Below are 57671 nucleotides of genomic sequence, written 5' to 3'. Positions count from 1 at the left end.
AAAATTTAATCTGGTTTTCGCCAATATAGCGTTTCAACTTGCTTGGCAAATTTTTTGAAAGATGTTCATCATCCCAAGAGGTATTTAAAAGAAGGGTTCCACCTACTTTCAAATCTTTCGTCAAATCATATTTTCTGACATAAGTCGTATTGTGGCACGCGACAAAATCAAGCGTTGCAGTCATGTATTCTGACTTGATGGGGCTGTCGCCAAAGCGCAGATGGCTGATAGTCAGCCCTCCTGACTTTTTGGAATCGTACTCAAATGCTGCTTGCACATACTTATCTGTGTTATCACCAATGATTTTGATGGCAGCTTTGTTTGCCCCGACTGTTCCATCAGAGCCAAAGCCCCAAAATTTCGCTTGGAAAGTATCTGACGGTGTCAAATCAAGTTTAGAATTCACTGACAGCGACAAATTTGTCACGTCATCAGTGATTCCGATGGTAAATTGCCGACGAGATTTTGCCTTTAGAAGCTCATCAAAAACTGCAACAATATGCTCTGGACGCGTATCTTTTCCGCCCACACCGTAGCGTCCGCCGATGACTTTTACATTTTCGTCAAACAATGCAGACTGCACATCAAGAAAGAGTGGTTCACCATTTGAACCTGACTCTTTTGTACGGTCAAGCACTGCAATATTTTGCACACTTTTCGGCAATTTATCAAGGAAATTTACTGTTGGAAATGGACGATACAAGTGAATGTTCAAAAATCCAACTTTGCGTCCTCTACTATTCAGATAGTCTACTGTCTGCTCAATCGTCCCAGCGACTGACCCCATGCTGACAATGACCTCAGTCGCATCACAAGCACCGTAATAATTGACTAAATCATAATCCGTCCCACGCAGCGCATTGATTTTGTTCATGTATTTTTGAACAATGCTTGGTAACACATCATAATAGGCATTGACTGTTTCTCGTTGTTGAAAATAAATATCAGCGTTCTGATTGGTTCCTGAAACTGTTGGATGATCAGGGTTCATCGCACGATTGCGAAAAGCTGTCAGTTTGTCAGTATTGATAAGTGGCGCTAAATCCTCGTAATCAATGACATCAATTTTTTGAATCTCATGACTCGTCCTGAAACCGTCAAAGAAATTCATGAAAGGAACTGAGCCCTCAATCGTAGCTAAATGTGCGACGGCTGATAAATCCATCACTTCTTGTACACTTGACTCAGCTAACATGGCGAACCCTGTGGAACGTGCAGACATTACATCCGACTGGTCTCCAAAAATGTTGAGCGCCCCCGTTGCTACCGCACGCGCTGCCACATGAATCACCGTTGGTAAAAGTTCGCCCGCCATTTTATACATATTGGGTAACATCAAAAGCAGCCCTTGTGAAGCCGTATATGTTGTCGCAATTCCCCCTGCTTTGAGAACACCGTGCATGGCACCTGCTGCACCGGCTTCTGATTGCATTTCTGTAATTTTTACCGTTTGTCCCCAAATGTTTTTGCGCCCAGCCACAGACCACGCATCCGTGTAATCTGCCATCGGTGAACTTGGAGTAATCGGATAAATTACAGCAATTTCTGAAAAAGCGTAGGCAATATGTGCCGCCGCCATGTTTCCATCCATTGTTTTTTTCATTTTCAAACTTTCTTTGAGAGAGCATTTATTCAACCTTTTCTCTGCATAAAGAGCGGTGTCGGTGTTCTTTACGTGACTTAAATATAAATCAGAAAAAATCGAGAGCTTTCCCGTGATATTAAATTTCGACTAAATTTATTTTAGCATTTTACAAGAAAAAAAGGACAACGGTATGTTGTCAATTTTCTTTTACATTTGGCTGTTTTAAAGTAATTTTAAAGCACTCACAGACAAGGCACTTCCTACTAAAATAAATAGATAAGCAATAATCAATGTCAACAGAACATTTGTCCCGAAAGGAATTAAAGGAAGCATAAATCCAACCGTAGCAATCAATGGTGTCCATGTGCGAGCATAATAAGTCCTCCGAGCAAAGACAAAAAGGCCAACAGAAACTAAAATCCCAAGAAATAAAAGACCGATCAATAAAAATGAATGTAACGCAAGTTCTTGACCTTTTATCCTAAAAACGCCATGTTGCAAAATTTTATTAGCCTTAGTCCAATAAGCATTGTCATCTTGATAGCGTTCCCAATCTATATTGAAAAAATATAGATGAAAAGCAGTATAAATCACTGTAACCAAAAATGCTATAAAACTATAAATCAACAAACTCCATCTTATCCAGCATGGATATTTCTTTTTTACTCCTTTCATCTTCTCCTCCTCAACTCTAAAACCGCAAAAATCACTGACAGTTTAGTCAGCAAATTTTTGCTCAGATTTTATTGATGTATATAAATTTCACTATTCAAAATCATCATTTAAAACAGTATAATATTTTTATAATTTTCTGTCAATTATTATTTTTACTGACAAAAAACCCTGTCAGTACTGACAGAGTTATTTTTAAGAGGAAAACCGTAATTAAGATTATTCGGTGATACGTTTTTCAGTATCAACATCAAAGAAATGTGCTTTATTCAAGTTCAATGTTACTGTCAGTTTTTCACCTGGGTTTCTGAAATCACGTGCTTCAACACGAGAAACAAATTCAGTTGAACCTGTCTTGAGATAGAGCATTGTTTCTGCGCCGAGAAGCTCTGATACGACAACTTCAGCATCTACACGTGAATCAGGATAAGCTTGCGCTTGAAGCTCACCTGCAGAAATATCTTCTGGACGAACACCGAGCCATACTTTTTTGCCATTGTATCCTTGATCTTTAAGTAATTTTTCTTTACCTTCTGGCATTTCGATGCTGAGACCTTCACCATTAGATAATTTATTGCCATTGACCGTCACTTCAAAAAAGTTCATCGCTGGACTTCCGATAAATCCTGCGACAAATTTTGATGCAGGTTCATTATAAAGTTCTTGAGGTGAACCGACTTGTTCAATACGTCCAACAGTACCAGTCTTATCTACATTTGGCGATGAAGACATGATAACGATACGGTCTGCAAGTGTCATCGCTTCTGTTTGGTCATGGGTAACATAAATTGTTGTTGCACCAATACGACGGTGAATTTTTGCGATTTCAGTACGCATGGATACACGAAGTTTCGCATCTAAGTTTGACAAAGGTTCATCCATAAGGAAGACTTTAGCGTCACGCACAATAGCACGTCCCATCGCCACACGTTGACGTTGACCACCAGACAAGTCGGCAGGTTTACGGTCGAGCATATCTGTCAATCCAAGAATTGCAGCTGCTTCATCGACACGTTTTTTAATTTCATCTTTTTTATATTTACGTAATTTAAGCCCGAAAGCCATGTTATCAAAAACAGTCATATGTGGATAAAGGGCATAGTTTTGGAAAACCATCGCAATATCACGATCCTTTGGTGCCACATCATTCATGACTTTATCATCAATTTTGAATTCACCTTCTGAAATATCTTCCAAACCAGCAATCATACGCAAAGTAGTTGATTTACCACATCCTGAAGGCCCTACAAAGACGATAAATTCTTTATCTTTAACATCTAAGTTAAAATCTTCTACTGCATACTGAGTTGCATTAGGATATTTTTTGTAAATCTTGTCTAAGCTAAGTGTTGTCATTTTTTTCTCCTGTATTCACTTTTTATACTATCCATTTTAATGCAAACGGTTTCTCCTGACAAGCATTGAACTGCCCATTTTCTTTATACAAGTTGCACATTTTATAGAAAAAACTTCTGTCAGCAAAAAGAAAAACTGTCAGTACACTGACAGAATTCATGCTTTTCTACACTGACACTTGCGTTAGCTCATCATTTTTACGAGGAATTATTTCACATCACAGTTATCCTTTTTATATGATCACTAAAAAATTCTATTGAATTTTTAACCTAGCAAGTCTCCGCGAACTAAGCAGACTGTTCATACAGGTCGCTTAGTTGTTAGTGTACTCTGACAATTGGGGGATGAGAAAGAATCTCCCACCAATGAAGAAATCACTTCAAAGTTAGCCTAATACAAAAGTATTAATCTTCATCTTTGATTTTACTCGTTTCTTCTGCAAACCGTTGCGCCACAGCTTCAAGTGCTAGTGTGTCTTCATCGCCAATATAATGGTCATCATTAATTTCATCAAGATTGACATACATATCAATATGTCCCTTGAGGTTGTCAAATCTCACAGGCGCATCTCCACCATACTCACCATCCAAATTAAGTAACATCCGCTGACCCGCCATCGGCTCAATCTCAATCATGCTCGTCTTGATATACTCAATATTGATATCATCCAAATGTTTCCCATTTGCAACAATCGCAAGCAAAGCCATCAGCTCAAAAAGATTATCTGTTTTGACCAAAATCAAGGTAAATAGTCCATCATCCAACTTTGCATCTGGTGCAATTTTCTCAAAACCACCTACAGAATTAGTCAATGCTGCGAAAAACATTGAAATATCACCTTCAAAAACACCATTATCGTGTGTAATACGCACAGGAGCTTTTCTGACTCGTGGCAAAAGTTCTGCCCCTTTTGCCAAATAAGCAAGATAACCAAAAGCTGTTTTCAGATGACTAGGTACACTGTATGTCAGCTCAGTAAGCCCACCGCCAGCCGCAATGTTGATAAAGTATTTATCCTCTTCAGCAAGACCACGCGTGGAATGACCAACATCAATACTCAATACCTGATTCTTACCAATAATTTCTATCGCTTCAAGCGGTTTCCCTCGTGGAATTTTCAAAGCTCTAGCAAAATCATTCGTCGTCCCAGTCGGCACAATAGCAAGTCTTGGGCGCTTTTCAAAGGGAGCAAGACCTGAAACTACTTCATTAATCGTTCCATCACCACCAGCCGCAATAATCAAATCAAAACCAGCCTCTGTTGCTCGTGCAGCTTCAATTTCTGCTGATTTAGGCTCTGGCGTCGTTTGATACGCACTCGTTTCATAACCATATTCTTCAAGTCGATTAAGAATATCTGCAATATGTTTTTTGATGATTTCTTGACCCGACGTCGGATTATAAATCAATCTTGCCTTCATTTTCCCACTCTTTCTCATTCTTTTTCTACTGCCTTCCCCAACAAAACGAGCTGAGTAGGAGCGCGTGCTGAACCCTTACATTATGAAAGCATTCTACACAAGCTTTTCACTTCTTAAAAACACTCAGAAATAAAACAGTATTATACTAGTTAATTCCACTTTATAATCCGAAGGATGTCATACCATGGATTCCCTCTGCAACTTCATCGCTCCGCTGTCCATACGCGCTACAGCATTAAAGTCTTAGGCGCAGTGGCAATCTGCTAAAGCAACAATACGAAATCACTCGCTCTAGCTCCATTTCGCAAAACGACGCGTAAGTCGCCTGTCATAACAACATTTTTACTCCATAAAGTTAAAATAATGTCATGACTTTTACAACAGATGAGTTATAGAAAAAACCTTCTGTCAGTATACTGACAGACTACAAATCCAACAAATCTTGTTCTGACCAAATTTCAATACCCAATTCCTGAGCTTTAGCCAACTTCGAACCAGCATCCTCACCAGCCACCACAAGGTCTGTTTTCTTAGAAACCGAACCCGATACATTCGCTCCCAAGCTTTCAAGCTTTGCTTTAGCTTCAGCACGCTTCAGTGTCATTAATTTTCCTGTCAGCACCACTGTTTTCCCTGATAAAATTCCATCAGTACTGACAGCACCCAAATAATTAAAATTAAGACCGGCATTTTCAAGTTCATCTAGTAATTGCTTTGCTCCATCAGTTGCAAAATACGTTGTAAGTGCTGTCGCAATTACCCCACCTAAAGACGGGATCTCCGCAATCTCCTCCTCAGTTGCCAAAGATAATTGTCGTAAATTACCAAAGCGCTCTAAGAGTAGTTTAGCAGCTTTTGCACCAACATGACGAATCCCCAAACCAAAAAGTAACTTTTCAGAAGAATTTTCACGACTACTTCCTATCGCATCAACAATTTTCTGAGCAGATTTCATCTGAATCTTGTCCAATTCAGCCAGTTTTTCAGCCTTCAACTGATATAAATCCGCCACATCCGCTACCAATTTCTTATCAAATAATTGTGAAATAACCGACGGTCCAAGTCCCACGATATTCATCGCATCACGACTAGCAAAATGAATCAATTTTTCTCGTATTTGCGCAGGACAAAGAGGATTGACACAGCGCAATGCCACTTCATCCTCAAAATGGAGCAACTTCGAATCACACTCTGGACACTTCGTTGGAATATCAAGCTGGTTATCTATTCTTTCCGAAAAAACAGTCCATTTCCTCACAATACGTCTTTCAAACCTTGTCCAAACTGTCCTTGTGACCCTCTGTCTTTTACGTTTACGTTTAGCCGACTCCCGCTCTTCAAAAAGTACACGACTCACTTTAGGGATGATATCTCCCGCCTTATAAATCAATACTTTATCGTGTTTACGAATATCTTTCTCTTTGATATAGTCTACATTATGCAAAGTTGCACGAGCTACCACTGTTTGTGCAAGAAGCACAGGTGTCATTACTGCTGTCGGAGTAACAACTCCTGTACGTCCTACTGTCCACTCTACATCTAAAATTTCTGTTTCAGCAACCTCAGCAGGAAACTTATAAGCAATCGCCCATCTTGGTGCTTTTACAGTAAAACCAAGTTCCTCTTGTTGTGCAAGATTGTTTACTTTTACAACCACACCATCAATATCATAAGCAAGTTCATCTCTTAGCAGGGTTGCTTGCTCTATAAATTCCCAAATCTCATCCATATTGCGTGCAAATTTCCGCACAGGATTCACTTGAAAACCAAGCCGCACGAAATACTCAAGTACCTCCTCTTGAGTGTCATTTGTAGCATCACTAGCTTCTTGATAGAGAAAAGTTGCCAAACCGCGTTTTGCTACAACTTTTGTATCCAACTGTCGCAATGTTCCTGCCGCAGCATTTCTAGGATTAGCAAAAGCCGCCAAACCTTCCAGTTCACGTTCGGCATTTAACTTAGAAAAATTCGTTCTAGGCAAATAAGCCTCACCACGTACCACGATATCAATCGGCTCAGACAGTTGAAGAGGCACATCCTTTATCCTCTTTACATTCTCAGTAATATTTTCCCCAACTAGACCATCACCCCGTGTCGCTGCAGTAACCAATATCCCTTCTTCATAATAAAGGGAGAGAGAAAGACCATCAATTTTTAATTCACAAATATATTCTGGATTAGGAATATCTTTACGAACACGTTCTTCCCAAACCGCTAATTCTTCACGAGAAAAAACATCCCCCAAACTATAAAGGTTGTACGGATGCCGAAACTTCTCAAAACCATCCAATATCACATCGCCAGTCCTATGAGTTGGCGAATCAGCCCGTATCAACTGTGGATTATCACTCTCTAATGCAACAAGTTCATGATAAAGGCGGTCATACTCATCATCCTCTACAGACGGCCTATCTAACGTATAATATTCGTAAGCATATTTATTAAGTAACTCTGTTAATTCTTTAATTCTTGACTCGATATTCATGTCCATATTTTAACACAAATTCATCAAAAAAAGCATACCCAAGAGAGTATGCTTTATTAAGGCGGCGATCGGATTTGAACCGACGATTAAGCTTTTGCAGAGCCATGTGTTACCACTTCACTACGCCGCCACAACATTAACTATTATAGCGGAAAATTAAGTTTAAGGCAAGCATGAACTACAACTAGCAACCTCAATAAATTTTTTTCAAAAACATTTTTAAATTACCATAACCAAAATCCAAAATTTGACCCTAATTTGTCCCTAACGACAATCACCGTCACATATTGAATTCCAAAATATCAAGTTTTTGGCTTACACGTTCCTTGCTCACAACTTGAAATTCTCCAGACTGCTCTCTCACTAGAAAATCACCAACAAGCGCCAAATCACCCGATTCAAAATTCAGCACATTTTGATTTCTCTCATTCCAAGAAAGTATTGACTTCTCAAAAGCTTGCTTTACCCAATTTTCATAGACTGGCCTGTGAGAAATTTTCCAAACATCCACAAGCTTACCTTTAAATTTTGCCTGCATAGCGTTTCCTTTCCAGTACATCAAGCACTTTTAGTAAACTCATTTTAGCAAAATGAAAAAATATGTCAAAGCCTCCTCAACTCCATCCTACGCACTTTTGAAATATAATGATAAAAAAGTAACATCTAAATTTCATTTTTTTCATTTAAGCATTAAAATCTTTATCTCTCCATCCAATTAAAAACCAAAACTATTTACAACGTATTCTTTGGATTATGTGTAGCTTCTTTTGTTTTTCAAAAGAATTGTTTTATTACAATTTAATAAAATTAAAATTAAAAATACGAACAAGCGTCTTTTTAATTTATTAATATCGTTTCTATCTCTTTTACCCTACTAATCACTAAATTTCTCGTATGGAATATTCTTATATCTCAAAAGTAAATCTTGACTCAAATTCTACTGCTACTGATAAATCCATCGTAAAAATCAACAAGGGATTGATTTTACTCCATAACTTCATGACACAAAAACATCACTATGACACGCCAGCTGACACTAGCCACTTCGCCTTGTCGTTTCAGCGACTTAGAGCGAATGGACACCTGTGAGTATAAGCTCCTATCAGATTTTAAAGTAGAACTAGTACAAAAAAGTCACATCAATTTCAGAGTTTCTCACCATTTGTGGCAATTACTTTTTGATACCATGCAAAAGAATCTTTTTTAGACCGTGCTAAACTTCCATTTCCATCGTTGTCTTTATCAACATAGATAAAACCATAACGTTTCTTCATTTCACCAGTACCTGCAGAAACTAAATCAATGAAGCCCCAAGGCGTATAACCCATCAAGTCTACACCATCATACTCAACAGACTCTTTCATTGCTTTAATATGTGCGCTGAGATAATCGATGCGATATTGGTCATGAATCGTACCATCAGGCTCTAACTCATCTACAGCACCGAAACCATTTTCCACAATAAAAAGTGGTTTTTCATAACGCTCATAAAACCATGACATGCTCCACCGTAAACCTAATGGATCAATTTGCCAACCCCATTCAGAAGCTTCAACAAACTTATTTTTGACCAAATCTTTATCTTCACTGTAATCAAAGAAAGGCGCTTTATCATGGTCCTTAATGGCAAAACTCATATAATAACTAAAGCCAATATAATCCACACATCCATTTGCTAAAGTTGTAATATCTTCATCCGTAATGTCTAGTTTAAATGCTTTGCGGTTAAAATATGCCTTTAAATAGTTTGGATAATGTCCGCGAACATGGACATCTGCAAACCAGTAACGTCTTTGCATCGCAACAGTCGCTGCCATCATATCTTCTGGTTTACAAGATTCTGGATAAATCGGACACATCGCAATCATACACCCAATTTGGAAATTAGGATTTATTTTATGCCCAAGTTCAACCACCTTAGCAGAAGCAACAAGCTCATAGTGAGCCGCTTGATACATGATTTCTTCACGTTCTACATCACTTGCTCCCTCTGGAAATTTCAAACCTGAGTTAGTAAAAGGAGCAAAATCACGCATAAAGTTCGCTTGATTATTAATCTCATTGAAAGTCATCCAATATTTAACTTTATCTTTATACCGTGTCATGACTGTTTCAGCAAAACGAACAAAGAAATCAATCAATTTACGATTCTTGAAACCACCATATTCCGTCACTAAATGATAAGGTAGCTCAAAATGAGAAAGTGTAATCACAGGTTCAATCCCATTTTTCAAGCACTCATCAAATAAATCATCATAAAATTGCAAGCCTTCTTCATTAGGCTCTTCTTCATCTCCATTTGGAAAAATACGCGTCCACGCAATAGATGTCCGAAAACAATTTAGACCCAATTCGGCAAATAAAGCAACATCTTCTTTGTAACGATGATAAAAGTCTATTGCTTCATGATTCGGATAATTCTCTCCCGCAATGACACCATCCGTAATACGTCGTTCAACACCATTACTTCCCGCCGTCATCACATCGGCTACCGAAGGTCCTTTTCCACCAGCATTCCATCCTCCTTCAAGTTGATGAGCAGCAACAGCCCCTCCCAGAGGAAATCTTTACGTAAAGCCATATTTTCTCCCTTGTATTTTTTAGAATTATTAAATTTTTGTTTCTTAACAAGACAAGCTCAAGATATACTTGAGCTCATCTCTTTTTTACCTTAAAAACTATTCTGCAGCATGAAGTTCTGATTCTGTTTCAGCTTCTTCTTTAAGTAAGACATTATCGTAAGCACGGGCAAATGGCCAATAAAGGACAACTGTCATTGCAAGCATAATAATTTGCCATACCATACCTTGCCATCCACCGACAAGTAAACCAGATAAGATAGCAGGTGTTGTCCAAGGAATTACTGCCCCATTAAACGGAGGAATAATACCAAGATAGATAACTAGATATGTCAAGATACCTGAAATCAAAGGTGCCAAGATAAATGGAATACCTAGGATTGGGTTCAAAACGATCGGAAGACCAAATAACACAGGCTCATTAATGTTAAAGACCGCAGGTCCAATTTCCATCTTACCAAGTGTCTTACCTTGAACAGATTTTGCACCAATAAGTAAGAATACAACAAGACCAATGGTCAACCCAGAACCAGTAACTGTCAAGTATTGGTCCATGAATGATTGAGTAACGATATGCGCACCATGAGCGAGATCAAGATGACCCGCTTTATTAAGTGCAGCGTTATCAGCAGCATTTGCTTGAAGCAATGGGCCCATGATACCACCGATGATTGTAGCACCATGCACACCGAACCACCAGATAAATACTGGCATAAAAGCAATAACAAACACTCCGACAGGACCGTCAGTTACGTGTTGCAATGGTGTTTGAATCCATTTATAAACCAATTCGACAAAAGTTGTATTAAAGCCAATTGTTGTGATACCATGAACGACACCGGCCAAAGTAATAATTGCTCCCGCAGGAACAAGGGCTGTAAATGATGCCGCAACGTTTGCTGGTACTTGCTCTGGCATCTTGATTGTGATGTTACGACGCATAAATCCTGTGTAAATCCAACCTACTAAAAGCCCTACGATGATTGAAAGAACCATCCCTTTACCACCAAGCCAGGCACGGTCAATAACACCTCCGACTTGATAAGCAGTTGAAGTTTTTGTTGGGTCAGTAACACTTGTTACTTGATGGACAGTATCTGGTTGAAGCAAGATGTGAACAATCACACCAGTCAAACCAGCAGGCACACCTTCATATCCTGCATCGCGTACCCAAGCATAGGCAATCCCAAATACGGCAAGTAACGCCATAATACCGAATGAAGCATTATTAATTTGTAAGAATAGGGGCCAAGCTTGATTTTGTTCATGAAATCTTGACCTGCTTGGAATGGTAATTGTCCAAGAATCAAGAATACCGAACCAATGATGATAAATGGAATTGGATAAATCATACCATTTTTGATTGCTGTAACAGCACGTGTATTCAAAAATTTCATCATTGGAGGCATGATTTTTGTTTGAATAAAATTGTTCATATTAGAACAGTCTCCTTTACTTTTAAATGGTCTATAAATCTTGTCCAGCAAACAATATTTATATTCCACTCATATTTTTCACATCTTCATTGTATTATTAAAACGCTTTCTTATCAAGTGTTTCCCATTAAATTCAAAGCGTTTTCATCAATTAGGTTTCGTACCAAACTTGAATTATCTTGTACCAAAAAATGTCATCTTAAACTATTCTTAAACTCGCCTTCTTAGAACTTTGTGTTATTTTTGTCATCTATTTTTAATGTTATTTTGTTTTATGATTCTAAGTTTTTGGAACAGATATTTTTACTAAAATCCTCGTTTCATTCAATTTTTCTACAAATTATTGCTAGCTTATTAGCCAAAATGAAAAAGCCATGCTTGGCTTTTACTCGGATAATTCATATACCAAATCAGTAAGTCTTTCAGCAAGATATACCGTTGGGAGCTGACTTGTCAAATCATAATGTGTATTAATTCTACGCTCAGTGACACGATAATTAAGCACAAAATCACTCAGCTCGGCAATAGTTGAACTTAGTTTTGGCGTAATGCACGAGATATAGACATCTTTATTTGGTCGTAAACTGTTTAATACCTCAATAACCTCATTAGTTTCTCCTGAAATAGATAATGCAATCACTAATGTATTTGTCGTGTTACGAAGTTTTGAAGTGATAGGATAAGTCACATCACTAAATGAAAAAGTATTAATTCCAACTCCTGCGAGTCTTCTGGCTGCATAGTCACAAATCAGACCACTGGAGCCTACTCCTGTAAATATAATATTATCGCTCTCTATGATTCGATGTGCTAATTCACCCAAACGTTGCTCGAAGTTTTCTGGAAAAATATCTAAAGAAAATTGTGTTGAGGCACTAGGTTCTACTTCTTCAAGCTGTTTTTTCTTAGTCACATACTCTTTAAATTCAGTATAAGAATTATAACCCATCTTATGTACTAACCGCATAACACTAGAAGTTCCAGCATGAGCTTCCGATGCAACGTCTCGAACGTGCAAGTATGGAATTTTATCAACATTATCACGTAGGTAACTATAAATTATACGCTCGGTGTAGGTTAGTTTTTGAAAATCAACATTCCCAAAAAAACTCATATTTTCCTCCTTTTATGATTTGAATAAAATTTACTATAAATTATTTAAAAACAAGATAAAAATTTTTTCACACTAACAATTTATCTCATCTCGAAAACTATAATTAATGATATATTAATCATTTAACGTTAGCTCCTTCACCTTATGAGTATGAGCGAGTCCTTTCTTAGATTATTGCTCCAGCAGATTGCGATTGCGACTCATATATCGAACAAATTCGCCTTGCTGCTTTAACAACTAGGTACTTTATCATGGGCAGCGAGATAGATTGAATGGATACTGGCGTATGAATAGTTGTGATATAATATCCTTTTGGATTTTAAGTAGAGCTAGTATAAAAAAGCTGCGTTAGACGCAACTTTTAAGAATTATTTATTTTCCAAGGCTTGGATGCGTTTTTCTTGGTTAACCACTTCAACCGCAAGGTCTTTAAAAGTAATCGCATTCATCAAATGGTCCTGAGCATGAACCATATAAAGATTCCAACCAATTTTTTCCCCTTGAGCTAAACGTGTCAAAAGGTCTGTCTGGACATCATGAGCTTCGCGAAGTTGTTCTCCTGCATCGTTCAATGAATTTTCAGCTGCTTCAAAATCACCATCTTTAGCTTGTTGAATCGCTTGAAAAGCCAACCCTTTGGCATTACCACCACTCATGATAATTCCCATTACTACTCCCATGTATTCATCACTGGTTGGATTTTCGTATTTATCACTCATAATTTCTCCTTTAAAATGTGAGAGCGCTTATTTTGAAATTATAAAATCTCAACTTGACTCCTATTCTTATACTTTCGTTATTTAAGATATCATGTTTAGAATTCAGACACTAATATTTTGGTATTAGGTTCTCCACAACTTCAGACGCTCAAAACTTTATTATTTGCTACATTTTAGTCAATCCATTACAGAATATCTGCAATAAATCGCTCATTTTTGATTGTATATCACTTGGATTTTTTGTTTCAAAAGTCAAAACAAATTACAAAACCCAAGATATAGCAAAGGAGCTTAACGCTCCTCACTTTTAACTGTTAAATTGAATCCTATTTCATAATTGCTTCTGCTGCTGCAAGAACCTTATCTCCACGCATCATACCGTAGTCTTGCATTTTGATAACGTCCATAGGAACACCTGCAGCTTCTGCTTTTTTGGCAACTTCACCCTTCATGAATGCAACTTGTGGTCCTAACAACAATACATCTGGTTTTGGCGAACCTGTTCCAGCGAGCATATTATCAATATCTGCAGTTGATTTAGCGAAAATTTCGTAATCTTTTCCTCCCTCTGCTGCTGCTTTTTGCATTTTAGAAACCAACAATGAAGTAGACATACCAGCGGCACATGCGAGTGCGATAACTTTTTCTGCCATAATTATTTCTCCTTTTCTTAACGTTTCATATTAACGTTTCCATGAAATTATTATAACGTTTTCATTTTAGAAATGCAAGCGTTACCTAATTGATTAAACTAGGAATTCAACCAATAAAAAAACAAAATATGATCCTTCAGAATTCTTATTCTTTTAAGCTTTTTCACATTTTTGCAAAAAAAATTCCTGCATAAAGCAGAAATTTTCTTAAAATATGTTTCTAATTTTGAAACAGAATTTTACTGCTACAATTCAAATACTTATTTGTCTTTATTAACAAGATAGTCAATTGATTTATGAGCAAGAATCTCTAATATCGCTAATACAGGAAGTTGAGTCGTTAGATTACCCAGAGGATATTGTTTCGACCATTCATTAATCAAATGGTATGAAAGTTGATGGTCTGCTAATTTAGCGACCGTACAATCTTCATGATTTGTGATTGAAATAATTTTTGCTCCGCTCGCTTTAAATTCGAGTTCTTTGTTAACTACTTGCTCTGTTTCACCAGATACGGACAAAATAACCGCTACAATATTTCCAATCCCTTTTACTTGAATCGCTTGAAATGGGTCTGTTATCACAAAGCTCCTAAGTCCTGTATTAACAAAATATTTTGTTGCATAATCGCTCAAAGATCCTGACGTGCCTAATCCTAAAAATACAGTATAGTCCGCTTCTGAAATCATTTGTGCGGCTTTGTTTAATCGAGATTGGTAAGCATCTGTATTCATTCTCCTGAGAAACATATTGAACTCAAGCATATTATCGTAATGCTGTTCCTCTGGTGTTTTCTCACGCGTCTGATTTTTTAGATAAAATTTTAAATCTGCCCAACCTTCAAAGCCAAGCTTAGTACAAAGACGAACAATTGTCGAAGTTGAAACATGAACATGATTTGCTAAATCTCGAATAGTCATCTGCTGTACTTGTTCAGGTGATTTAATAATAAAATCAAATACAAGCGTTTCGAGATCGTTTAATTTACTTATTTGTTCAGGCTGAAACATATTTTTCCTCTCGTGTAGAATATATGAAATTAAATAATACTTATTAAGTAAGTTAGCTCATGTTAATGACCAAAAATCAAAGCTCGACCTAGTCCTAACGTTTCATGAAAATAAGCACTTAAAATCTCCAACTTATTTTTTAATGTCGTCTTTGCGGCAAATCCTGAAACATGAATCAAATGTTGTTTTTCAGCTAAAACTAAACTTCGTTCTAAATGAAAATCGCTGGTCACTAAGATAACTTTACCTTTAAAATAATGACTTGAATAGCGTAAATTTTCGTAGGTATTACGTGCTTTTGGCTCTTTTATGATTCTGTCAGCACTGACAGAATTATCTTCCAAATACTTTGCCATACCAGCAGACTCATTGACATTTTCACTTGAAGCTTTATAACCTGTAACAATGATTTTAGCTTCCGGATTAAGTTTTGCTAGCTTTATCCCTGCATCTAATCGATCTCTAGTCATCTGAGCTGGTTTAGAATGTTGTAAGTCGTTTCCATCAATTTTGCTTCCTAAGATTAGAATGGTCTGATATCCTGTCAGCACTGACGGACGAGTATTGATTTTTGTCAGCACTAATCCGAAACAAACCACTGCATAGATAATCCCTAAACTAATGACAACAACTAAAATTTTTAATATTTTTTTCATCATAAATTAAAGTGATTACTTTATTGATAATAGCTCTTTCTCCCTCTACCAATGTTAGAGTACAACCTCTAGGTATGACGACCAAGCAATAAAGCACAAAAGCCTAAGGCAGTAGAATGCCATTTTGCCTTATCGCTTTGCATCTACCGTTGCAAGCTCTGCTTGTATATGAATGAGAACGTTCGTAGAACGACGTGCAAAGCACGTCGCGAGTTGCGACTTCGGACTAGGCACTTCTCTCGTGCCATAGCTAGAATCGACAGTGCAGTAAAGCGGAGATAGTGCTGCTAATTCCTCCATTTGATGGGTTAAAAACTTTGTTTACGACCTTCACGTTGTTTACGTGCATTTTTATTACGTTCTGCACGACGTTTTTTCTTATTTTCTTCTTCGATTTGCCATTTGATAGCTCTTTTGTAGCCAGGCTTAACTTTCTTTTTACCTTTGGCTAATGCACCTCTGGTAGCCAACGAGATTTCGTCCCGTTTTTTCTCACGCTTTTCACGGCGGTCACGGTCATAACTGTCAACAATCTCACCGTTTTTTACGGCTTTAGGTTGGAAAGTGACACCCATTTTTTCTATTTCACGAATCGCTGAATCATCGGATGGACTGTATAGAGTAATCGCTGTTCCTGTCAGTCCATTACGTCCTGAACGTCCAACACGGTGCACGAAGAAAGTAAGATCTTTTGGAATCTCATCATTGATGATATGACTGACTCCTTCGATATCAATACCACGCGCTGCAATATCCGTTGCAACAACATATTGATAATCAAGATTTTTGATACTATTCATGATACGTTTGCGTTCCCGTGGAGGAATATCACCATGAATTTTTGCCACTTTAAGTCCATTGCTCACTAGGAAATGATGAATATCATCAACCCGACCTTTCGTATTGGCAAAAATCATTGCCATATAAGGATTAATCGCTTGGGAAATTTGTAACAAAAGTTGATTATGAGAGGCTCCTTTTGTTGAAATAAGCCAGTTCTCAATAGTATCTGAAATCACTGTTTTATTTGCAATCGTTTGCATCACTGGATTATGCAAATATTTTTTAAGAAAAGGTTGTAATTTTTGAGGAATTGTTGCTGAGAAAACTAGCATTTGAACCTTCTTGCCAAAGGCTGATGCAATATTATCAACATCTGATAAAAAGCCCATATCAAGCGTCATATCTGCTTCGTCCACGACAAAAGTATTTGCTGTATAGACAATCAAAGCTCCAGACTTGATAAGGTCATGAATTCGTCCAGGTGTACCAATAACAATATGTGGCTGACCATTTTCTAATTTCTTGATTTGTCTAGCTTTGTCTGTCCCGCCCACGAAGTTTGATACTCGAATTGATGGATTGATTTTTACAAATTCTTGAGCTGCTTTATAAATTTGAGTTGCAAGTTCTCTTGATGGTGCTGTAATGACTGCCTGAACTTCGTTTAATGTCACGTCTAAATTTTGAAAAATTGGAAGCAAGAAAGTATGCGTTTTTCCTGAACCTGTCTTTGATTCACCTACAAGGTCACGTCCAGAAAGCACAATCGGAATTAATTTTTCCTGTACTTCTGTCGGTTTTTGAAAATTAATGCTTTCCAATGTTTGATTGATTTCTTTTTTAAAATTAAAGTCTGTAAAATTCATTTTTTTCTTTCATTCATCGGCTTTATGCCTTATTTTATCCATGGAAGGGACTTCAACCTATTATAACAGAAAATAAACTTTTAAGATACTTGTTTTTATTGTTGCAATGTCTGCATTTTTCGGAGTTGTTCCAGATAACTTGCCTTTAGATTTTCGGGAAATTCGATGACTAGATGTTGACCATAAGAACAGAGATAGTGCGTCATGTAATCAAGTTCCTCCACATTGTATCCACCCGTGAGATAGCTAATCCCCTCTCTTTCTTCCAAAAACATATTAGGATAATGATGCTTTAAGAATAACTCTCGGCCAAACTCTGTCAAGCGACACCGAAAAGGGATGTTGTGATAGTTGTTTTCATATTTCTCTTGAAAATCTTTCAACTCTGCAAGTGAGTAAGTCTGAAAACCCTCAGCCCACTCACAATCTGCCATATCATCACAACGATAAGTCCCCCATTTCCCTTGATTCATCTCATAGGCGCTACAAAACCAAATCCCATCCCGATAAAATAGTTCATAAATTTGCAGGTCAACAATTTCTCTTCCGTGCTGGTGATAAATCATGTGGAGCACTTTTTCTTCCAAAATAGCCCGCAAAATCAGCGATAGATAGGCTGGATGTTTGACTGGAGCTACACCATAATAATGAACAACTCCAAGCAATCGTTCAAGATTTTCTTGTTGGCTCTTCGGTAAAGTCGCCAAAAGTTTTTGCCTGATATGAGGATAAGACCTTTCAAAAGGTGTACTGGACAGGAGTTTCAAGGCATTAAGTGCAAAAAAGATTGCCTCTACCTCTTCATCGCTAAAATAGACAGGTATCCATAATTTTTGATTAAGCAGACGATAACCACCATAACGTCCACTCTCAGTGTAAAGCGGTAATCCAATGCGCTCTAACTCCTCTACATCTCTGAGCGCCGTGCGCTTGGAAATATGAAATTCATTCATTAAATCTTTGAGCTGAAAGCTGTGTTTATTGCTCAAAAAAATAAGTTCTTGGTTAAGACGTTCTGCTTTTTTCATACAAAATGTGAGTTCGACTGTTTTGAAGTTATGAAAAACCCAAGTTTCAGTTATCATTCGACTAATCGCTTTAGCAATGAAGTAAGAATGGACAACAGAGGATCTTTTTCATGACTTCAAGGGGAACAAACGAAGCTCCCTTCAAAATTTTCTCTTTCATTTTATTAGTGCCTTATTTTGGCACCTTTAAGAGTTATACTTATTTTATCACAAGAAAAGAGGATTTTTTAGATGAAAACTTTATTGATTAATGCCCATCCTGATTTTGAAAATCACAGTCATTTTTCAAACCAGCTTCAAGACTTATTTGAAAAGAAATTTTTCGAAAACTTTTCTGAGCAAGATTTGACCGTTCTCAATCTTTACGAAACTGATATTCCTCGTATTGAAGAAGGAAATCTCCTAACTCTTTGGAACAAACAAGCAACAAAAGAGCCACTCACTGAGCAAGAAATAGCGCTTGCTAAACAGTCAGAAACTCTGCTCACACAACTCAAAGCACACCATCGCTTGGTGCTAGTTTCTCCTTTGCATAATTTCAATGTGACTTCACGCATGAAAAACTATATTGACAATCTCATGATTGCACGCGAAACCTTTCGTTATCTGGATACGCCACTCTCAAATGGCAAAGTTTCGGTTGGTCTAATGACTAACGACTACCGCGCTCTACTTCTTTTTGCTAGTGGTTCCATCTATACCAACAACGACTTTTATCGACATCTTGACTTTGCACCGCAGTACCTCAAAACGATTTTTTCTGAGATAATGGGTTATAACTCTTTTGATATCGTTCGTGCAGAGGGTACTGCTTTTCTGTCAGCACAGGAGATTTTAGAGCGGGCTAGTTATGATTTGGACGTTACATTTAAGCGTCTCTATGATAAATGATTATTGACAAAACAAAAAATACTGACAGAAATTCTGTCAGTATTTTTTATCTTTATTTAGCTGCTGCATAAAGTTCATTCACTTTATCCCAATTGATAAGGTTGAAGAATGCTTCAATGTAGTCAGGACGAACATTGTGATATTTGAGATAGTATGCATGTTCCCAAACATCAAGACCCAAAATTGGTTTCGCACCTTCTGAAATTGGATTATCTTGATTTGCAGTTGATGTAATCGCAAGTTCACCGTCTTTAACAACAAGCCATGCCCAACCAGAACCGAAACGGCCAGTTGCAGCTGCCTTAAATTGAAGTTTGAACTCTTCAAATGAACCAAATTTTGCTGTAATCGCATCACCGATTTCTGCTGTTGCAACACCACCACCATTTGGTGAGAGCCATTCCCAGAACATTGAGTGATTCAAGTGACCACCACCATTGTTACGAACAGCAGTACGAATGTCTTCAGGAATCGTGTCTAAGTTTGTAAGCAATTCTTCGAGCGTTTTGTCATCAAGTTCATTATGCTTTTCAATCGCTGCATTAAGATTATTCACATAAGTTTGATGGTGTTTTCCATGATGGAGACGCATTGTTTCTTCGTCAAAGAAAGGTTCAAGCGCATTGTGTGCGTATGGAAGTTCAGGTAATGTAAATGCCATGGTCATTCTCCTTTAAAATATGGGGAACTGTTCACTCTATTGTGAATCTCAGCTCTTCATTTTATTTTAATTCTATTCACATTATAGTTGATTTCGCTTCCATTTCCAAATAATTTGCTTATTTTCGTTGTTGAATGAAATTCAATGTGTTCGTTGAGTATAGTAACTCTACTGTTTGAAGCTCTGTCAGTGATTTCGAACCTGTCAGCACACAAAACTTTTCCAAATCTTGCTTCCAATTTTTCAACATCTGTTCCACAGCTTCAGAACCTGATTCCATCAGTACTGACAGGATGAAACCGGCTGAACTTGTCATTTTTGCGCCCAAAATCAAGCTTTTCAGAATATCTTGCGCACAGGAAATTCCTCCTGTCGCAATCAATGGTTTTTTATTGTCAGCAAATTTTGCCTCAAACAAGCTTTCCACTGTTGATAGGCCAAATTCATCAATGTTAAATCCATTTTTTCCGCGCCTGCGTTCAATCCAAGCAAAATTTGTCCCGCCATTACCACCAACATTAATTGCTGAAATAGCTGTTTCAGAAAGTTGTCTAAATGTTTTCTGAGAAATACCAAAACCAACTTCTTTTACAACAACAGGAACTTCTAATCTTGTAGCAACCTCATTAATATTTTCTAACCAATAGAAACTTCGATCTCCTTCATCCATTGGTAGTTCTTGCGCTGTATTCACATGAATTTCTAATGCATCAGCCGAAATCATATCAACCGCTCGTTTAGCATTTTCCAGTGAATGTCCCGCACCAAGATTAGCAAATAAAAAACCATTTGGATTAATTTCACGAACTTTTTTGAATCCGCTGGCAAGCTCTGGAAATTTTAGTGCGATAGACTGAGAGCCAACCGCCATTGCAAGATTTTGGTTTTTAGCCACTTGCGCAAACTGTTGATTAATCTTATTCGTTCGCTCAGTACCACCTGTCACAGCTTCAATATAAAACGGAAAATCAAATCTTACACCAAAAAGTTCTGTCGTCAAGTCAATATCATCTATTGCAAGTTCTGGAAGTGTATTGGGAATCAGGCGCAGATCAGAAAAAGCCAGACCAGAAGTCTGATTCCTTCCCTCCCTCCAATATTTAATAGCCAATGAAAGATGTTCATCTTTGCGATGTTGGTGAATGTCTTTTTCGTTTTTCATTATTTATTTCTCATTGAAATCTTTGATTCTATCAATTCAATTTCATAATTCTTTAATCGTTCGCGCAGTTTATCAATGTTTTCATCACTTTTTGCAAAGATAATAATATTCTCACCGAATCCTGCTCCTGAAATCTTACCAGCTAGTTCAGGGTGGCTATTTACCAAGTTTAAACCTACTGACAATTTATAAGTCATATAGCCATCTGGAATATTTTTTAATAAAAGCAACTGATTTTCTAGTAATTTTTCTTTAAATAACTCAAAATCGTTGATATCAATTGCTGTGGCAATCTCAATAACTAATTCATCCGATGCTACAAAAAAATCTTCTGACAGTTCAATTTTTAGCTTTTCACTCGTTTTAGCTGATTTTCCCGTTTGGAGAACATAAGTTTTCCACGGAATTTCTACAGGAATAATTCGATGATGATTTTGATAAAAAACACTCCCACCATACATAATTGCTGCAATATCCCCCATTGAACCACTACCTTGAACCTCAAAGTGCGTGGCTGCTGCGATTTCAAAACGTTCCTCCAGAGCAAGCTCTAAACCAAAATATTCGTTTACTGCATTGACCATACCGCAAACAACGGACGCGCTTGAACCGTAGCCTTTTTTTTGCTCCCCAAAACCCATTTCACTTTGTATTTCCACACAAATTTCTTCTGTCAGTGCTGACAGATTTCTTATTTGCGCTGACAACGTTTTTAAAAGAGCTGTCAGTGCAAAATTCCATGCATTTTCTTTGTCAAAGCTTATATGAGAGAGCGTAAATTCAAAATCATGAAGGTTGACATTAGTGTGCAAACGCGATTTTCCTTCACTTTTGGAAATCCTCACAGCAAAATCTGTTTCGATTGTTGTGACAAGCGCAAGTCCGTTAGGACGTGTCACAGCATATTCTCCCGCAAAGAACAGCTTACCTGGTACCCTTACCGTAACAGATTTATTAGAGATATTCATAGCCGCCTCCAGCGTGAGCCACATCAAAAGTCATTTCTGGAAATTCAGCACGAAATCGGGTTAAGAGTTTCTGCTCAGTTGCTCTATCTGTTATAATTTTTACATTTGGTCCTGCATCAATAGTGACAAATGCGAGCAAGCCGCTATTGTAACAGTAATTAGTAAAATCAATAATTCGTCTTGTTTGATTGGTAAAATAATCAAATGGTATTTGACATAAGCGATTTTGTTCATGCATCCCTAACGCATTGTCTTGGGCGATTAGACCAATTTTTTCAATATCCTTTTGACTAATTGCTGATTTCATCTCTTCAAGTTGAAGCGCTGATTTTTTTACCCATGAGTTGTAAGTAGGAGCTGTTTGAGCAAGTTGCATTCCTTTTGTTGAAGACATTTTCTTCTGATTAGCCGAAATCTCAGCAACAATCATAGATAAACCGATATCTTGATTGTAGAAAGACTCAGCATAGGACGACACATCATCCCAGCCTTTATTCCACACTGCGAAGTTTCCAAAAATAGAACGTGAAGCTGACCCAGACCCTCGTCTAGCAATTCTGGACATCTCTTGTTTGTTTTTTTCCAGCTCCAAAATTTCGAACATCGCTGCGGTCAAGGCAGCAAAACTTGAAGCACTTGAAGCCAAACCTGCAGCAGTTGGTACATGATTTTTAGAAATCACTGAAATTTTTGGAAAATCATCGTATTGAGTGCGCATCATATCCAAAAACTTACTGATACGAGTACTGTCAGCACTGACAGAATTTAAAATCAAGCTGTCAGTAGCTTTATCCGTGAACTCCACTGAAGTCGTTGTATAAAAAGAATCTAACGTCATTGACAAAGAACTCGTTGTTGGAAGATTGAGGTCAATATTTGACTTTCCCCAATATTTAATTAGCGCAATATTCGTATGCGCTCTAGCAGTGACAATATTTTTCATGAAACTATTATATCAAGATGTGAGGCTGATTGTCCAGAACTCATGAAAATTAGGAAAAGACGGAGATGAGCTTTGCTCATTGGAGACTTTTGTCTATTTTCCTGAGTTCTAAGCAGACGAACTCAATTACAAGATGTGAGCAACACCGTCAAGAAGTGTAGAAAAATATGGTTCTACTCAAAGAACAGATTCCATTTTATCTTTTCTCATAACTACTTGTATTTCGAACTCAGTTATAGCAAGATGTGAGTACGATTAGCAAGAAATGATGAAAAATAGAAAAGCTCGGAGAGAAACGAAGTTTCTTGGAAATATTTATCTTTTTTCAGACATTAAACTCAGTTTTTACACAACCACATTATAAAAAAGTTAATGATAGCATTAGCCTTTTAAAACTGGTCAAAATGACTGATTTTTGCTTCTGGATATTTTATTTTTAATTCTGATTCGAGCTGGTTATTATACTTGTTCAAAACAATCTCTGTTCCACTTCCCTCTTTATTTTGTAAAGCAATATTTAAACGAACTAAATTCACAAATTCAGCTTGTAGATAAATCTTTTGTGCTTGGTCAAAATAATCCGTTGCCATTTTTGACGAACCAAAATCGTGTCCTTGAACAACTCCACCAGCCACCTCTGTTAAAAAATATTGTTTCATTTTAATCTCCTTTTCAAAATACAAGAAACTTTCTTTCTGCAGCAGAACAAAAGCAATGTCTCTATTTTTCTCCGTCATGTTTAATGATTCAGAAGCTATACTTGCGAAAAACCAAAATAGTGAGTATACTGCCTCACCTTAAAATCCAAGAGCATTTTATACCACAGATATCCATAAACTAGATGCTTAGTTGACAACTAGCAAATTCGTTAAAGTACACTGAATCATCTATAAATGATGCTTATCCTACCAACTAAAAATAGAAAATTTCGGGTTATTTACTTTTCACCAAATTATTAGTGAATGCGTTTTCCAATTTATTATAACAAAAATGTAATAAGTTTTGTCAATTTGAAAAATAACTCTTTTAAAACCTAAAAATGCTCTGATAACCAGAGCATCACTTATCTTAGGACTTTATAATCAAGACTCATAGCACCTGAATCAAAAGTTTTCTGTGATATTAATTTGAGTTTTGTAGGGTGAACTCCTTTTTCAAACAGTCTCAAACCATCGCCTACTAGGACGGGAGAAACTGTAATTTTATACTCGTCAATCAAATCATGTGCCATCAAAAAATGAGCTAAGCGCGGACTCCCTAAAATCAGCAAGTCACCACCTGATGTTGATTTGAGTTTTTGAATCTCCTCGACAATATTTTCTTTCACTAAGCGTGTATTATTCCATTTTACTTCATCCAAAGTAGTTGAAAAGACAATTTTCTCCACTTGTTCAATCCATTTTGCATGATTGCGCTCATACGACGAAGCATCAGGATTTTCCGGAACGGTTGGCCAATAACTATACATCATTTCGTAGGTACGCCGTCCCCAAACCACGGTGTCCACTGTACTCAGAATATTTCTAGCCTCATTTTCCAAGTCAGCATCGTAAGATATAAAGCCAATATCCATCGCGCCCTTGGGGCCTTCAACAAATCCGTCCAATGACGAGTGTAAAAACAAAACAAGTTTACGCATTACTTTCTCCTTTGTAAATACATCTGCTTTTCTTCTTAGCTCTCCAGTATCGCAAGAAATGTACTAGGACATTTCAAAAGCTAAACAGCATCAGTTCTGTAATTATACATTATTCATACTATTTTTTAGCTAAATCTGCTTACTGAACGACAGCTTTGAAACAGATGATTCACTGATACAATGATGTCTTAGAATGAAAAAGCATTGCTGTCAAGCAATGTTTTTTACTTATTGAACCAAGCTTTTCCCAAAATATTCCAATTCTTATACTACTCATCTTTGAGTTGTTTATAAAAAATTTAAAACAAACTACTTTACAGGCAACATTAAGTATAAGTTCTGAATTGTTAAACACTTGGCTAAAAAGAGTAAATCCATGTGTTTTTTGCACCACTTTTCAACAAACGTTGGCTGATCCGAATCGCATCTTTTTCATTTTCAGCTAGGGCAACCATCACACCACCCAGCCCTGAACCTGTAAGCTTTGCTCCGAGCGCTCCATTTTTCAGCGCCACATCAACCAAAGTTTCCAATCTTGGATGAGAAACACCGAGACTAGATAGGACGGAGTGTGCTTTATTCATGACCTGTCCGAGTTCTGATAATTTATTTGTCATGAGGAAACTTTTTGAAGCTTTCGCCAAGTCACCAAGTTGGTCAATATAAGCTTGTGTCACTTGCTTTTCTTCTACTAGTTTTTCTCTAACAATATTTATCGCTTGGCTTGTGAATCCATGAACTCCTGTATCTCCGATGACGATAAAACCGTGGAGATTTAGCTCAAACGGTTCAATAGCTTCATCTTTGATGAACCAAAGTGGATGTTCAGAGTTGACTGTTGCCACATCAATTCCAGAAGATTTACCATGAGTAATATTTTCTGAAAAATTGGCATAAAAGATTAAATCTTTTTCTAAAAGTTCAGTATCGAAGAAATCATAGATTGCTCTTGTAATCGCTGTCGCAAGTGATGCTGACGCACCAAGTCCACGACCTAGAGGAATATTTGAGTCAATTTCTAAAGAAAATGGCATGCTTGAAGAATGAAATTTAGCAAGCAAACGCATAATCAATTGACGAATTCCTTCAAACTCATCACCCATCAAGTCTAATCTTCTACGAAATTCATTATTTTCAATGTATTGTCCAAATTTTGAAGCGGTAATTGTCACTGTTGTCTTTAAGATTGTGACAGGAAGCGCAATCGCTGGCTGTCCATAGACAACAGAGTGCTCGCCAATCAAAATTAATTTGGAATGAGCAATTCCTATGCCCATTTTATTAATTGTCATTTTGCCTCCGACACTCTGCTTACGCAAAGCTTTATTCACCGATTAAATACTTCGCCTTGTAGCATAGCTCATCACATTTAACCTGTTAGATACGAAAACGTACTTGACAATTTTATAAAATTTCTTCACGAAAATCAAGCTTTTACCATGAAATTCGTCAATGACAAATTTCTGTCAGTACTGACAAAATAAAGTATAATAAAATTATGGAAAATAAATTAGAAGAATTACGTCTTGCACTTGAAAAAATGGAAATCGTTACCATCCGTTCAGCTATTGATAAAACAGGGTTAAATCGAAAAGAAATTATTAACTTTGTCTGCGCTGACAAACATTTACGTATTTTTGATGATGAGAAAAATCAATGGATAAATGAGAATGTAGATGGTCATTGTTAATACTGCTTGATTTCTAAAAGTTTTAGTAATCATCCTACTTAGAAGGGTACAAATTCGGTACTTTAGTGCCTTGCAACTTGATTCGCTATGGTGCTTGGTGAAATGGTAATCCAACAAAGTTATCAAGACAAAATGATAAGAAGAAAAGACAGTACCACTAGATCCGTTTACATAGATTTAAAGGTAAACTAGCATAAAATAAATATTCCAAAACAAAAAATTACTGACAAAAAACTGTCAGTAATTTTCAACTTATTGAAATTGGTCAGCAGCTGGGATGTGGCTGTCATGGAAATATTTTTCTGACAGTTTTTTCAGCGTGCCATTTTCGTAAAGCTTTTTAAGTTCTGTGTTTAAAGCTTTTTGAAGTTTAGTTTGACTGTTGTCAAGCACAAAATAATCATATGTTTTAAATTCTGGTTGTTTGTCCAAGTCGGTTGGAATAGTATCCACCAAACCTGTTATGGCGTGTTCTTTTACCAAATTTTCAGCAGCAGATTTTGAAGCAAATAAGAAATCAATCTGACCAGATGCAATTGCTGACAGCCGATCTGTCAGTGGACGCTGACTATACTTAACATTGATTTTTTTGTCAGGATGATTCTTATTCCACGTTTCAAACATATCTCCATAGTTTGTCCCTGTCGGAATCTCTGTTGTTTTGCCCGCAAGTTGTGAAATTTTTGTGATATTTTCTTTTGATGTTGAGAAAATCGCATCAATCCCTTGACGAACTGGATAACTAAATAAATATTTTTCTTCACGCGCTTTTGTTTTACCAAAATTATTTGCAGCAATCTGTGCACGACCACCATCCAAAGCTGCTAAAATGGCACTATCATCGTAAACCTTGAATTTGAATTGATAATCTTTCAAATCTTTGTCTGCTTGCTTCAAAATGTCGTATTCAAAGCCCGTCATTTTCCCACTGCTTGTTGTATACTCATACGGATTTGAGTCTCCTGAAGTCGCCACAGTTATCGTTGTTACCTTATCTTTAGCTGCGCCTGAACTCTTTTGAGATGAGCAAGCCACGAGCAGAGAGATAGAAGCAAGCCCAAGTGTTGCAACAGCTATAAATTTTATTTTTTTCATCCATTTCTCCTTCAACATTTGAGTCAAAGTATTGTCAGTGACTCAAGTTATAATCATCAAAAACTGTCAGCACTGACAGAAAAATTTGAGCGATTATATTACATCTTACTGTTCACTCACAAACGTAAGCTAATATAAACACTATCTTAACACAAACTAAAAAAAGCCGCCATAAAAAAATACTATGGCGGTTTCTATTTTTATAAATCATGAAATTGAGCATACAGCTCCTGACGATTCAAGCCACGCTCTTTAGCAACCTGTTTAATTGCAACATTAGTCTTCAAACCTTCTGCAATCAGTGTACTGACAGCTTCTAAAGCAGTCAATTCAAGTTCGTCAGTACTGACAGCATTTTCATCAGCACCCGATACAATAATCAAACATTCCCCTTTTATCGGTTGGTCTGTCAGCGATGACAAAACTTCAGAAATCGTCCCCCGCCGATATTCTTCATATATTTTTGTCAATTCTCGCACTAAAACAACGTGCCGATTTCCGTAACTTTCCTTCATATTTTCCAAAGTATCCGCCACACGAAAAGGACTCTCATAAAAAATTTGAGTTTCAGGATAGTATAGCTTACTCTCAAAAAACTGCCGTTGTTCCCCTTTTTTTCGTGGTAAAAAGCCATAAAAAATATGTGGTTGTGGTACCAATCCAGACGCTATCAAAGCCGTAATCCCAGCAGAAGCACCGGGCAGGGCCACCACATCAATCTCAGCCGCAATCGCAGCCTTGACCAAATCATGACCAGGGTCTGAAATTGAAGGCATTCCTGCGTCAGACACCTGTGCAATCGATTTTCCAGAATGCAAAAATTCAAGCAGCTTAGGAATCTTCTCGTGTGAATTATGTTCATGAAACGACTCTTGTGGCACTTTGATTTCAAAATGATTGAGCAAACGGAGCGTATTTCTCGTATCTTCCGAGCAGATTAAATCTACAGTTTTTAACGTTTCCAACGAACGTAATGTCATGTCCTGCATATTTCCAATCGGAGTAGGGACTAGATAGAGCTTTCCTGCTACTTTTTCACCTTTAAATGAACGCTGAATATTAAATTTTTCCATTATCGATATAGCAACTCCAAGCAGTCTAAGCAAGACTCGCCCTCAGCCAAGCGCTCTGCATAATGCAAGTGACAGACGTGAAAACCTTCGTTAAAAATCTGAATCAAATTTGGATTGGGCTGGTCTTTCGTCTGACTCTTTTTGACTTCTTTCTTTTCAAATTCTGCCAAACGTTCACGTAATTTCTCAAGCTCCATGCGTAAAGTTGCATTCTCTGTCATTGATGCATCTAATACCTGACGAATATTAGACACTTGTGCCAACGTCGCATTTAACGTATTTTCCAATTCACCCAATTGTTCAAAAATTTCGTATTTTTCAGCCACGATTCACCTCAATTTCCGCAAGATCAAATTCCTTGCTATACTCTTCAAATCTGATTTTCACACGATTTTTTAAGATATTAAGTCCAACTACCTTCCCATGACCTTCTTCAGTAGCAACGGCCTCACCAAAATCAGGGAAAAACTTCTGTGCTTCCTGATAAAACTTATCCTCGTAGGTTAAACAGCACATCAAACGACCACAAAGTCCATTCAACTTACTTTGTTTCAAAGATAAATTTTGATTTTTCGCCATTTTAATGGACACATTGGGAAACTCATACATAAAATTAGCGCAACACAGAGGGCGCCCACAAGGACCAATGCCTCCCAAAAGTTGAGCCGCATCTCTCGTTCCAATCTGACGCAACTCAATTCGTGTCTTAAAAGTCGTTGCTAATTCCTTCAGCAAAACACGAAAATCAACACGATTTTCCGCAGTAAACGAAATGAACAACTGAGTTTTATCAAAGTTATAAGCAACATTAATCACTTTCATGTCCAAATCTTGTGCTTTAACCAGTTCCCGAACTTTTATCTTAGCTTCTAAAGACTGCACTTCAAGTGATTTTATCTCTTTCCTATCCTCTGTTGAAACTTCTTTTAACACATCGAAACAAGCTTCTACATTCGCATCAATTCTTCGGATAATTTTACCATAAAATAATCCTTTATCTGATTGCATTATAACCCCCATTTGAGCTACAAGCTCAAGGGCTGATTCTGCAAAAGCGTTTGCTTCACCATGTTCAAATTTCACTTCATAAATCATTTAATCCTCCGATGCTTTGTGCCACCATTATACTAAGATGTGAGCATGATTGGTAAGCAATGATAAAGTTTATCTTTTTTCACTCATTTCTAATCATGTGAACTCAGTTATATCAAGATGCAAGACTGCTTAGAACTCAATTACAAGCTATGAGTCTCACCATCAAGAAGCATAAAGAAATATTCTACTCAAAGAGTAGCTTACACTTTACTTTCTCTAATGCTCTAGAATCTTGCCCTTTAACTATCAAGTTGTATCATAGCTGCTGGTGCTGTGAACTTAATTATCATAAACATCAATTACCACGAAAGCAAGACACGACTCAAATCGTACGTTACTTCTCCACATTCTTACTGCTTTAAACGTTTTCAAAAGATGCGAACTCATTTTTTCTTGAGCCAACAGCTGTAAAAGTAAATCAAATGCCTGATCTTGCTTCTCTTTATCATCAAAAGTATCTGTCAGCTCTGACAAATATAAAAAAGTCTCATCAGTTGATGTTTTTAACAATTTTACAAATTGCTGCAATTTCTTCAGTCCCTCGATAAACCAGCTTTGTTGCGAAATGCTAAGGGCAGTCTCTAATGAATCAGAAGTTTCCGCAAGAAGCTCCGCTTGGGTTCGTAAAATTCCTTCTTTTTCCAAAAGTTCCTGTAAATACAAGGTATTTTTGGGAAATGTAATCACTTGTGTCCTAGATTTTATCGTTTGCAATATCATATTTTCATTATTTGTTAACAAAAATACAACGACATCACTCTCAGGCTCCTCGATAGATTTTAATAAAGCATTCGCTGCATTCGGATGCATTTTTTCTGCATCACGAATCAAAACAACCTGCCTTGTTCCTTCATAACCAGCTTCTGAAAAAACTTGCGTTAACTCCCGAATCTGTGCTGTTTTTATCGTTTGTCCTTCTGGCACAATGAGATGTAAATCCGCAAATTCCTGCTTAACAACAAGTCTACAAGGACGGCACCGCCCACAAGGAATTCCATCTGTCAAATTTTCACAAAATATCGCTTGACTTAACCAAATTGCCATTTCAAAAGAACCAAAACTACCTGAAAACAAGTAGGCATGACTCAATTTTTTCTGCCGCAATATCGTAGAAAATTGACCAAAAAGTTGGGGTTGTATTTCAGCTATCTCCATTAAAACCTCTCTCACTACCACTCTTCTCATCAGTGAATATCAAAAATGCTCACTGACAATACTTTTATCTGCCGATTTAACGCTTTCTATCCAGTCGTGTTAAACTAACAACTTTCTGTCAGTATTTTTCAGGATTGGTCAGCTCAAACCTGAAATAATTTGAGCTGCTTAACTATAGCTAATCCGCCGTAAAAGCCAACAACAGATTGACAAACCTTATAGCGTACAACTAGTACCACACACCTACGCTAAATTGCAGTTACCACTAGTCACCTCGCTTTATCGCTTCAGCGAGTTGCGACTTCAACTAGACACTTTACACTTTTGTGTCATAGCGAAAATTGACAGCGCAGTGAAGCGGAGATAGAGCGAGCCATTTCGTCTTGTTGCTTCAGCAACTTAGAACGAGTGGACGCTTGGCGTATGGACACCTGTGGTATAAAGTTCTATCGAATTTTAACAAAACAGCTCAAAATTTGCTATTAAATCTTTCTTTTATTGCCATTAATGCATCAACAGTCACTTTTTCAAGGGACTGACTTGCATCAATCTTCACAAAGCGTTCAGGCTCTTTTGCTACAATCTCAAGATAGCCCTGGCGAACTTTACGATGCATTTCTGCACGCTCAAGATCCAATCGGTTAACTTCTTCTGAACGATTTTTCATAATACGCGCAAGAGCAATATCTGTATCAATATCAAAATATAGTGTTAAATCAGGCTTCAAGCCATCTGTCGCAAATTCATTCAGCCAATGAACCACCTCAACACCTAAATCACGTCCATAGCCTTGGTAAGCTACTGATGAATCAATAAATCGGTCAACAATAACCAATTTACCCTCTCGCAAAGCAGGCAACATTTTTTCCTGCATATGCAAACGGCGTGCAGCCGCAAATAACATTAGTTCTGTTTTAGAGTCAATCTCTCTATTTTCAGGGCTCAGGATGATTTGGCGAATCTCCTCAGCAATCCGAACACCACCAGGTTCGCGTGTGGCAACAACTTCTTGATTCATTTTCTCTAATTCAGGCAAGATATTTTTTAAAACACTTGTTTTACCAGCGCCATCTGGACCCTCAAGGGTGATTAAAATTCCATTCATAGGCTTTATTATACCAAAAATCGAATATTTTATCCGCTTTTTTTTGAACGAAAAGCATCACTTTTTGCGTAATTTTACTAAAAATTGTATAATATATCTGAAACAGCTTTCTTTATTTGTCAATACAAATAAATGCAAGAAATATTCACTAATAAAAAATAACCTCTCTGAAAGGGCAACTATGAAAAAAATCCTTGTTGTTGACGATGAAAAACCAATCTCTGACATCGTAAAATTTAATCTAACTAAAGAAGGCTTTGAAGTCTTTACAGCTTTCGATGGTGAAGCAGCGCTTGAAGCTTTCAAAGAATTTCAACCTGACCTCATCTTACTTGACCTTATGTTGCCAAAAATTGATGGTCTTGATGTTGCTCGTGAAATTCGCAAAACTTCTGACACACCAATTATCATGGTTTCAGCAAAAGATAGCGAATTTGACAAAGTCATTGGTCTTGAACTCGGTGCAGATGATTACGTTACAAAACCATTTTCAAATCGTGAACTTTTAGCTCGTATTAAAGCAAACTTACGTCGTGTCAATGCTAGCCCTGCTGAGTCAAATGATAACGTCAAAAAAGAATTGACAATCGGAAACCTCCGTATCAACCCAACTCACTATGCTGCATACAAAAACGATAAACAACTTGACCTTACTCATCGCGAATTTGAGCTACTTTACTACCTTGCGCAACATCTTGGTGAAGTTATTACTCGTGAAAGCCTCCTCGAAACCGTTTGGGGTTATGACTACTTTGGTGATGTTCGTACTGTTGACGTTACCGTTCGTCGCTTACGCGAAAAAGTTGAAGACACACCAAGTCGCCCACAATACGTTTCAACACGTCGTGGTGTCGGCTATTACATGAGCAACCCACATGATTAAATTTTTTCACTCAATCATCTTTAAAGGAGTAGCTATTCATCTACTTCTTTTTGTCATTCTTTTTGTGAGTCAACCTGAGTATAATATTGCTCATTTTGGTTCTTTTTTTGGCTACTATCTTTTTTCTTTACTTTTCGTATTATTTTTTGTCATTCAACAACATCAAGCACTCCAAAATGTCTCTAAGCAAATGGATGACATCAAAAATGGAAACTTATCAAAGAATAATCCTCCAAAAGGAAACAGTGAATTTACTGAACTTTATAACAAGATTCAAAGTCTTGATGAAAATATTGCTCGAACTCAGAACAATTTAGAAAATCAAAGAAATCAACTCGATAGTATTTTGGCATATATGATTGATGGCGTTATTGCTACTGATCGACGTGGAAATATCATCATGTGTAATAAGTCCGCTCTAAATTATCTTAATACAACCGAACCTGAGTTGATGCAAAAAAATATTGTTGACATTCTTGACATCGCCAATCAATATAGTTTTTATGATTTGCTAGAAAAAGAGCCTGAAATCACAATCGAAACTCGTATTTCAAGTAATGAATTTATTGCTTTGCGCATCAAATTTGCTCTTTTCCGTCGTGAATCTGGTTTTATTTCTGGTATTATCGCCGTTTTACATGATATGACTGAACAAGATAAAGCTGAGCGTGAACGGCGTTTATTCGTTTCAAATGTTTCGCATGAACTTAGAACTCCACTTACCTCAGTCAAAGCATACCTTGAGGCTCTTGAAGATGGGGCGATTGACGATAAAGAAATCGCAACCTCATTTATCAATGTTTCATTAAGCGAAACTGACCGAATGATTCGTATGATTTCTGACCTTCTGACGCTCTCAAGAATGGACCAAGATAAGATTATACTAAACAAAGAGATGATTAACCTCGTTGCTTTCTTGAATTTTCAGATTAACCGCCTTGATAAAATTTTGGAAACCGACCCAAACGACTTTTTTACAGCAGATTTTACCATTATACGCAACTTCCCAGATAATCCTGTTTGGGTTGAGATTGATACTGATAAGATTGCACAAGTCATTGATAACATTGTCAACAATGCTTTCAAATACTCTCCAAATGGAGGAAAAATTACAATTTCAGTAGAAACGCGTGAAAAAGATGTTTTAATTTCAATTTCTGACCAAGGAATGGGGATTCCAAAATCCGCGCTTCCTAAAATTTTTGACCGTTTTTACCGAGTAGATAATGAATCAAGAAACTCCAAGGTTGGAGGTACTGGTCTTGGACTCTCCATCGTTCATGACATAGTAAAAATGCACGGTGGGACAATTTTTGCAACTTCTCCAGGCAGTGGACAAGGAACAACTTTTAGTTTCACGCTTCCTTATTTACCAGAAAATAATGATGTTGCCTCCGATGATTGGGATGAATTTAGCGAAGAATGAAGCCAAGATTTATTCAATATGAATTTTAATTCATCACTGAATTTAAGGTACAAGCTCACATCTTTGACATGAAGTCACCTTGTCCCAGCTAATCCACTAACACCCTAGGACAGTCAGGCGAAATTTGGAGCTTAGTGTGCTAAGCTTTGATAAAATAAAAAAATCCCATGCATTGCTTGGGATTTTCTGCTACAATAGTGTTTATGATTGAACAAAATGGATTTAAATACTCAATCTTGGCTTCTGGCTCAACAGGAAATTCTTTTTACCTTGAAACTCCTAAAAAGAAACTTCTCGTTGATGCCGGACTTTCAGGAAAAAAAATAGAAAGTTTACTCGCAGAAATTGACCGTGATATCCACGATATAGATGCACTTTTGATTACTCATGAGCATAGCGACCATATTAAAGGAATTGGTGTTTTAGCTAGAAAATATGGAATTGATCTTTATGCCAATACGCTCACTTGGTCTGAGCTAGACGAAAAAAATGCATTAGGAAAGATTCCTTCTGAACAAAAACATATTTTTGAAATGGGAAAAACAATGACTTTTGGAGATTTAGATGTTGAATCTTTTGGAGTAAGTCACGATGCCATTTCGCCACAGTTTTACCGTTTCATGAAAGACAATAAAAGCTTCGTCATGCTAACTGATACAGGATATGTTTCTGATAGAATGCGTGGAACTATTGAAAACGCAGATGGTTATTTAATGGAATCCAACCACGACATAGAGATCCTCCGTATGGGTGGGTATCCTTGGAAAACAAAGCAGCGTATTTTAAGCGACCAAGGTCATCTGTCTAATGAAGATGGTGCAGAAGCTGCGTTTAACATACTTGGTAACAAAACAAAACGTATCTTTCTTGGGCATCTAAGTCTTCATAATAACATCAAAGAACTTGCTCATCTCACAATGGATGGATATCTCCAACAACATGATGTTGATACTAAGCGTGAAGTTAATATTATTGATACAAGTCACGAACACGCAAGTAAATTATTCGATATTTGAACTTATCTTATAATAATATATAAAAAAAATGCTCGGTTTGCCAGCGAGCATTTTTTTAGTTTTGGATTAGTATAAAAGATATTTTTTAGGAGTATACCCAATTGTAACAGCATCTCCTTAAATGAAACTCAATAAAGAATATTTTTTAATTTTATTTTTTTAGGTTGTTAATATGTGTTGATAATAATAAAAGTCTCCTGAATGTTCAAGAGACTTTTAGTTTAATCTTCTACTTTTATAATGAGTTTTTACATCATGCCACCCATCATTGAAGGGTCCATTGGTGGAACTGGAGTTGCTGGTTCTGGTTGATTTGCAACGACTGCTTCTGTTGTCAAAATCAATCCAGCCACTGAAGCTGCATTTTGAAGAGCAGAACGTGTGACTTTCGCTGGATCCACGATTCCTGTTTCAATCATGTTCACATATTCGCCTGTAGAAGCGTTGAATCCTGTTCCCGCTGACGTTGACCGAAGTTTGTCAATAACAACAGAACCTTCAAAGCCAGCATTGGCAGCGATTTGACGTACCGGTTCTTCAAGAGCGCGACGTACAATATTAATTCCTGTTTGCACATCACCTTCATATTCTAAAGCATCCAGAGCGGCAATTGAGTTAACAAAAGCAGTTCCTCCACCTGAAACAATACCTTCTTCCACAGCTGCGCGTGTGGCATTAAGAGCATCTTCAATGAGCAATTTCATCGCTTTAAGCTCTGTTTCTGTGGCAGCACCAACTTTAATAACGGCTACACCGCCAGCAAGTTTCGCAAGGCGTTCTTGAAGTTTTTCACGGTCAAAATCTGATGTTGTTTTTTCAATTTGTGCTTTGATTATCGCAACACGATTTGCGATAGCATCTGGCATTCCAGCACCTTCAACAATTGTGGTATGTTCTTTATCAACTGTTGCTTTTGCAGCCTGACCAAGTGCATCAAGTGTTGCATCTTTCAAATCAAGACCAAGTTCTTCAGTAATCACTGTTCCACCCGTCAAAATTGCCAAATCTTCAAGTTGAGCTTTTCTGCGATCACCAAATCCTGGTGCCTTAACTGCAACAACATTAAATACACCCTTGATTTTATTGAGCACAAGTGTTGGAAGTGCTTCACCATCCACATCATCAGCAACAATAAGCAATGGACGATTTGTTTTCAAAATTTGCTCAAGTAGAGGTAAAATTTCTTGGATATTTGAGATTTTCTTATCAGTGATAAGAATATAAGGATTATCCAATTCAGCGACCATTTTTTCAGTATTGGAAACCATATATTGGCTGAGATAACCTCTGTCAAACTGCATTCCTTCAACAACATCAAGTTCAGTTTGCATTCCTTTTGACTCTTCAATGGTGATAACACCGTCGGCTCCCACACGTTCCATTGCATCAGAAATATACTCACCAACTTTTTCACTTCTTGATGAAACTGTTGCAACTTGCGCAATAGCTGATTTATCATGAACAGGGATTGCCATGTCTTTAATTGCTGCAATAGCTGCTTCTGTTGCCACTTCGATACCACGACGAATTCCAACTGGATTAGCACCAGCAGTCACGTTCTTTAGTCCTTCACGGACAATAGCTTGAGTGAGTACTGTTGCAGTAGTTGTTCCGTCACCTGCAACATCATTTGTTTTTGAAGCTACTTCACTCACAAGCTTTGCTCCCATATTTTCGAAATGGTCTTCAAGCTCAATTTCTTTGGCAATTGTTACCCCATCGTTAGTAATCAATGGTGAACCGTATGATTTTTCAAGAACAACATTACGTCCTTTAGGTCCCAATGTTGTTTTTACAGTATCTGCTAGAATATCAATTCCTCGCATCATTGCAGTACGAGCATCACTTGAAAATTTAATTTCTTTTGACATTTTTTCATCTCCTTTAAGATTTAAGATGTGAAGATTGTTTGTTCTAAAATCACGAAAATTATTTGTTAGCTACTCTGGATTTAAAGCTAAAATTTGCAAGCATATAAAACAAAAAAAGTTAAACTACTGTATTTTCGTTTAGTACAAACTTCTCAACTTATTATTTAATCAGTTTTATGTTAATCAAGAATGGCAAGTAAGTCGCTTTCGTGGGCGATAAGATAGTTTTCTCCATCCACTTTAATTTGACTTCCAGCAAATTTTTCAAAAACAACTGTGTCTCCTACTTTTACTGTCGGTGCAACGAGCGTGCCGTGGTTTGTCGTTTTTCCAGGTCCTACGGCAATAACTTCAGCAATTTGCGGCTTTTCCTGAGCTGCAGCTGCAAGTACAATACCACCAATTGATTTTTCTTCCTCTTCTTTCACACGTAACACTACGCGGTCAAATAAAGGTTTTAACATGAGAATACCTCCGTAAGTTAATTTTTCTATTTTTGTTAGCACTCTAAGATAAAGAGTGCTAACTCTGATTATTATTTTATCTCAAAGGTCAGTTTTAGTCAAGAAAAAACTTCTTTCTATTGTGTATCAATGTGACACTACTAAATTGATTATTAGATTGATTAACTGTAATTGCTGTATCTCTTTATCAATTGATGGAGTGATGGAGCAACGCCAATTTATTTAGGATTATAGATATAAACCTGTTTCAATATAATTTCTTATCCATCTGATGTATTAGAAAGGTAATTCTTCAGCTTCGAGTAATATTTCTTCCGTCTTTGCTGCGTTTTCTCTTAAAGCAATCGTTGCTCTACTTTCAAGTAGGTCGTAATTCATTCCCAAAATTTCAGTGACATAGTGTTTCTGATTGGACTTATCTGTATAGTTTCGAGTTCTTATTTCTCCTTCTACGGAGATAAGTGTTCCTTTTTTGGAGTAGGAAGAGAGTGTTTCTGCTAATTTTCCCCAGAATACTACTGAGATAAAATCTGCTTCTCGTTCACCATTTTCATTTTTAAAACGGCGATTGACTGCCAATGTGATACGAGTGTAGGATTTGTCATTTGACGTTTTCGATAGTTCGGCTGAGCTAGTGAGTCTGCCGATAAGCATTGTTTTATTCATTAAAAAAATTCCTCCTGTTTACTTATACGTAAACAAAAGGAATTTGTCACATTTTTTATGCTTTCCACATCGTTTTAGAATCAAATTTTTCTCCCGCTGATAATGCTTGGGAAAGCTCGATGATTCCTCTGACTTGTGGAGCATTCGGAAGTTCTAACTCACGCGCTGAGCAAAGCATTCCAAAAGATAAAACTCCTCGTAATGCACCTGGAAAAATAAGCGCACCATTTGGCATCATTGCTCCTGGTAAAGCGGCTACTGTTTTTAAGCCAACTATTGCATTTGGTGCTCCACAGACAATTTGAACAGGTTCTTTAAAACCAACATTGACTTTACAAACATGAAGATGGTCAGAGTCAGGATGTTCTTCCATTTCAACAATTTCAGCCACAACAAATTTTGGTTGCGCATCGTAGACAAGTACTTCATCAAAGCCTGATTTTCTAAATTCTTTATTAAGAATTTCAACATCATCAGATGACAAGAAAAGTTGTCCATTGTGTTCAAGCTCTGTCAGTGCTGACAGAATTGATTTTGCTTCAAAAATGTTCCATGCAACGGTTGCTCCTGTTTCTTCAACAAAAACGCGAGCAATTTTTCCTTTGCGTTCGAAATTGACTTTTTTTCCTTCATCATTTGCTACGATGAGCATCAAAACATCACCTACATGTGTATTGTAAGTTGCAATCATTTTATTATTTTCCTCTTTAGTTTTTGTCAGTATGCTGACAGCTTTGACATTGTATCAGAAACACTGTCAGTGCACTGACAGTGTTTTTTATTTAGCTGTTGCCAAAAATGTATTAACTTCTTCTTTTGTTTTACGAAGTTTATTGACCAAACGTGCTGTTTCTTTGCCATCTTCAATAACAACAAAACTTGGAATTCCCATAATCCCCCATTCGACTGCTACATCCATGTATTCATCTCGATCCACTTCAATAAATTCAAACTCTGAGTTTTCAGCCTCAATTTCTGGCATTTTAGGCTTGATAAAGTTACAATCGCCACACCAACCAGCTGTAAAAAAGAAGACGTGTTTTCCAGGTGCTTTGACAAGTTCTGCCAAATTTTCAATATTTTTAGGGATAATCATATTTTTTTCCTCCAATATTTATCAAAAACAAACTTATATCAGTTTAATTTTTGTATTTTTCTCACTTGATATTTCTAAGGTTTCTGCATTAATTTCAAAAGAAATAGCTTTGTTGCCATTCACAACGCCTCCTTTGAAATATGCCCCGTGGTCTGGGTCCTCAAAAATCCATACAACATCAATTTTCTCATCAGAAAAATGCTGTCGTGCTGTATCAGTCAGTTCACGAAGTAGATTTTCTTCCATAGATTTATAACCATGATAGACCACATGAGCGGTTGCTGCTCCCGCAACAATACCTAAACCAAACTTCAATATTTTTTTCATAGTGAAATTTTACCATAAATCCTGCTATAATTATAGTGTAAATCCTCAAAATCGTACTGACAAAAGTCTGTCAGTAAATTTTGACATAATAATGGTGTGCTGTGAGTTAGCAGTTAAACAAACGCCTCACACCTTGTCTAATACTATTTTAATTTCTAAAAGTTTCTTTTAGAAATTAAAGTTTACGAATGAGCAAAAAATTGCTTTTTCCAATCGTCACAAGATACACACTTTGTGCACCATTCTATGAATGGTCTACGCTATCCGTTTGCTTAGCAAGCAAAACTAAAAGCAGTATATCTGCAGTTCAACTACTAAATCTGCTAACACAGCTTCAGAGATGAACTAGTATAAAGGAGAAAAAATGGAACTTTTCGACAAAATCAAAACACTCACTGAGCTTCAAGCAACCTCTGGATTTGAAGCACCTGTACGTGAATACCTCAAACAACGTATGATTGAACTTGGCTACACTCCTGAATTTGATGGACTTGGTGGTATTTTTGTTACCAAAGAAAGCAAAAAAGAAAATGCACCGCGCATCATGGTAGCTGCACATATGGATGAAGTAGGATTCATGGTATCTGAAATCAAGTCTGACGGAACTTTACGTGTTGTTTCACTTGGTGGATGGAACCCTCTTGTCGTTTCGGCACAACGCTTTACCCTCTTCACACGTCAAGGCAAAAAAATCCCTGTTGTGACCGGTGGCTTACCTCCACATCTTCTTCGTGGAACAGGTGCAACTCCTAGTATCCCAGCCATTTCAGATATCATTTTTGATGCTGGTTTTGATAATGCCACTGAACTTGCTGAATATGGCGTTGCTCAAGGCGACATCATCATTCCAGAAACAGAAACAATCCTGAGCGCAAATGGTAAAAATGTCATCTCTAAAGCTTGGGATAATCGTTATGGCTGCTTGATGATTCTTGAATTACTCGAATTTTTGGAAAATAAAGAACTTCCGATTACACTGATTATTGGGGCAAATGTCCAAGAAGAAGTTGGACTACGTGGTGCAAAAGTAGCAACAACAAAGTTTAATCCTGACTTATTCTTTGCTGTAGATTGCTCACCAGCAGGTGATACTTTTGGGGATAGCAATGGGCGCCTTGGTCTTGGTACAACGCTACGCTTCTTTGACCCAGGTCATATCATGCTTCCCGGCATGAAAAATTTCCTGCTTGATACTGCTGAAGATGCAAATATCAAGACACAAGTTTACATCGCCAAAGGCGGAACTGATGCTGGCGCTGCTCACCTAGCAAACGCTGGTGTTCCTTCAACGACAATCGGTGTTGTTGCTCGCTATATTCACAGTCACCAAACGATTTTCAGCCTTGATGACTTCAATCAGGCCCAAAACTTTTTGCGTGCTATCATAAAATCTCTTGATGCTGAGAAAGTTGCTCAAGTCAAAAATTACTAATACTGCTTAACTTTCAAACGTACCGCCCAAAAGTTAAAGTTTGTGCTTGACGCATTTTGTCAAAGTTACGGATAAGAAAAGCCTTGATTTTCCCAAACGTCGCAAGGCAGTATATACGCAGTTCATCTAATAAATTTCTAGGAGAAACTAAAGATGAGCTAGTATAATTTGCTATTGGTAAACGTTTAGCTTGTTGAGGACAGAGAAAATTTCAAAATTTAAACTCGGAGATACTATTGTTAGATAAATCCCTTCCTTTTTTCGACTTTATTATGAAAAGACCAGTAGGCTCACCAATCCCTGATTATCCACTTTTGAATGGTTTTCATGTTGTTAATTTTCAGCCTGGAGATGAGCTAGATTGGGCAAAAATTGAAACAGCAGTTGGCGAATTTACTGACGAAGATTTGGCACTTAAATATTTTACTGATAAGTTTTTGTCAGTGCTGACAGAAACAGAAAAACGTACTATTTTCCTTGAAAATTCAGACAGACAAAAAGTAGCAACCGCAACTGCTTGGTGGGACTTTAAGGATAATACTAAAGTTCCAAAGCTCCACTGGGTCGCTGTTTTGCCAGAATTTCAAGGCTTGGGACTCAGTAAAAGTTTACTGACCATTATTACAAAGAGAATGGTTGAGCTCGACAAAGATCAAGACTTTTACCTCCACACTCAGACTTGGAGTTCACGTGCTGTCAAAGTCTATGAAAAATTTGGCTACTACATTACTGACGAAAAAAATATTGCCTCTTGTAAAAATGAACACTATCTTGATGCTTTGTCAGTGCTAACAAAACTTTCAAAATAATAAAAACTTCGAAGAATATTACCTTCTTCGAAGTTTTTTCAATTTATTTTTTCTGTCAGTATGCTGACAAAAATCTTTTAACTTATCAGCGTTCAATTATTTGCCTTTTTTGAAGAAGAGGAAGGTGTTGTTGAGCTTTTGGTGATTTCAGACTTGTAGTTTGGCAAGATTTTACTCCATGCATCAGCTACATCTGAGCTTGATCCACCAATTGCAAAGTTATACTGAGTGACTGGTGCTCCAGCTTTTGTTGCCCAGAAACTAGTTGTAGTCGCACCACTTATGCTAACTCCATTCAAAGCTCCTCCTGAGATTTTTCCTGCTTTTTCTCCTGTGGACACAAGAACTTTTGATTTTGTGACATTTGGATCTTTATTAGGATCTGGGAATTTTTTACCTGGTCCAAAGATTGTTGGGTCAGCTGCGTTAATCGCATTAACCAGATTGGCCATATAAGTTCCATTTTTGGAGTAAGGTGTGAGCGAGCCCATTGGAGAATTATTGTCATGTCCAATCCAACTTCCCAGTGTTACAGTAGGAGTTGAGAGCATCAACCAACCATCTGTATAATCGTCTGTTGTCCCAGTTTTACCTGTCCATTGCACATTTTGTGCCAAACTTGGATTAATTTGTGACAACACTCCATAAAAAGTTGACGTTTTTTGAGATGTGATGACATTATTCAGCAGATACTCCATAATCGTTGATGTTGCTTCAGAATAAACTTGTGTTGGTTTATTTTGGTGTTGATAGATAACCTTGCCTGTATCATCTTTAATGCTTTGAACAACATAATAAGGCTCATACACACCACCATTTGCCAAAGTTTGATAACCATTGGTATGCTGAACTACTGTAGGGTCAACACCTCCGCCCAATGGTAATGATTCTACTGAGTAATCTTTAATATCATAACCCATTTTGCTCATATAAGGTTCTGAAGATCTTCCAGATTTCAAAATATCTTGGTAAGTCCAGTAAGCCGGAATATTCCATGATACATCTAAAGCTTCACCCAATGGCATCATTGTGTTGGAACCCTTTTCTCCAACGTGCATGATATCCTGACCTGAAGAATATTTTGCAGGATAGTTTGATAGCATTGTGGCAGACCCCATCAAGCCCATATCAATTGCAGGACCATACGCTAATACTGGCTTAATAGAGGAACCTGGCGAACGTTGAGTGTCAAACGCATGGTTATTCTGATTTTGAGCATAGTTCAAGCCGCCAACAAAACCAATTACGGCTCCTGTAGAATTGTCCATCAAGACATTCCCTGTTTGAACTTCACCAGTCCCATCTTGGAGCTCTCCCCCATGCTGTGCAACAGCAGTTTGCATAGCGCTATAAATCGTTTGATTAATGGTCGTAGTTACTTCATAGCCATCATTTTGGAGAGCCTGTTCAGCTAAATCGCGATAGTGCTGCTTTGTGCTGTCATTTCCAAGCTCAGTAGCCGAGACCTTATCACGCTGCACAAGATAGTCATAAATATGATTTACCGCTTCAGTGTAAGCGACATTATAGAGATAGCCATGCTCTTGTGATTGAGCAGCAGCAGGTTGCAAAAACTCCTTTGAAATATCATAAACTTTGTACTTATCGTAGTCAGCTTTAGTAATATAGCCACCACGATACATATTAAACAAGACATCTTTCTGCCTAGACAACCCGTAACTCAGCATTTCTTTTGATTTCAAAGAACCGTCTGCGTTATACGGAGAATAAACGATTGGACTTTGAGGCAATCCTGCAATAAAAGCAGCTTCTGGAACGGATAAGTCTTTTGCTGATTTACCAAAAATCCCCAATGCAGCTTCTTGAACCCCTGCAATATTTTGTCCCTTATTATTTCTACCAAAAGGCGAAACGTTCAGGTAATCTGTTAAGATTTGATCTTTAGTCAAATAATTATTCAATGCACGGGCATAAACAATTTCACTCGCTTTCCGTTGAAAAGTGACACTATCTCCCAATATCTGTTGTTTGATGAGCTGCTGAGTCAACGTTGACCCGCCAGAACTCGTACCACCACCAACAGAACCAAGTATTCCACGAACAACAGCCTTTGGAACAACACCATCATTTGTTTTGAACGTATCGTCTTCCGTAGAAATCAGTGCATTCTTGACATTATTTGAGATTGCATCTCCAGCCACAGTCACTCGTACAAGGTCACTTGAAATATCAGAGATCGGCTGACCATTTGAGTAATTAATGACTGAAACACCATGAATATCATTGATTTTAGCCAACATCTCAGACTTAGCGGGAACTTTTGTTGTCTCAACAAGACGTGCAAAATAGCCTATTCCAGCTGCAGTACCAAATACTCCTAACATGACAAAAATGATACCAAAAATGACACTTACTCCACGAACAACACTAAAAGTTGTTGACCAAGCTGTTTTACTATCACCAGTATCATCCGATTTTGCTTGTTTCTTTGTGATCTTAGCTGAATTCGCCTTTTTCTGACGCCTTCTAGCCTCCATTTTATCTTGAAGTCGATTCTCTATTTCTTCTTTAGAATCAATCGGGTCTTTTTTCATGCCCCTATTATACCAAATTTACTCTAAATTTTCGCACGTTTCGGAAATTTTTTTGGTATAATTGAATTCGTACGATTAAAAATGAGCGAAAAAAGATAAATTCCATAATTTTTGCTATGCAAATAGCCTTGACATTTCCTATTTTTCATCATTTCTTGCCAATCATATTCACATCTCGGTATAACTGAGCTCGCAACACCAGAATCTTGAGAAAAAACAAAATGGAAGCCGTTCTACGAGTAGAGCCACATTTTTTTATTTCTTTACGCTTCTTGACAGTGTTGCTCCCATCTTAAACGAAAGGATTTAACAAATGAACATTTTTGACGAACTTAAAGCACGTGGTTTGATTTTCCAAACAACTGACGAAGAGCTGCTCCGTAAGGCGCTCACGGAGGGAATGGTTTCTTATTATGTCGGTTATGACCCTACTGCAGATTCTCTTCATTTAGGAAATCTTGTTCTAATTTTGACAATGCGTCGTTTGCAACTCGCTGGGCATAAACCCTATGCACTTGTTGGTGGGGCAACTGGGCTCATCGGAGACCCTTCTTTTAAAGATGATGAACGTTCTCTTCAAACTAAAGAAACTGTCACAGAATGGTCTGGTAAAATACGAAGTCAACTTGAACGGTTTCTTGATTTTGAAAATGGCGAAAATAAAGCCGAGATGACCAACAACTATAATTGGTTTGAAAACTTAACTTTCATTGATTTTTTGCGTGATGTTGGTAAATATTTCACCGTAAATTATATGATTAGCAAAGAATCTGTTAAAAAACGGATGGAGACGGGTATTTCTTACACCGAGTTTGCTTATCAAATCATGCAAGGTTATGACTTTTACGAACTGAATCAACTTCATAATGTCACGTTACAACTTGGAGGTTCTGACCAATGGGGAAATATGACCGCTGGAACAGAATTGCTGCGTCGGAAAGCTGACAAACAAGGACACGTGATCACCATTCCCCTTATCACTGATAGTACCGGTAAAAAATTTGGTAAATCTGAAGGAAATGCAATTTGGCTTGACGCTGAAAAAACTTCACCTTATGAAATGTACCAATTTTGGCTCAATGTTGATGATGCTGATGCAATCAAAATGCTCAAAATTTTTACTTTTTTGACACTAGGTGAAATCGAAGAAATCCGTATCAAATTTGAAGCTGCACCTCATGAACGTTTGGCTCAAAAAACTTTAGCAAAAGAAGTGGTGACATTAGTTCACGGTACAGAAGCTTATGAACACGCTGTCGAAATTACGCAAGTTCTTTTTGGTGGAGGAGATTTGAAAGCCTTAGAAGCCAAAGATATTTTGGCTGGTTTGAAAGCTGTTCCCCACTATACTGTCAGTGCTGACCAAGATTTGTCATTAGTTGAACTACTGATTTCTGCTGGTATTGAAAGCTCTAAACGTCAAGCTAGAGAAGATATTACAAACGGTGCGATTTACATCAATGGTGAGCGCCTGACAGACCTAACTTATACTCTGTCAGCTGCTGACAAAATTGACGGACAGGTCACTGTGATTCGTCGCGGTAAAAAGAAAAATTTTGTACTCACTTATTGATTAAAATCATTTTTTCACAATAGACTTGATACTGTGAAAACTTCTGGAAAAATTAAAAAAGAGCTTCATGGCTCTTTTTTCTTATGCATTATTCCTAATAAAAATTTAAGACATTGTATTTTTTTTGTTAAAGCTTTATGTTATAATGTTATCATTGAACAGTTTTAGGTGATAAAAATGATAGATAAAGATATTGAAGAAAAATTAAAAACTCTTCGTGAATTGTATTTAGATAAACGCTCTGAAAATGATGATGAAAGTACACCAGAACTTGATGCTTTCACATCGCTTACAACTGAAGAAAAAGAGAACAAACTTCTTTCTCATATTGATATGATTTCTAAAAAATTAATTCATTTGGATGAGAAACTTGGTCAACTGCGTTCCAAAAATGCTTCAAAAACAGAAATTTCTGAGCTTAAATACTACATTGATGTCGTCAAAAATAAAAAATCAATTCTTGAGCAAAAATTAGACTATATCCAAAGCGGTGAATTTGATGCTGCTCGTAAAGATAAGATTAAACGTCAATTAACTGAGCTTGAGCTCAAACGCTGCAAAGCTTTGTTAACAAAAAAAGATTACTCAAAAATTGAAGAAAAAATTGCCGCGAAAAAAGAACAAATTAAAAAACGTCCGAAATAAGCGATTTGGTTCTAAGAAATTCGCTCTTTTGGTGTTAATTTAACTTATAATTTTTGAAATAACTACTGACAGATTTCTGTCAGTGATTCATGATGTTATTTGGGCTGTAAAATATCGCATTATCCTACTAATACTGTTTAATTTCTAAATATTCCATTTAGAAATTAAAGTTTACGTCCCACGCAAACCACTTCTTGCGCTAGCGCAAGGCAGTATATTTGCAGTTCACCTACCAAATCTGCTACGAAGATTTAGGGGTGAACTAGTATAAACAATTCTTAACTTTATAAAAAGAAAGGAATCTATGCTCCATACCATTTTTTATGTCATCGTGTTCCTTCTGACGCTCGTCCTATCAAATGTCCTTAACAAAGTTTTCCCAAAACTTGCCCTCCCACTCATTCAAGTGGTTTTTGGACTAATTTTGGGTTTTTTTGGCGCTGATGAAATTCTACACGTTGCTCCAGAATTTTTCCTTGGCTTTATTATTGCGCCATTACTCTTTCGTGAGAGCGAGGAAGCAGATGTCAAACATATTTTAAAACACAGTAAAGTCATTCTTGTTCTTATTTTTCCCTTAGTTTTTATTACTGCGCTTGGACTTGGCTTCATTTCTCATTGGATTTATGCTGGAATTCCACTTGCTGCCTGTTTTGCTCTTGGCGCCAGCCTTGCACCAACAGACGCTGTCGCCGTTGGTGCTTTATCTAAGAACTTTAGTTTCCCTAAACGTGTCATGAGCATCTTAAAGGGGGAGGGCCTACTCAATGATGCTTCTGGAATCATTGCCTTTCAAATCGCTATGGTTGCTTTGGTCACGGGGTATTTCTCTCTACCAGATGCTACGATGAAGCTTGTCTTTTCTGCCATTGGAGGGAGTGCTATCGGTTTTGTTCTCATCTATCTGAAGAACCTTATTCTACGACTTCTAGAAGATGTTGATGCCAGAGATGTTCCAGGTTACCTCTTACTCGAATTAGCCATTCCACTCTCCGCTTTTTTGATTGCCGAGGAGCTTCATGTTTCTGGTATCATCGCAGCTGTTGTAGCAGGGGTAATGTCAGCAAATGGACTTAAACGAACGACACTTTTCGATGCTCAAGTCGCAAAATTAAAAAGTACCATTTGGGACACACTCACTTTTATTTTAAATTCCATTGTCTTCTTCTTCCTCGGAATTGAATTGTACCAGCTCGTTGTTCCTTTACTGATGAGTCCTGTGTACTCATCAGCCTATTTATTATTGCTTGCTGTTGTCCTAACCATTGGACTATTTGCTCTGCGTTTTGCTATTATTGCGCTATACTATTGGATCCAATCTATCCGTAGAAGACAAACTTTTATCGCTTACTGGAATGATATTTTATTACTTACTTTTGCTGGTTCAAAAGGTACTGTAAGTATTGCCACAATTCTCCTTATTCCTCGTAATGTCATTGACTCACAACCCGTTCTTGTCTTTTTAGCCGCGGCGGTGACAGGACTTAGCTTTTTAGTTGGAATGTTTATTTTGCCTTTCTTTGCGATAAAAAAAGTCGTGAAAGTCAACAATATTTCTAAAATTTCGATTCTCACCGACGTTGTTGAAGAATTAGCCAAAGATAGTAAAAAAGCAAAAAATCCTCAAGGTTATCGTATTGCTATAGATGCTTATCAAGAGCGTATCCAACAGTTGATTATTGAACAAGAATCAACTGACTTAGCCATTGATTATAATGATTTGCAGCTTTTGATTATTCGTCTTGAATCAGAAGGACTTGAAGTCGCACTTCGTGAGAATAAAATTTCAATGTATACCTACCGAACTTATCAACGGTACATTCACTCTTTAGAGTCTTCTGTTGCTCACTCTCTCGTTTCCAGCATTCAATTTATTTACGTTGTCATTGTACGTGGTTTTCATCTTCTTTTATCTAAACTCCTACATATTGATTTTGGTTTCAAAAAAACAAAAGATGCAATCGAAACGACTCGTACTCAAATCACAGAGCTTTATTTCAGTAATACGGAACTTATCTTGCAAGCCTTAGATAATTTACAAGGTGTATTTGATGACCAGCTTCTTCATTTTCTTCAAGCAGAACGGCTTAGAACCGCCGAAATTGTTGCAACTGGTGGACATATCTCACGACTTGTGAATAAAGCTCAACCGACCAATTTAACAGAAATGATGCGCGCCTACTATCTTGAGCGTAAAGTAATCTTTGAATATGAGAGTTCAGGTCAACTCACAGCTCGTGAAGCCAAAGATATGCGTCTTAACGTTAATGTGCTTGAAGATTACACACTAGCAAGCAACCAGCGCAGTTTACTTTTTGACTTTTTAGAACGGCGTAAAAAATAAAAATATCTGTCAGCATACTGACAGATATTTTTTATCAAAGTAGCACTATCCTCGCTTACAGCTACGCTATCCATCAACCACAGTTATCCATTCGCTCTAAGTTGCTAAATGTTCGTTGCTGTGCCACGCGCTTCGCACACCGTTCTACGAACCGGTTTACGCAATTTCGTTGATTCTGCTATCCGTTTCTTAACTTCTAAAGCAGCAAGAGCAAAAGTCAGAACGACAACCCTTGAATTTAGTTTTGACTTCATTTTTAGAGTCATTGACATATAGTAAACTAAGTCATCAGAACAAATTAATACTGTTTAACTTTCAAACGTAATTACTGTTTCTAATTGGACATTACCACGAATTGCTCTTGAAATCATACAACTCGTTTCAGCACGTTCTGCAAGTTTACGTGCCTTCGTTTCATCTGCTTCTGAGGTCAACTTTAGAAAAACATGATGAATGATTTTTTCATAAGTAAAAACACCGTTTGTAACATCAACCACACCTGTTGAGTCCACTTTGAGATTGATTAGCCCAATCTCATTTCTCTCAAGCATAGCAGCTAAAGTAATGGTGTAACAAGTGCTGGCAGCTCCCAGTAACATCTCGTCCGGATTCGTTCCCTCACCTGGCCCCTCCATCAAGCTCGGTACAGATATTTTTTCTTTAAGCACACCCGTTTGCAAATGACCGACAGCATTGCGGCCGCCTGCCCAATCAATCTCTGAATTAAAAATATGTTTTGCCATAAAAAAAACCTTTCTCATTAAAATTTACAAATAATGACAGCTATCAATTTACCAATGACAGTTGATAACACTGGTCTATCAGCAAGGCTGCTTCTCTAAAAAACCACCATTTTCTTCAAGCAGCCTCAAATAAAAAGCCTGTCAGCATACTGACAGACTTCTTCCGATTAGAAACTTGTAGCTTCTGCTTCAACTTTTTCGATAAATGCAGCAAGAAGTGTTTCTGCTTGATCTGGAGCATAAGCATGACCTTCAATAGCGATTTGCTTGAAATCAGCACCCATGAAACCAAAAACTGATGACATATAGAAAGTTGCAGGATCTTTTCCTTCATAAAAACCACCATTGGCTTGAAGTTGAAGGACTTTTTTACCACCCAAAAGTCCAACAGGGCCTTCAGCAGTATATTTAAACGTTTTACCAGCAACATTCAAAGTATCAATCCAAGCTTTCAATTCAGCTGGAATCATCAAATTATACATTGGGTTAGCAATGACAACCTTGTCAGCTGTTACAAATTGTTCAGTATATGAGCTGTAAGCATTAAGAAGCGCTTGTTGTTCAGCAGTCGCTTTTTCACCTGCATACATTCCACCAACAAGTTCAGCATCAAGCGCTGGAATATTTTCTTTATAAACATCAAGCACTTCGATTTCATCAGTTGGGTGAGCAGTTTTGTAAGCTTCAACAAAAGCATCAAGTCCTTTAAGTGACATTGAAAACTCAGCAGTAAGTGGGTGACCTTTAACAACGAGAAGTTTAGACATTTTTCTATTTCCTTTAAATAATTTTATTTGTGAGTACGAAAAATATTATATCAAACTTTTTTCATATCTTTTAAAAATTAGTACGTGAAAATTTACACATGTAAACTTGTTTACAGAAAAAAATTCACTGACAGAAATCCTGCCAGTAACTTTTATGATTAAATTTCTGAAAAGTTAGCAATTTTTCCCTCAGAAATCTCCGTAATTGTATCCGCAAGCTTTCTCAGTTCATACTCATTGTGTGAAGCTAATAAAATGGTCTTACCCTGTTTTTTCAAACGCTCAACCAATTGAATAAATGCTGCAACAGATTCTTTATCCAATCCATTAGTGGGCTCATCCAAAACAAGTAATTCCTGATTTTCCATCACCGCTTGAATAATTCCAATTTTTTGGCGAGTTCCCAGTGATAAAGCGCTCACTTTTTTATTTACATACTGTTCAATATCAAATACTCTCAATAATTCTAAGATAAGATTTTCATCATATTTTGAGTGTAAAGAAGCCAAATATTTTAAGTTTTCCATCACGGTTTGATTACCAATAAATCCAGGAGTTTCTAAAATCAAACCAATATCTACAGGCAATGCCGAATTAAATACAACAGGCTGTTGGTTAATCTTAACCATCCCCTCATCCAGCTTTATAAATCCACAAATTGCTCGAAATAACATCGTCTTTCCTGATGCATTTGCTCCGACAAAGCCATGTATTTTTCCAGCTTCAAGAGACAAACTAACTTGACTCAACACCTCTTTATTTTTTATTGTCTTTGTCACATTTTTAATTTCAATATACATACTATGCTCCTAATAAATCTCTCGCCTCAGATAAATCAAATGATTGATAAATCCTAAAGCAACAAATAATATTCCCAAAAAACATATTTCTTTACGCTCTGGAAAAGTAAAACCACTATAAACAATCAAAATAATAAGGGCAACCACATTTCCTAAACTCCAAGAGTCAAAAAGAGAAAACAAAGCAACAATTGATAATAAAACCCCCATTACCAGGCCCGCCTGCCCTATTCCACTTCCAAAACTTCCCCGATAACCCAAGAACCACATCAAAATCACATTTAAAGCCATATAACTAAAAATATAAGTCAAAGAAAACACAACAAAATAACCATAGCGATAACGACTCTTATGCTGCCGAATGATCTCAAAAATTCGTATATCTGTCAAATAATTCTTAAAATGTTCAATCGGAAGCAAAATTCCGATGGAGTAGAAAATAATCGGCATACTGCTCAAAAGAACCTTCTCTATAGAGAAACCTTGCCTCTCTTTATAAAATTCCCAAGGCATCAGCACGTATCCCTTATCTCCAAAATAGTATAAAAATAAAAAGAAAATCAAGATCAATAAATACAGTATTCTATAAACATTTTGTATTTGAATTCCCTGTTTAAAATAGTGCCACTCCTTTCTCATTGACGTTCCCCTAGACTCTCCCTGCGTCGCAAGAGCTCATAACTTCCAGCATTCAAGCATAAAATCAAACCAACGAAAGTCATCAACTTAATAACTAACGGAAAATCATAGGATTTATTTTGGGAGAAGAACATAAAAATGACCTGATTCGTAAATTGACTCTTAAATACTGAAATACTGATAAACATCGCAAGCAAAAATCCAGATATAAAATATGTTTGTCGGAAAATTTGACTAAAAAAATAATAAATCATACCAACCAAACCTAACATCATAAAATATTCCAGTCCAATAATGAAAAGTTCATAAAACCAATCTAAAAAATGGGGGAGAATCTAATCAGAACGATAATAGCTACAGGAAGGACAGTTACAGCCAAAATCATTATCATTGATAATAATATAAGAAGCAAATCTACTTTAAATTTCTGTTCAGTTGTAAAGCGAATCTGCTCAAATATACTTCTCTGTTTTAATAAACCAGAAATAACAATCAAAAAAATAGGTAAATACCAAGCCGAAAACCTTAAAGGCTGAGTAAAATCAAAATACCAAGTTCCTCCTGCTGATATGCCAGAATATCCAAAAAAATAAAGGGCGTAGGCTAAATTAATGACAACCAAAAGCAAAGCAACAATTTTTACCAAGAAAGAAAGCCGCTGAAAATTCCGTCTTACCTCAAGCAAAATCATCATTTCTTTCCTTTCTTGTGATTAAAACCACACTGCCTATAGCCAAAATAAAATAAGCGACCGTAAGGTAAAGATCAACGTTTGGAAAACCAGAACTAACAGGAAAATCAAGAAAAACAATATGTCCCATTTCTGGAAAACCAATAGCAGAAACAAGCAAAAACCAAATCAAGCTGAATACAAAAGGCAAAAGAAGTTCAATATACTTAATTTTTGTATAAAAAGAAATAACCGTCGACACAACCGCCACTAACCCTCCAAAAATGAAAAGTAAACCTAAAAGTATCAAAATTAAAGCAATCTGACTATGTTCATACAAAGAATAACCCCAAAAGTTTGATTCAAAAATTGAAAAATTTGAATTTCCTGAAATAAAATCAAACCGTGACAAGACAACAAAAGCAACAGGAACACTTCCCAAAATAGGTATGACTGCTGCTATACCACCTAATATGAAGCTACTTAAACTTATTGTTTTTATAATTTCGCGCCGTGAAAGACGAGCTTGCAGAGAAATAATACGTCCTGAATGAAATTCCCCACTATAGATTGTTCCACCTAACAAAGCACTTAATATAGGCAAAACCAATAAATAAGCTACTCCAGCCAAACTATATTTATCCATCAAAACAACATAATGCAAAAAATTATTACTTTTTACCAAATGCCAATTATTCGTTGTTTTTTGTTCAAGAATAACCAAACCAATACTCACACCAACAATCACTACTAATTTCCAACTCAATAAGTTCTTTTTCAATTGAGAACGGAATAATAATTGATTCATAATATTTTTGCTTTCTAAAACCATGAATGAGGTGAAAGAGTCCCATCATTTCTACATGAAACTCTTAAACCATGAAATATCTATAACATTTATCATTTTAAACAGAATCTGGACTCCAAACCCCATGTGCCTCAATTGTCACGACATTAAGATAATCTGACTCTACAGCCATCCGAACATTTACCTGACCGTAATTTTCATAAGCATAATTGATAACATACTTAGATTGACCCGCTTTAAGATTGACTTTTGGAGAATTAACACTCGTACCATCATAGAGTTGCATATAAGCATTAATTCCACCTTTGCCTATAGTATTTAATTTAATATATCCTGAAGAAGTATCTGTTTTTTGATAAGCATTAGTATAGTGATTCGCCTGAAGTAGAGGTAGTGTCCCACCCCAAGCCCTATCCGTATGATTGTTTGCAAATACTGGTGTTACTCCAGCAAGAAGTACACCTCCAACTACAAAACAAGCAATTGTTTTTTTCATAATTTCTCTCCAACATTTTATTTTAGTAAACGTTTACAAAATAATTATAACCCTATAGATTACCCTAGTCAATATAAGAAAATACGGAAAATTCGTATTTTTAAAATAAAAATTCAACTAAATCATCACCTAACAATGAAAGAATGGATAAAAGTCCAAAAAGTTTTATGACATCAATATGAAGTAATTTTATGAGCTTAGTTAATGTTTCAAAATTTGGTTCTGTTCGTCCCTTCTCCCAATCACAAACCGTTGATTTAGTAAAAAATAGCTTATCTGCAAGCTTTGATTGGCTCCAACCGCTAGCTTTTCGATACTCTTTTATAACTTTTCCTAAAACAATACTTTCTATGATTGGTTCTATCTTATCGAATTCATTCTCCATACTCACTCCCTTTGACAAAATTTTTACGCTATCAGTATATCATTTTTTTAAATATTTACCTAATTCTTCCTAGCATTCATCTACACTCAAAAATTATTAATATGAAATTTAATCATAAAAAACTAATAATATAAAAAACGGCCAAATTGACCGTTATCAAACCTTTTTCTTTCTTCCCATCAATCTGAAAAGACCCAAGAACCAAGTAATTAACACCAAAAACGCTGAGAAATAAAAGGCAACATGAAATCCGTGTAAGAAAATATCTGGCTTGTCAGCAAGATAAGTGGTCACTTTATAGCCTAATTGACTTGACATAGCAGTAAATAAAATCAGAGTTGCAAGTGAGGTACCCAGTACAAAAGCCACATTTCGTGCGAGTGAATTAACTGAACCTGCAATACCAAGATATTTTCGCTCAACCGTACTCATGATGAGTGCATTATTCGGACTTTGGAAAATTCCCATTGACATTCCCTGAACAAATAAAATCATAATAACCAACCACGGCGCAGAATGTGGATTAATCATCAGATAACCCACCTGTGATAAGACAATCCCAGAAATCCCAACAAAAGTAACAATTTCCTTATCCATCTTGTCCGCCACCGAACCCGCAATCGGACTAAAAATCAGCATCGCAACAGGATAGGCCATCATAATCAACCCCGCAATACCGGGCCCATAAGCGCGATAATCTTGAAGATAAAATGGCAAAAGAATACTTGAAAACATCCCGACAGTGAAGTTTAAAAGCGCCATAATAATACTTAATGAAAACAGTTTTGACTTAAAAATCCCAAGATCAAGCAAAGGTTTTTCAACTCTTTTTTCTGTCATGATGAAACTAACAAAAAGTACAATTCCAAGTATCACAGCAATAATAATAATAGGATTAGTCCAGCCCAAAGTCTGCCCGAAGTTCAGCGCCAAGAAAAGCAAAACAATCACTGCAGTCATCTGTGTTCCACCTGCCACATCAACATCTGACCATTTTCCATGCGATTTTTCCGTTGGCAAAGCCCGACTCCCAAAAATCCAAGCAACAATCCCAATCGGCACATTTATCCAAAAAATATAATTCCAACTTGCGACTTGAAGAATCAAACCTCCAAGCGCAGGCCCTGCAATCGATCCGACCGATACAAACATTGCCGAGATAGATAGCGCCCTTGCTCGACTTTCAGCAGGAAAAATTTCAGAAATAATCCCAAACCCAGTGGCCATAAACATTGCGCCACCAATAGCCTGAATCACACGCGCAAGAAGTAAGAAACCAAGGCCCCAACCAAAATTCAGTCCCGCTAAAAATGAACCAATAATAAAAATTCCCCAACCAATCCGAGCAACTCTCGATTTTCCAATCAAATCACCCAGTCGTCCAAAAATAAGCACAACTGCGGAGATAACAATAAGATAAATTGTTACCACCCAAGTAATCTGTGAAGTAGAAACATGAAGTTCACGCGACATCGTTGGCAAAGCAATATTCACAATTGACCCATCCAAGGTTGACATAAATGTAAAAACTCCCAGTGCAATTAAAGCTTTTATTCTGTCTGACATTTAAAAAATCCCTTCTTTCAAGATATAAATCCTCTCATACGCTATTATGCCCATAAACAAAAAAATGATAGCTAGAAACCAAAATTAGAGGTAATCTAGCCATTACTTTTATTTATCTATTTTTTGTTTTACAACCACTATTTTAATGCATCGCTCCAAAAGCAGTCACTTATCAGACTAACTATGAAATGAAATATTTTAAAATTAGTCTAGTATCATATAAGGATAAATTTATTTTTATTTCTTAATTATTTCATTTTAATTAATACCGTTAGTAATTATAGTCTTGTTTTAACACTTTGTCAAGCTTAGGCTATGATTCATAGTTTGTTTGTATATGTAAAAACCCTGCTATCCGCAGGATTATTTGAATTAAAGCAAGTCAGCAAACTCTTCAACAGACTCTTCCTGATTCCAGTTTTCACCAGTAATGGTCGTAAGCATAATACCAGCCACCGCTCGCTCAACCATTCCCTCAACATCCAAGCGTGCTTCATATTGAAGGCAATTTTCAAGTTTAGGATTTGTCTTAGGGCTTGGTGGTGCAAAAACAGTACAACAATCTTCAAAAGGTAAGATTGAAAGATTGAAAGTATCAATCTTCTCAGCAATATCAATTATCTCAATCTTATCCATCGTAACAACAGGGCGGATGACTGGCGTAGTAGTCACTTCATTGATGACTGACATTGAACCAAGTGTTTGACTTGCCACCTGCCCCAAAGATTCTCCATTGATAATCACTTTTCCTCCGCGCTCTTCACGGATACAATCAACCACACGCATCATAAAACGTCTTGTTAGTGTCATCAAATAAGCCTGTGGAGCCTTACTTTTAATTTCTTCTTGAATCTCCGTAAATGGTACTTCAATAAATGTAATTGAACCACCAAAAACAGTCAATTTCGCAGCTAAATCCTTCGCTTTCTTAAGCGCACCAGGCGAGGTATAAGGAGGTGATGCAAAATGAACCGCCTCAATTTCAACACCACGTTTGAGTGCTAAATATCCTGCAACAGGTGAGTCAATTCCACCAGAAAGCATAAGATGACCACGTCCAGCCGTCCCAACAGGCATCCCACCCGCACCTTTAAGCGTTTCATAGCTAAGATAAGCTGCATCTTGCCTAATTTCTACACGTAATGTAATATCAGGCCTTTTCATTTGTACCGCTGCATATTCAAAATGATCAAAGACAACATCACCCAAAGTCAAATTAAGTTCCGTTGAATCTAACTCAAAACCATGGTCTGCACGTTTTGCTGCGATTTTGAAAGTAAGACCCTTCTGATAAATTTCGCCAAACAATCCGACCACAGCTTCTTTCAAAGCTGGAACTGATTTTTCTACCTTGATTGATGGTGAAAAATTTTGGATACCGAATACTTTTGTTAAGCGGCGAGAAACTTCTTCATAATCTGCCCCATTCAACTCAATATGCGCTCTATCGCGTACCGCCGTAATTTTAAGCGATTCAATATCAGATAAAACTTCTCGAATGTTCTTTGCCAAACGATTGATAAAAAATCCTCGATTTTTCCCCTTCGTTGAAAGTTCACCATAGCGAACCATAATTTCGTCGTAAACTACCATATTTCCTATTTCTTTCAGATTTTTTCTGCGAATTCAATTATATCGAGATGTGAGCATGATTACCAAAAAATGATGAAAAATAGGAAATTTCAAGGTTCTTTGCGTAGCAAAGGTTCTGGAATTTCTCTTTTTTACTCATTTATAATCATGCGAACTCAATTATACCAAAAAATAATAAAACTATGTTCTATCTATCGAAAATTCAAAGTATATTTTCTAACTTTTGTTTTTTCAATCTTCTTTTGATTTCATTCCTA

At 36.9% G+C, this 57671-nt stretch carries 56 protein-coding genes, 1 tRNA gene and 2 pseudogenes (2 of these 59 only partly in view); 10 read left to right on the top strand and 49 right to left on the bottom strand.

Going from position 1 to position 57671, the window contains the following annotated elements:
* From nifJ to D7I46_RS12610, 16 genes and pseudogenes are all read right to left on the bottom strand, one after another.
* On the bottom strand, window positions 1–1603 hold the beginning of the coding sequence (gene nifJ, locus D7I46_RS12685) for a pyruvate:ferredoxin (flavodoxin) oxidoreductase (protein WP_120773203.1). Its footprint begins 2093 nt before the window's first position; 1603 of the gene's 3696 nt are visible here — the first part of the coding sequence; it begins with the start codon at window positions 1601–1603; the stop codon falls past the left edge of the window.
* 204 nt (window positions 1604–1807) lie between these two features.
* A complete protein-coding gene (locus D7I46_RS12680; protein ID WP_120773202.1) occupies window positions 1808–2260 on the bottom strand; it encodes a transporter in 453 nt (150 codons plus the stop codon).
* Between the two features lie 216 nt (window positions 2261–2476).
* Window positions 2477–3613 carry an ABC transporter ATP-binding protein gene (locus D7I46_RS12675; protein ID WP_120773201.1) on the bottom strand — a complete coding sequence of 379 codons (1137 nt, stop codon included), beginning with the start codon at window positions 3611–3613 and terminating at the stop codon, window positions 2477–2479.
* Between the two features lie 404 nt (window positions 3614–4017).
* Window positions 4018–5034, bottom strand: a complete 1017-nt coding sequence (locus tag D7I46_RS12670; RefSeq protein ID WP_120773200.1) for a diacylglycerol kinase family lipid kinase — start codon at window positions 5032–5034, stop codon at window positions 4018–4020.
* A gap of 424 nt (window positions 5035–5458) precedes the next feature.
* Complete coding sequence (gene ligA / locus D7I46_RS12665; protein WP_120773388.1) at window positions 5459–7519, bottom strand: NAD-dependent DNA ligase LigA; 2061 nt, start codon at window positions 7517–7519, stop codon at window positions 5459–5461.
* A 59-nt stretch (window positions 7520–7578) separates the two neighbouring features.
* Window positions 7579–7649, bottom strand: a tRNA-Cys gene (locus tag D7I46_RS12660).
* Between the two features lie 150 nt (window positions 7650–7799).
* Entirely contained in the window at window positions 7800–8057 is a 258-nt protein-coding gene (locus tag D7I46_RS12655; protein WP_120773199.1) for a hypothetical protein, read from the bottom strand.
* Between the two features lie 607 nt (window positions 8058–8664).
* Window positions 8665–10100, bottom strand: a pseudogene (locus D7I46_RS12650) (6-phospho-beta-glucosidase).
* A gap of 97 nt (window positions 10101–10197) precedes the next feature.
* Window positions 10198–11534, bottom strand: a pseudogene (locus D7I46_RS12645) (PTS sugar transporter subunit IIC).
* A 385-nt stretch (window positions 11535–11919) separates the two neighbouring features.
* On the bottom strand, window positions 11920–12648 hold the full coding sequence (locus D7I46_RS12640) for a MurR/RpiR family transcriptional regulator (protein ID WP_120773197.1): 729 nt from the start codon (window positions 12646–12648) through the stop codon (window positions 11920–11922).
* 368 nt (window positions 12649–13016) lie between these two features.
* Window positions 13017–13367 carry a PTS lactose/cellobiose transporter subunit IIA gene (locus D7I46_RS12635; RefSeq protein WP_120773196.1) on the bottom strand — a complete coding sequence of 117 codons (351 nt, stop codon included), beginning with the start codon at window positions 13365–13367 and terminating at the stop codon, window positions 13017–13019.
* 326 nt (window positions 13368–13693) lie between these two features.
* Complete coding sequence (locus D7I46_RS12630; RefSeq protein WP_120773195.1) at window positions 13694–14020, bottom strand: PTS sugar transporter subunit IIB; 327 nt, start codon at window positions 14018–14020, stop codon at window positions 13694–13696.
* Window positions 14021–14280: 260 nt separating this feature from the next.
* The gene (locus D7I46_RS12625; RefSeq protein WP_120773194.1) at window positions 14281–15030 is read right to left on the bottom strand and encodes a MurR/RpiR family transcriptional regulator; all 750 of its coding nucleotides are present in this window, start codon (window positions 15028–15030) and stop codon (window positions 14281–14283) included.
* A gap of 62 nt (window positions 15031–15092) precedes the next feature.
* Window positions 15093–15689 carry a YdcF family protein gene (locus tag D7I46_RS12620; protein WP_240424449.1) on the bottom strand — a complete coding sequence of 199 codons (597 nt, stop codon included), beginning with the start codon at window positions 15687–15689 and terminating at the stop codon, window positions 15093–15095.
* A gap of 305 nt (window positions 15690–15994) precedes the next feature.
* Window positions 15995–17335, bottom strand: coding sequence for a DEAD/DEAH box helicase (locus D7I46_RS12615; RefSeq protein ID WP_120773193.1), 1341 nt, complete (start codon window positions 17333–17335; stop codon window positions 15995–15997).
* 95 nt (window positions 17336–17430) lie between these two features.
* Window positions 17431–18363 carry a helix-turn-helix transcriptional regulator gene (locus D7I46_RS12610; protein WP_120773386.1) on the bottom strand — a complete coding sequence of 311 codons (933 nt, stop codon included), beginning with the start codon at window positions 18361–18363 and terminating at the stop codon, window positions 17431–17433.
* 231 nt (window positions 18364–18594) lie between these two features.
* Between D7I46_RS12610 and D7I46_RS12605 the strand changes: the two genes are divergently transcribed.
* Window positions 18595–19254, top strand: coding sequence for an FMN-dependent NADH-azoreductase (locus D7I46_RS12605; protein WP_120773192.1), 660 nt, complete (start codon window positions 18595–18597; stop codon window positions 19252–19254).
* A 52-nt stretch (window positions 19255–19306) separates the two neighbouring features.
* Here D7I46_RS12605 and D7I46_RS12600 read toward each other — a convergent pair whose 3' ends face one another.
* From D7I46_RS12600 to mvk, 7 genes are all read right to left on the bottom strand, one after another.
* Entirely contained in the window at window positions 19307–19915 is a 609-nt protein-coding gene (locus tag D7I46_RS12600) for a superoxide dismutase (protein WP_120773191.1), read from the bottom strand.
* Window positions 19916–20033: 118 nt separating this feature from the next.
* Window positions 20034–21077: a type 2 isopentenyl-diphosphate Delta-isomerase gene (fni, locus tag D7I46_RS12595; RefSeq protein ID WP_120773190.1), complete on the bottom strand. Its 1044-nt coding sequence runs from the start codon at window positions 21075–21077 to the stop codon at window positions 20034–20036.
* The gene (locus D7I46_RS12590; protein WP_120773189.1) at window positions 21077–22045 is read right to left on the bottom strand and encodes a mevalonate kinase family protein; all 969 of its coding nucleotides are present in this window, start codon (window positions 22043–22045) and stop codon (window positions 21077–21079) included. The genes fni and D7I46_RS12590 overlap by 1 nt, the downstream gene beginning before the upstream one ends.
* Window positions 22032–22988, bottom strand: coding sequence for a diphosphomevalonate decarboxylase (gene mvaD, locus D7I46_RS12585; RefSeq protein ID WP_120773188.1), 957 nt, complete (start codon window positions 22986–22988; stop codon window positions 22032–22034). The genes D7I46_RS12590 and mvaD overlap by 14 nt, the downstream gene beginning before the upstream one ends.
* Before the next feature lie 389 nt (window positions 22989–23377).
* Window positions 23378–23647, bottom strand: a complete 270-nt coding sequence (locus D7I46_RS12580; RefSeq protein ID WP_120773187.1) for a hypothetical protein — start codon at window positions 23645–23647, stop codon at window positions 23378–23380.
* A 404-nt stretch (window positions 23648–24051) separates the two neighbouring features.
* Window positions 24052–24627 (bottom strand): dihydrofolate reductase family protein, encoded by a 576-nt coding sequence (locus D7I46_RS12575; protein ID WP_120773186.1) that lies wholly within the window; start codon window positions 24625–24627, stop codon window positions 24052–24054.
* Between the two features lie 359 nt (window positions 24628–24986).
* Complete coding sequence (gene mvk / locus D7I46_RS12570) at window positions 24987–25919, bottom strand: mevalonate kinase (RefSeq protein ID WP_120773185.1); 933 nt, start codon at window positions 25917–25919, stop codon at window positions 24987–24989.
* A gap of 206 nt (window positions 25920–26125) precedes the next feature.
* Here mvk and D7I46_RS12565 point away from each other — a divergent pair, with 206 nt between their 5' ends.
* Window positions 26126–26317: a hypothetical protein gene (locus D7I46_RS12565; RefSeq protein ID WP_120773184.1), complete on the top strand. Its 192-nt coding sequence runs from the start codon at window positions 26126–26128 to the stop codon at window positions 26315–26317.
* A gap of 252 nt (window positions 26318–26569) precedes the next feature.
* On the opposite strand, the gene D7I46_RS12560 is transcribed toward D7I46_RS12565, so the two are convergent.
* The 6 genes from D7I46_RS12560 to tmk form a co-directional block, all read right to left on the bottom strand.
* Window positions 26570–27412: an amino acid ABC transporter substrate-binding protein gene (locus D7I46_RS12560; protein ID WP_120773183.1), complete on the bottom strand. Its 843-nt coding sequence runs from the start codon at window positions 27410–27412 to the stop codon at window positions 26570–26572.
* A 200-nt stretch (window positions 27413–27612) separates the two neighbouring features.
* Window positions 27613–28485, bottom strand: coding sequence for a 16S rRNA (cytidine(1402)-2'-O)-methyltransferase (gene rsmI, locus D7I46_RS12555; RefSeq protein ID WP_162930916.1), 873 nt, complete (start codon window positions 28483–28485; stop codon window positions 27613–27615).
* On the bottom strand, window positions 28485–28811 hold the full coding sequence (gene yabA / locus D7I46_RS12550) for a DNA replication initiation control protein YabA (RefSeq protein ID WP_120773182.1): 327 nt from the start codon (window positions 28809–28811) through the stop codon (window positions 28485–28487). Before yabA ends, rsmI begins: the two co-directional genes overlap by 1 nt.
* On the bottom strand, window positions 28804–29580 hold the full coding sequence (locus D7I46_RS12545; RefSeq protein WP_120773181.1) for a PSP1 domain-containing protein: 777 nt from the start codon (window positions 29578–29580) through the stop codon (window positions 28804–28806). The genes yabA and D7I46_RS12545 overlap by 8 nt, the downstream gene beginning before the upstream one ends.
* 279 nt (window positions 29581–29859) lie before the next feature.
* Entirely contained in the window at window positions 29860–30735 is an 876-nt protein-coding gene (locus tag D7I46_RS12540; RefSeq protein ID WP_120773180.1) for a DNA polymerase III subunit delta', read from the bottom strand.
* A 469-nt stretch (window positions 30736–31204) separates the two neighbouring features.
* Window positions 31205–31840 (bottom strand): dTMP kinase, encoded by a 636-nt coding sequence (gene tmk / locus D7I46_RS12535; protein ID WP_120773179.1) that lies wholly within the window; start codon window positions 31838–31840, stop codon window positions 31205–31207.
* Between the two features lie 181 nt (window positions 31841–32021).
* Here tmk and yycF point away from each other — a divergent pair, with 181 nt between their 5' ends.
* The 3 genes from yycF (at window position 32022) to D7I46_RS12520 (ending at window position 35165) form a co-directional block, all read left to right on the top strand.
* The gene (yycF, locus tag D7I46_RS12530) at window positions 32022–32723 is read left to right on the top strand and encodes a response regulator YycF (RefSeq protein WP_120773178.1); all 702 of its coding nucleotides are present in this window, start codon (window positions 32022–32024) and stop codon (window positions 32721–32723) included.
* On the top strand, window positions 32716–34149 hold the full coding sequence (locus D7I46_RS12525; RefSeq protein ID WP_120773177.1) for an ATP-binding protein: 1434 nt from the start codon (window positions 32716–32718) through the stop codon (window positions 34147–34149). The genes yycF and D7I46_RS12525 overlap by 8 nt, the downstream gene beginning before the upstream one ends.
* A 203-nt stretch (window positions 34150–34352) precedes the next feature.
* Window positions 34353–35165 (top strand): MBL fold metallo-hydrolase, encoded by an 813-nt coding sequence (locus tag D7I46_RS12520; protein ID WP_120773176.1) that lies wholly within the window; start codon window positions 34353–34355, stop codon window positions 35163–35165.
* 248 nt (window positions 35166–35413) lie between these two features.
* Here D7I46_RS12520 and groL read toward each other — a convergent pair whose 3' ends face one another.
* The 6 genes from groL to D7I46_RS12490 all read right to left on the bottom strand — a co-directional run bounded on the left by groL (window position 35414) and on the right by D7I46_RS12490 (window position 39589).
* A complete protein-coding gene (groL, locus tag D7I46_RS12515; RefSeq protein ID WP_120773175.1) occupies window positions 35414–37036 on the bottom strand; it encodes a chaperonin GroEL in 1623 nt (540 codons plus the stop codon).
* Window positions 37037–37215: 179 nt separating this feature from the next.
* The gene (gene groES / locus D7I46_RS12510; protein WP_120773174.1) at window positions 37216–37500 is read right to left on the bottom strand and encodes a co-chaperone GroES; all 285 of its coding nucleotides are present in this window, start codon (window positions 37498–37500) and stop codon (window positions 37216–37218) included.
* Between the two features lie 276 nt (window positions 37501–37776).
* A complete protein-coding gene (locus D7I46_RS12505) occupies window positions 37777–38166 on the bottom strand; it encodes a single-stranded DNA-binding protein (RefSeq protein ID WP_120773173.1) in 390 nt (129 codons plus the stop codon).
* Window positions 38167–38221: 55 nt separating this feature from the next.
* Window positions 38222–38857 (bottom strand): YtpR family tRNA-binding protein, encoded by a 636-nt coding sequence (ytpR, locus tag D7I46_RS12500; protein ID WP_120773172.1) that lies wholly within the window; start codon window positions 38855–38857, stop codon window positions 38222–38224.
* Window positions 38858–38944: 87 nt separating this feature from the next.
* On the bottom strand, window positions 38945–39262 hold the full coding sequence (locus D7I46_RS12495) for a thioredoxin family protein (RefSeq protein ID WP_120773171.1): 318 nt from the start codon (window positions 39260–39262) through the stop codon (window positions 38945–38947).
* A gap of 33 nt (window positions 39263–39295) precedes the next feature.
* Window positions 39296–39589: a hypothetical protein gene (locus D7I46_RS12490; protein ID WP_120773170.1), complete on the bottom strand. Its 294-nt coding sequence runs from the start codon at window positions 39587–39589 to the stop codon at window positions 39296–39298.
* 364 nt (window positions 39590–39953) lie between these two features.
* Here D7I46_RS12490 and pepA point away from each other — a divergent pair, with 364 nt between their 5' ends.
* Window positions 39954–41021, top strand: a complete 1068-nt coding sequence (pepA, locus tag D7I46_RS12485) for a glutamyl aminopeptidase (RefSeq protein WP_120773169.1) — start codon at window positions 39954–39956, stop codon at window positions 41019–41021.
* A 236-nt stretch (window positions 41022–41257) separates the two neighbouring features.
* On the top strand, window positions 41258–41830 hold the full coding sequence (locus tag D7I46_RS12480) for a GNAT family N-acetyltransferase (RefSeq protein ID WP_120773168.1): 573 nt from the start codon (window positions 41258–41260) through the stop codon (window positions 41828–41830).
* A gap of 92 nt (window positions 41831–41922) precedes the next feature.
* Here D7I46_RS12480 and D7I46_RS12475 read toward each other — a convergent pair whose 3' ends face one another.
* The gene (locus D7I46_RS12475) at window positions 41923–44385 is read right to left on the bottom strand and encodes a transglycosylase domain-containing protein (protein ID WP_120773167.1); all 2463 of its coding nucleotides are present in this window, start codon (window positions 44383–44385) and stop codon (window positions 41923–41925) included.
* Window positions 44386–44698: 313 nt separating this feature from the next.
* Between D7I46_RS12475 and tyrS the strand changes: the two genes are divergently transcribed.
* The 3 genes from tyrS (at window position 44699) to D7I46_RS12460 (ending at window position 48947) form a co-directional block, all read left to right on the top strand.
* Complete coding sequence (tyrS, locus tag D7I46_RS12470) at window positions 44699–45958, top strand: tyrosine--tRNA ligase (protein ID WP_120773166.1); 1260 nt, start codon at window positions 44699–44701, stop codon at window positions 45956–45958.
* A gap of 177 nt (window positions 45959–46135) precedes the next feature.
* Window positions 46136–46603 (top strand): hypothetical protein, encoded by a 468-nt coding sequence (locus tag D7I46_RS12465; RefSeq protein ID WP_120773165.1) that lies wholly within the window; start codon window positions 46136–46138, stop codon window positions 46601–46603.
* A gap of 304 nt (window positions 46604–46907) precedes the next feature.
* Window positions 46908–48947: a cation:proton antiporter gene (locus D7I46_RS12460; RefSeq protein ID WP_120773164.1), complete on the top strand. Its 2040-nt coding sequence runs from the start codon at window positions 46908–46910 to the stop codon at window positions 48945–48947.
* A gap of 104 nt (window positions 48948–49051) precedes the next feature.
* Here D7I46_RS12460 and D7I46_RS13395 read toward each other — a convergent pair whose 3' ends face one another.
* The 13 genes from D7I46_RS13395 to D7I46_RS12400 form a co-directional block, all read right to left on the bottom strand.
* Complete coding sequence (locus tag D7I46_RS13395) at window positions 49052–49201, bottom strand: hypothetical protein (protein ID WP_162930915.1); 150 nt, start codon at window positions 49199–49201, stop codon at window positions 49052–49054.
* 54 nt (window positions 49202–49255) lie between these two features.
* Window positions 49256–49690: an OsmC family protein gene (locus tag D7I46_RS12455; RefSeq protein ID WP_120773163.1), complete on the bottom strand. Its 435-nt coding sequence runs from the start codon at window positions 49688–49690 to the stop codon at window positions 49256–49258.
* Window positions 49691–49857: 167 nt separating this feature from the next.
* Entirely contained in the window at window positions 49858–50457 is a 600-nt protein-coding gene (locus D7I46_RS12450; protein ID WP_120773162.1) for an NAD(P)H-dependent oxidoreductase, read from the bottom strand.
* A gap of 158 nt (window positions 50458–50615) precedes the next feature.
* The gene (locus tag D7I46_RS12445; RefSeq protein WP_120773161.1) at window positions 50616–51257 is read right to left on the bottom strand and encodes an ABC transporter ATP-binding protein; all 642 of its coding nucleotides are present in this window, start codon (window positions 51255–51257) and stop codon (window positions 50616–50618) included.
* A gap of 9 nt (window positions 51258–51266) precedes the next feature.
* A complete protein-coding gene (locus D7I46_RS12440) occupies window positions 51267–51770 on the bottom strand; it encodes a hypothetical protein (RefSeq protein WP_162930914.1) in 504 nt (167 codons plus the stop codon).
* A 122-nt stretch (window positions 51771–51892) separates the two neighbouring features.
* A complete protein-coding gene (locus D7I46_RS12435; protein ID WP_120773159.1) occupies window positions 51893–52171 on the bottom strand; it encodes a hypothetical protein in 279 nt (92 codons plus the stop codon).
* A gap of 41 nt (window positions 52172–52212) precedes the next feature.
* Window positions 52213–52590: a hypothetical protein gene (locus D7I46_RS12430; RefSeq protein WP_162930913.1), complete on the bottom strand. Its 378-nt coding sequence runs from the start codon at window positions 52588–52590 to the stop codon at window positions 52213–52215.
* Window positions 52574–53374 (bottom strand): hypothetical protein, encoded by an 801-nt coding sequence (locus D7I46_RS12425; RefSeq protein ID WP_162930912.1) that lies wholly within the window; start codon window positions 53372–53374, stop codon window positions 52574–52576. Before D7I46_RS12425 ends, D7I46_RS12430 begins: the two co-directional genes overlap by 17 nt.
* Before the next feature lie 97 nt (window positions 53375–53471).
* Window positions 53472–53870 carry a DUF2712 domain-containing protein gene (locus tag D7I46_RS12420; RefSeq protein ID WP_240424448.1) on the bottom strand — a complete coding sequence of 133 codons (399 nt, stop codon included), beginning with the start codon at window positions 53868–53870 and terminating at the stop codon, window positions 53472–53474.
* 100 nt (window positions 53871–53970) lie between these two features.
* The gene (locus tag D7I46_RS12415; RefSeq protein ID WP_120773155.1) at window positions 53971–54255 is read right to left on the bottom strand and encodes a helix-turn-helix domain-containing protein; all 285 of its coding nucleotides are present in this window, start codon (window positions 54253–54255) and stop codon (window positions 53971–53973) included.
* 156 nt (window positions 54256–54411) lie between these two features.
* Window positions 54412–55821 carry an MFS transporter gene (locus D7I46_RS12410; protein ID WP_120773154.1) on the bottom strand — a complete coding sequence of 470 codons (1410 nt, stop codon included), beginning with the start codon at window positions 55819–55821 and terminating at the stop codon, window positions 54412–54414.
* 372 nt (window positions 55822–56193) lie between these two features.
* Window positions 56194–57414 (bottom strand): tRNA uracil 4-sulfurtransferase ThiI, encoded by a 1221-nt coding sequence (gene thiI, locus D7I46_RS12405; RefSeq protein ID WP_120773153.1) that lies wholly within the window; start codon window positions 57412–57414, stop codon window positions 56194–56196.
* Window positions 57415–57645: 231 nt separating this feature from the next.
* On the bottom strand, window positions 57646–57671 hold the end of the coding sequence (locus D7I46_RS12400) for a LysR family transcriptional regulator (RefSeq protein ID WP_120773152.1). The gene runs 805 nt beyond the window's last position; the window shows 26 of its 831 coding nt (coding positions 806–831); its start codon lies beyond the right edge, outside the window; its stop codon occupies window positions 57646–57648.

It is taken from the genome of Lactococcus allomyrinae (genome assembly GCF_003627095.1).
GTDB classification, from domain to species: domain Bacteria; phylum Bacillota; class Bacilli; order Lactobacillales; family Streptococcaceae; genus Lactococcus; species Lactococcus allomyrinae.
The sequence above is the reverse complement of the archived record's forward strand: the minus strand, read 5'-3'. Positions and strand labels throughout refer to the sequence as shown.

Coding starts and splice junctions, on each gene's coding strand:
- D7I46_RS12680 (WP_120773202.1), bottom strand. CDS start 2,260: ATGAAAGGAGTAAAAAAGAAATATCCATGCTGGATAAGATGGAGTTTG.
- D7I46_RS12675 (WP_120773201.1), bottom strand. CDS start 3,613: ATGACAACACTTAGCTTAGACAAGATTTACAAAAAATATCCTAATGCA.
- D7I46_RS12670 (WP_120773200.1), bottom strand. CDS start 5,034: ATGAAGGCAAGATTGATTTATAATCCGACGTCGGGTCAAGAAATCATC.
- ligA (WP_120773388.1), bottom strand. CDS start 7,519: ATGAATATCGAGTCAAGAATTAAAGAATTAACAGAGTTACTTAATAAA.
- D7I46_RS12655 (WP_120773199.1), bottom strand. CDS start 8,057: ATGCAGGCAAAATTTAAAGGTAAGCTTGTGGATGTTTGGAAAATTTCT.
- D7I46_RS12640 (WP_120773197.1), bottom strand. CDS start 12,648: ATGAGTTTTTTTGGGAATGTTGATTTTCAAAAACTAACCTACACCGAG.
- D7I46_RS12635 (WP_120773196.1), bottom strand. CDS start 13,367: ATGAGTGATAAATACGAAAATCCAACCAGTGATGAATACATGGGAGTA.
- D7I46_RS12630 (WP_120773195.1), bottom strand. CDS start 14,020: ATGGCAGAAAAAGTTATCGCACTCGCATGTGCCGCTGGTATGTCTACT.
- D7I46_RS12625 (WP_120773194.1), bottom strand. CDS start 15,030: ATGTTTCAGCCTGAACAAATAAGTAAATTAAACGATCTCGAAACGCTT.
- D7I46_RS12620 (WP_240424449.1), bottom strand. CDS start 15,689: ATGATGAAAAAAATATTAAAAATTTTAGTTGTTGTCATTAGTTTAGGG.
- D7I46_RS12615 (WP_120773193.1), bottom strand. CDS start 17,335: ATGAATTTTACAGACTTTAATTTTAAAAAAGAAATCAATCAAACATTG.
- D7I46_RS12610 (WP_120773386.1), bottom strand. CDS start 18,363: ATGAAAAAAGCAGAACGTCTTAACCAAGAACTTATTTTTTTGAGCAAT.
- D7I46_RS12605 (WP_120773192.1), top strand. CDS start 18,595: ATGAAAACTTTATTGATTAATGCCCATCCTGATTTTGAAAATCACAGT.
- D7I46_RS12600 (WP_120773191.1), bottom strand. CDS start 19,915: ATGGCATTTACATTACCTGAACTTCCATACGCACACAATGCGCTTGAA.
- fni (WP_120773190.1), bottom strand. CDS start 21,077: ATGAAAAACGAAAAAGACATTCACCAACATCGCAAAGATGAACATCTT.
- D7I46_RS12590 (WP_120773189.1), bottom strand. CDS start 22,045: ATGAATATCTCTAATAAATCTGTTACGGTAAGGGTACCAGGTAAGCTG.
- mvaD (WP_120773188.1), bottom strand. CDS start 22,988: ATGAAAAATATTGTCACTGCTAGAGCGCATACGAATATTGCGCTAATT.
- D7I46_RS12580 (WP_120773187.1), bottom strand. CDS start 23,647: ATGAAACAATATTTTTTAACAGAGGTGGCTGGTGGAGTTGTTCAAGGA.
- D7I46_RS12575 (WP_120773186.1), bottom strand. CDS start 24,627: ATGCGTAAACTTGTTTTGTTTTTACACTCGTCATTGGACGGATTTGTT.
- mvk (WP_120773185.1), bottom strand. CDS start 25,919: ATGACAATTAATAAAATGGGCATAGGAATTGCTCATTCCAAATTAATT.
- D7I46_RS12565 (WP_120773184.1), top strand. CDS start 26,126: ATGGAAAATAAATTAGAAGAATTACGTCTTGCACTTGAAAAAATGGAA.
- D7I46_RS12560 (WP_120773183.1), bottom strand. CDS start 27,412: ATGAAAAAAATAAAATTTATAGCTGTTGCAACACTTGGGCTTGCTTCT.
- rsmI (WP_162930916.1), bottom strand. CDS start 28,485: ATGGAAAAATTTAATATTCAGCGTTCATTTAAAGGTGAAAAAGTAGCA.
- D7I46_RS12545 (WP_120773181.1), bottom strand. CDS start 29,580: ATGATTTATGAAGTGAAATTTGAACATGGTGAAGCAAACGCTTTTGCA.
- D7I46_RS12540 (WP_120773180.1), bottom strand. CDS start 30,735: ATGGAGATAGCTGAAATACAACCCCAACTTTTTGGTCAATTTTCTACG.
- tmk (WP_120773179.1), bottom strand. CDS start 31,840: ATGAATGGAATTTTAATCACCCTTGAGGGTCCAGATGGCGCTGGTAAA.
- yycF (WP_120773178.1), top strand. CDS start 32,022: ATGAAAAAAATCCTTGTTGTTGACGATGAAAAACCAATCTCTGACATC.
- D7I46_RS12525 (WP_120773177.1), top strand. CDS start 32,716: ATGATTAAATTTTTTCACTCAATCATCTTTAAAGGAGTAGCTATTCAT.
- D7I46_RS12520 (WP_120773176.1), top strand. CDS start 34,353: ATGATTGAACAAAATGGATTTAAATACTCAATCTTGGCTTCTGGCTCA.
- groL (WP_120773175.1), bottom strand. CDS start 37,036: ATGTCAAAAGAAATTAAATTTTCAAGTGATGCTCGTACTGCAATGATG.
- groES (WP_120773174.1), bottom strand. CDS start 37,500: ATGTTAAAACCTTTATTTGACCGCGTAGTGTTACGTGTGAAAGAAGAG.
- D7I46_RS12505 (WP_120773173.1), bottom strand. CDS start 38,166: ATGAATAAAACAATGCTTATCGGCAGACTCACTAGCTCAGCCGAACTA.
- ytpR (WP_120773172.1), bottom strand. CDS start 38,857: ATGATTGCAACTTACAATACACATGTAGGTGATGTTTTGATGCTCATC.
- D7I46_RS12495 (WP_120773171.1), bottom strand. CDS start 39,262: ATGATTATCCCTAAAAATATTGAAAATTTGGCAGAACTTGTCAAAGCA.
- D7I46_RS12490 (WP_120773170.1), bottom strand. CDS start 39,589: ATGAAAAAAATATTGAAGTTTGGTTTAGGTATTGTTGCGGGAGCAGCA.
- pepA (WP_120773169.1), top strand. CDS start 39,954: ATGGAACTTTTCGACAAAATCAAAACACTCACTGAGCTTCAAGCAACC.
- D7I46_RS12475 (WP_120773167.1), bottom strand. CDS start 44,385: ATGAAAAAAGACCCGATTGATTCTAAAGAAGAAATAGAGAATCGACTT.
- tyrS (WP_120773166.1), top strand. CDS start 44,699: ATGAACATTTTTGACGAACTTAAAGCACGTGGTTTGATTTTCCAAACA.
- D7I46_RS12465 (WP_120773165.1), top strand. CDS start 46,136: ATGATAGATAAAGATATTGAAGAAAAATTAAAAACTCTTCGTGAATTG.
- D7I46_RS12460 (WP_120773164.1), top strand. CDS start 46,908: ATGCTCCATACCATTTTTTATGTCATCGTGTTCCTTCTGACGCTCGTC.
- D7I46_RS13395 (WP_162930915.1), bottom strand. CDS start 49,201: ATGAAGTCAAAACTAAATTCAAGGGTTGTCGTTCTGACTTTTGCTCTT.
- D7I46_RS12455 (WP_120773163.1), bottom strand. CDS start 49,690: ATGGCAAAACATATTTTTAATTCAGAGATTGATTGGGCAGGCGGCCGC.
- D7I46_RS12450 (WP_120773162.1), bottom strand. CDS start 50,457: ATGTCTAAACTTCTCGTTGTTAAAGGTCACCCACTTACTGCTGAGTTT.
- D7I46_RS12445 (WP_120773161.1), bottom strand. CDS start 51,257: ATGTATATTGAAATTAAAAATGTGACAAAGACAATAAAAAATAAAGAG.
- D7I46_RS12440 (WP_162930914.1), bottom strand. CDS start 51,770: ATGCCTTGGGAATTTTATAAAGAGAGGCAAGGTTTCTCTATAGAGAAG.
- D7I46_RS12435 (WP_120773159.1), bottom strand. CDS start 52,171: ATGATGTTAGGTTTGGTTGGTATGATTTATTATTTTTTTAGTCAAATT.
- D7I46_RS12430 (WP_162930913.1), bottom strand. CDS start 52,590: ATGATGATTTTGCTTGAGGTAAGACGGAATTTTCAGCGGCTTTCTTTC.
- D7I46_RS12425 (WP_162930912.1), bottom strand. CDS start 53,374: ATGAATCAATTATTATTCCGTTCTCAATTGAAAAAGAACTTATTGAGT.
- D7I46_RS12420 (WP_240424448.1), bottom strand. CDS start 53,870: ATGAAAAAAACAATTGCTTGTTTTGTAGTTGGAGGTGTACTTCTTGCT.
- D7I46_RS12415 (WP_120773155.1), bottom strand. CDS start 54,255: ATGGAGAATGAATTCGATAAGATAGAACCAATCATAGAAAGTATTGTT.
- D7I46_RS12410 (WP_120773154.1), bottom strand. CDS start 55,821: ATGTCAGACAGAATAAAAGCTTTAATTGCACTGGGAGTTTTTACATTT.
- thiI (WP_120773153.1), bottom strand. CDS start 57,414: ATGGTAGTTTACGACGAAATTATGGTTCGCTATGGTGAACTTTCAACG.